Annotated in this window: 44 protein-coding genes (1 of these 44 running past the window's edge); 21 read left to right on the forward strand and 23 right to left on the reverse strand. The window is 60.6% G+C overall.

Annotation, left to right across the window (positions count from 1 at the left end):
- The 3 genes in view from ABD997_RS04755 to ABD997_RS04765 are tightly spaced (at most 59 nt apart) and all read left to right on the forward strand, a layout consistent with a single transcriptional unit that may run on beyond the window.
- Positions 1-303 carry the 3' portion of a MerC domain-containing protein gene (locus ABD997_RS04755; RefSeq protein ID WP_345315857.1) on the forward strand. Its footprint begins 96 nt before the window's first position, so only the last 303 of its 399 coding nucleotides appear in the window; the start codon falls outside the window, past its left edge; its stop codon occupies positions 301-303.
- Between the two features lie 59 nt (positions 304-362).
- Complete coding sequence (locus ABD997_RS04760) at positions 363-977, forward strand: NAD(P)H-dependent oxidoreductase (RefSeq protein ID WP_345315858.1); 615 nt, start codon at positions 363-365, stop codon at positions 975-977.
- Positions 970-2964 carry a monovalent cation:proton antiporter-2 (CPA2) family protein gene (locus ABD997_RS04765; protein WP_345315859.1) on the forward strand — a complete coding sequence of 665 codons (1995 nt, stop codon included), beginning with the start codon at positions 970-972 and terminating at the stop codon, positions 2962-2964. The genes ABD997_RS04760 and ABD997_RS04765 overlap by 8 nt, the downstream gene beginning before the upstream one ends.
- Positions 2965-3024: 60 nt before the next feature.
- Here the strand turns inward: ABD997_RS04765 and bamJ are convergent, their stop codons facing one another.
- Entirely contained in the window at positions 3025-3495 is a 471-nt protein-coding gene (gene bamJ / locus ABD997_RS04770; protein ID WP_345315860.1) for a BamJ family beta-barrel-assembly machinery protein, read from the reverse strand.
- Positions 3496-3644: 149 nt separating this feature from the next.
- On the opposite strand from bamJ, the gene pdxY reads away from it, so the two are divergent.
- Positions 3645-4541: a pyridoxal kinase PdxY gene (pdxY, locus tag ABD997_RS04775; RefSeq protein WP_345315861.1), complete on the forward strand. Its 897-nt coding sequence runs from the start codon at positions 3645-3647 to the stop codon at positions 4539-4541.
- A gap of 1 nt (position 4542) precedes the next feature.
- Here pdxY and ABD997_RS04780 read toward each other — a convergent pair whose 3' ends face one another.
- From ABD997_RS04780 to ABD997_RS04800, 5 genes are all read right to left on the reverse strand, one after another.
- Positions 4543-5391: a hypothetical protein gene (locus tag ABD997_RS04780; RefSeq protein WP_345315862.1), complete on the reverse strand. Its 849-nt coding sequence runs from the start codon at positions 5389-5391 to the stop codon at positions 4543-4545.
- A 120-nt stretch (positions 5392-5511) separates the two neighbouring features.
- Positions 5512-7494 carry a DNA topoisomerase III gene (locus ABD997_RS04785; RefSeq protein ID WP_345315863.1) on the reverse strand — a complete coding sequence of 661 codons (1983 nt, stop codon included), beginning with the start codon at positions 7492-7494 and terminating at the stop codon, positions 5512-5514.
- A 138-nt stretch (positions 7495-7632) separates the two neighbouring features.
- The gene (locus tag ABD997_RS04790) at positions 7633-8472 is read right to left on the reverse strand and encodes a 23S rRNA (adenine(2030)-N(6))-methyltransferase RlmJ (RefSeq protein ID WP_345315864.1); all 840 of its coding nucleotides are present in this window, start codon (positions 8470-8472) and stop codon (positions 7633-7635) included.
- Between the two features lie 147 nt (positions 8473-8619).
- Positions 8620-9195 carry an elongation factor P-like protein EfpL gene (gene efpL / locus ABD997_RS04795; protein ID WP_345315865.1) on the reverse strand — a complete coding sequence of 192 codons (576 nt, stop codon included), beginning with the start codon at positions 9193-9195 and terminating at the stop codon, positions 8620-8622.
- Between the two features lie 327 nt (positions 9196-9522).
- Positions 9523-9654: a hypothetical protein gene (locus ABD997_RS04800; protein ID WP_345315866.1), complete on the reverse strand. Its 132-nt coding sequence runs from the start codon at positions 9652-9654 to the stop codon at positions 9523-9525.
- A 515-nt stretch (positions 9655-10169) separates the two neighbouring features.
- Between ABD997_RS04800 and ABD997_RS04805 the strand changes: the two genes are divergently transcribed.
- A complete protein-coding gene (locus tag ABD997_RS04805) occupies positions 10170-11714 on the forward strand; it encodes a glycerol-3-phosphate dehydrogenase/oxidase (RefSeq protein ID WP_345315867.1) in 1545 nt (514 codons plus the stop codon).
- Positions 11715-11804: 90 nt separating this feature from the next.
- Here ABD997_RS04805 and ABD997_RS04810 read toward each other — a convergent pair whose 3' ends face one another.
- Positions 11805-12293, reverse strand: a complete 489-nt coding sequence (locus tag ABD997_RS04810) for a gamma-glutamylcyclotransferase family protein (RefSeq protein ID WP_345315868.1) — start codon at positions 12291-12293, stop codon at positions 11805-11807.
- Positions 12294-12630: 337 nt separating this feature from the next.
- Between ABD997_RS04810 and ABD997_RS04815 the strand changes: the two genes are divergently transcribed.
- From ABD997_RS04815 to ABD997_RS04825, 3 genes are all read left to right on the forward strand, one after another.
- Positions 12631-12798 carry a hypothetical protein gene (locus ABD997_RS04815; protein ID WP_345315869.1) on the forward strand — a complete coding sequence of 56 codons (168 nt, stop codon included), beginning with the start codon at positions 12631-12633 and terminating at the stop codon, positions 12796-12798.
- A 127-nt stretch (positions 12799-12925) separates the two neighbouring features.
- Positions 12926-13288, forward strand: coding sequence for a DUF2750 domain-containing protein (locus tag ABD997_RS04820; protein ID WP_345315870.1), 363 nt, complete (start codon positions 12926-12928; stop codon positions 13286-13288).
- A 185-nt stretch (positions 13289-13473) separates the two neighbouring features.
- Positions 13474-14376, forward strand: coding sequence for an alpha/beta fold hydrolase (locus tag ABD997_RS04825; RefSeq protein WP_345315871.1), 903 nt, complete (start codon positions 13474-13476; stop codon positions 14374-14376).
- A gap of 6 nt (positions 14377-14382) precedes the next feature.
- Here ABD997_RS04825 and ABD997_RS04830 read toward each other — a convergent pair whose 3' ends face one another.
- Positions 14383-14598, reverse strand: coding sequence for a hypothetical protein (locus tag ABD997_RS04830; protein WP_345315872.1), 216 nt, complete (start codon positions 14596-14598; stop codon positions 14383-14385).
- 126 nt (positions 14599-14724) lie between these two features.
- The gene (locus ABD997_RS04835) at positions 14725-15957 is read right to left on the reverse strand and encodes a magnesium transporter (RefSeq protein ID WP_345315873.1); all 1233 of its coding nucleotides are present in this window, start codon (positions 15955-15957) and stop codon (positions 14725-14727) included.
- A gap of 106 nt (positions 15958-16063) precedes the next feature.
- Between ABD997_RS04835 and ABD997_RS04840 the strand changes: the two genes are divergently transcribed.
- On the forward strand, positions 16064-16684 hold the full coding sequence (locus ABD997_RS04840; protein WP_345315874.1) for a glutathione S-transferase family protein: 621 nt from the start codon (positions 16064-16066) through the stop codon (positions 16682-16684).
- A 73-nt stretch (positions 16685-16757) separates the two neighbouring features.
- Positions 16758-17285, forward strand: a complete 528-nt coding sequence (locus ABD997_RS04845) for an RNA methyltransferase (RefSeq protein ID WP_345315875.1) — start codon at positions 16758-16760, stop codon at positions 17283-17285.
- Between the two features lie 377 nt (positions 17286-17662).
- Here ABD997_RS04845 and ABD997_RS04850 read toward each other — a convergent pair whose 3' ends face one another.
- The 6 genes from ABD997_RS04850 to ABD997_RS04875 form a co-directional block, all read right to left on the reverse strand.
- Positions 17663-18418, reverse strand: coding sequence for an enoyl-CoA hydratase/isomerase family protein (locus ABD997_RS04850; RefSeq protein ID WP_345315876.1), 756 nt, complete (start codon positions 18416-18418; stop codon positions 17663-17665).
- 24 nt (positions 18419-18442) lie between these two features.
- The gene (locus ABD997_RS04855; RefSeq protein ID WP_345315877.1) at positions 18443-19789 is read right to left on the reverse strand and encodes a serine hydrolase domain-containing protein; all 1347 of its coding nucleotides are present in this window, start codon (positions 19787-19789) and stop codon (positions 18443-18445) included.
- Between the two features lie 62 nt (positions 19790-19851).
- Positions 19852-21453: an AMP-binding protein gene (locus tag ABD997_RS04860; protein ID WP_345315878.1), complete on the reverse strand. Its 1602-nt coding sequence runs from the start codon at positions 21451-21453 to the stop codon at positions 19852-19854.
- Between the two features lie 187 nt (positions 21454-21640).
- Positions 21641-22114 (reverse strand): MaoC family dehydratase, encoded by a 474-nt coding sequence (locus ABD997_RS04865; protein WP_345315879.1) that lies wholly within the window; start codon positions 22112-22114, stop codon positions 21641-21643.
- Between the two features lie 139 nt (positions 22115-22253).
- Complete coding sequence (locus ABD997_RS04870) at positions 22254-22715, reverse strand: MaoC/PaaZ C-terminal domain-containing protein (RefSeq protein ID WP_345315880.1); 462 nt, start codon at positions 22713-22715, stop codon at positions 22254-22256.
- A 141-nt stretch (positions 22716-22856) separates the two neighbouring features.
- Positions 22857-24071: a CaiB/BaiF CoA transferase family protein gene (locus tag ABD997_RS04875; RefSeq protein ID WP_345315881.1), complete on the reverse strand. Its 1215-nt coding sequence runs from the start codon at positions 24069-24071 to the stop codon at positions 22857-22859.
- Positions 24072-24669: 598 nt separating this feature from the next.
- On the opposite strand from ABD997_RS04875, the gene ABD997_RS04880 reads away from it, so the two are divergent.
- Together ABD997_RS04880 and ABD997_RS04885 are read left to right on the forward strand one after the other, a co-directional pair.
- Positions 24670-25539 carry a hypothetical protein gene (locus tag ABD997_RS04880; protein WP_345315882.1) on the forward strand — a complete coding sequence of 290 codons (870 nt, stop codon included), beginning with the start codon at positions 24670-24672 and terminating at the stop codon, positions 25537-25539.
- Between the two features lie 202 nt (positions 25540-25741).
- Positions 25742-27337, forward strand: coding sequence for an ABC-F family ATPase (locus ABD997_RS04885; RefSeq protein WP_345315883.1), 1596 nt, complete (start codon positions 25742-25744; stop codon positions 27335-27337).
- Positions 27338-27406: 69 nt separating this feature from the next.
- Here ABD997_RS04885 and ABD997_RS04890 read toward each other — a convergent pair whose 3' ends face one another.
- The 4 genes from ABD997_RS04890 to ABD997_RS04905 all read right to left on the reverse strand — a co-directional run bounded on the left by ABD997_RS04890 (position 27407) and on the right by ABD997_RS04905 (position 30819).
- Complete coding sequence (locus ABD997_RS04890) at positions 27407-27976, reverse strand: cytochrome P460 family protein (RefSeq protein ID WP_345315884.1); 570 nt, start codon at positions 27974-27976, stop codon at positions 27407-27409.
- On the reverse strand, positions 27976-28236 hold the full coding sequence (locus ABD997_RS04895) for a DUF3081 family protein (RefSeq protein ID WP_345315885.1): 261 nt from the start codon (positions 28234-28236) through the stop codon (positions 27976-27978). The genes ABD997_RS04890 and ABD997_RS04895 overlap by 1 nt, the downstream gene beginning before the upstream one ends.
- Before the next feature lie 70 nt (positions 28237-28306).
- Entirely contained in the window at positions 28307-28975 is a 669-nt protein-coding gene (locus ABD997_RS04900; protein ID WP_345315886.1) for an exonuclease domain-containing protein, read from the reverse strand.
- Positions 28972-30819, reverse strand: coding sequence for a DUF294 nucleotidyltransferase-like domain-containing protein (locus ABD997_RS04905; protein WP_345315887.1), 1848 nt, complete (start codon positions 30817-30819; stop codon positions 28972-28974). Before ABD997_RS04905 ends, ABD997_RS04900 begins: the two co-directional genes overlap by 4 nt.
- A gap of 57 nt (positions 30820-30876) precedes the next feature.
- On the opposite strand from ABD997_RS04905, the gene ABD997_RS04910 reads away from it, so the two are divergent.
- The gene (locus ABD997_RS04910; protein ID WP_345315888.1) at positions 30877-31104 is read left to right on the forward strand and encodes a hypothetical protein; all 228 of its coding nucleotides are present in this window, start codon (positions 30877-30879) and stop codon (positions 31102-31104) included.
- Between the two features lie 58 nt (positions 31105-31162).
- Here ABD997_RS04910 and ABD997_RS04915 read toward each other — a convergent pair whose 3' ends face one another.
- The 3 genes from ABD997_RS04915 to ABD997_RS04925 all read right to left on the reverse strand — a co-directional run bounded on the left by ABD997_RS04915 (position 31163) and on the right by ABD997_RS04925 (position 34353).
- Positions 31163-32920, reverse strand: coding sequence for a sodium:solute symporter family protein (locus tag ABD997_RS04915; protein ID WP_345315889.1), 1758 nt, complete (start codon positions 32918-32920; stop codon positions 31163-31165).
- 4 nt (positions 32921-32924) lie between these two features.
- A complete protein-coding gene (locus tag ABD997_RS04920; protein WP_345315890.1) occupies positions 32925-33191 on the reverse strand; it encodes a DUF4212 domain-containing protein in 267 nt (88 codons plus the stop codon).
- A 448-nt stretch (positions 33192-33639) separates the two neighbouring features.
- Positions 33640-34353, reverse strand: coding sequence for a cupin domain-containing protein (locus ABD997_RS04925; protein ID WP_345315891.1), 714 nt, complete (start codon positions 34351-34353; stop codon positions 33640-33642).
- Between the two features lie 240 nt (positions 34354-34593).
- Here ABD997_RS04925 and ABD997_RS04930 point away from each other — a divergent pair, with 240 nt between their 5' ends.
- Together ABD997_RS04930 and asnB are read left to right on the forward strand one after the other, a co-directional pair.
- Positions 34594-36204, forward strand: coding sequence for a M28 family metallopeptidase (locus tag ABD997_RS04930; RefSeq protein ID WP_345315892.1), 1611 nt, complete (start codon positions 34594-34596; stop codon positions 36202-36204).
- Positions 36205-36523: 319 nt separating this feature from the next.
- Positions 36524-38188 carry an asparagine synthase B gene (gene asnB / locus ABD997_RS04935; protein WP_345315893.1) on the forward strand — a complete coding sequence of 555 codons (1665 nt, stop codon included), beginning with the start codon at positions 36524-36526 and terminating at the stop codon, positions 38186-38188.
- Between the two features lie 47 nt (positions 38189-38235).
- On the opposite strand, the gene ABD997_RS04940 is transcribed toward asnB, so the two are convergent.
- Complete coding sequence (locus ABD997_RS04940) at positions 38236-39687, reverse strand: RimK family protein (RefSeq protein ID WP_345315894.1); 1452 nt, start codon at positions 39685-39687, stop codon at positions 38236-38238.
- Between the two features lie 70 nt (positions 39688-39757).
- Between ABD997_RS04940 and ABD997_RS04945 the strand changes: the two genes are divergently transcribed.
- From ABD997_RS04945 to ABD997_RS04970, 6 genes are all read left to right on the forward strand, one after another.
- Positions 39758-40858: a GNAT family N-acetyltransferase/peptidase C39 family protein gene (locus ABD997_RS04945; RefSeq protein WP_345315911.1), complete on the forward strand. Its 1101-nt coding sequence runs from the start codon at positions 39758-39760 to the stop codon at positions 40856-40858.
- Positions 40859-40926: 68 nt separating this feature from the next.
- A complete protein-coding gene (locus ABD997_RS04950; RefSeq protein WP_345315895.1) occupies positions 40927-41685 on the forward strand; it encodes an outer membrane lipoprotein-sorting protein in 759 nt (252 codons plus the stop codon).
- Positions 41686-41770: 85 nt separating this feature from the next.
- Positions 41771-42997: an ABC transporter permease gene (locus ABD997_RS04955; protein ID WP_345315896.1), complete on the forward strand. Its 1227-nt coding sequence runs from the start codon at positions 41771-41773 to the stop codon at positions 42995-42997.
- A complete protein-coding gene (locus ABD997_RS04960; RefSeq protein WP_345315897.1) occupies positions 42987-44234 on the forward strand; it encodes an ABC transporter permease in 1248 nt (415 codons plus the stop codon). Before ABD997_RS04955 ends, ABD997_RS04960 begins: the two co-directional genes overlap by 11 nt.
- An 11-nt stretch (positions 44235-44245) precedes the next feature.
- Positions 44246-44947, forward strand: a complete 702-nt coding sequence (locus tag ABD997_RS04965) for an ABC transporter ATP-binding protein (protein WP_345315898.1) — start codon at positions 44246-44248, stop codon at positions 44945-44947.
- Positions 44944-46179 carry a hypothetical protein gene (locus tag ABD997_RS04970; RefSeq protein ID WP_345315899.1) on the forward strand — a complete coding sequence of 412 codons (1236 nt, stop codon included), beginning with the start codon at positions 44944-44946 and terminating at the stop codon, positions 46177-46179. The genes ABD997_RS04965 and ABD997_RS04970 overlap by 4 nt, the downstream gene beginning before the upstream one ends.
- Positions 46180-46687 lie beyond the last annotated feature (508 nt).

The following is a 46687-nucleotide window of genomic DNA, read 5'->3' on the forward strand; positions in this document are numbered from 1 at the left end:
CTTCTGGGCCTCGCTGTCCCCTCTCTGCTGCTGGAGGAGAGTCATTTTCACGAGATGATGCTGTTCGTGGTGATCCCACTGTCGGGGCTGGCCTTCTTCCTTGGGTGCCGTAAACACCGGGATCTCTCTGTACTGGCCTACGGCCTGACCGGGCTGGGGCTACTGATCTTCGCCGCCCTATGGCTGCATGATCTGGCCGGTCACGATGCCGAAACCCTGGCCTCTCTCGTCGGCACCGGTTTTATGGTGATCGCCCATCTGAAAAACTACCGTCTCTGCCGCCGCTGCGAATGCTCACACTAAAAAACCAACCAAGATAATGGTCTAGGCTTAAGGGCAAATGGATTGCTGCCCTTAAGCCAATGTCGGAAAACGCCCTAAAATCCGTCCTTATCCTGCTCGCCCACCCCAGCCCGCATCGCTCCGAAGTGAACATCGCCCTGGCTCAGTCACTGGCCGAGATGGACGCGGTGACCCTGGTGGATCTCTACCGGGAATACCCCACGCTGGAGATCGACGTTGACCGGGAGCAGCAGCGGCTGCGCCAACACGACATCATCGTTTTTCTCCATCCCCTCTACTGGTACTCCGCCCCCGCCATTCTCAAGGAGTGGCAAGATCTGGTTCTGGAGTACGGTTTCGCCTACGGCAGCAGCGGTCTCGCGCTCAAGGGCAAGTGGTTCCTCAATATTATCAGTGCCGGCGGCAAGGCCGAGGCGTACCAGGCGGAAGGCTACAACCACTACACCCTGGCTCAGCTAATGCGCCCGTTCGAGATGACGGCCACCCTATGCCACATGGACTACCTGCCCGCCCTGGTGCTGTTCGACGCCCGCACCGCCGCAGAGCAGCACCGTATCCTGCCGCACATCCAGAGGGTCCGGGCCACCCTGCGCAAACTGCAATCCAGCGCCACCCTGTCGGATGCCCACGCCCAACTTTCCCAGCTGCTACCCTCACAGGCCGACCATGACTGAGATCCTGCTCTACGCCTTCCTCTACCTGATCGCGGCAGTAATCGCCGTCCCCCTCGCCAAGCGCTTCGGGCTGGGGTCGGTGCTGGGTTACCTTATCGCTGGCGTCGTTTTGGGGCCACTACTGGGACTGGTCGGTTCAGAAACCCAGACACTGCAGCACTTTGCCGAGTTTGGCGTGGTAATGATGCTGTTCCTGGTGGGGCTGGAGCTGGAACCGAAGATGCTCTGGCAGATGCGCAACAAGCTGTTAGGCCTCGGTGGGCTCCAGGTGACACTCAGCACCGGGGTGATCGGCGGCATCGCGTACTGGCTGGGACTGGATTGGCGCCTGGCGGTCGCCATCGGCCTGATCTTCGCCCTCTCCTCCACCGCCATCGTACTGCAGACCTTCAGCGAAAAGGGACTGAGCGGCACCGAAGGGGGCCGCGCCAGTTTCAGCGTGCTGCTGTTTCAGGATATCGCGGTAATACCGATGCTGGCGCTGATCCCCCTGTTGGCGCTGCCACAGCTGCAAAACCGCGCCGAGGTGCTGGCGGACCCTGGAGCACACCACAGCGAGCTCAGCCTGGTGGCGAACCTGCCGGGCTGGGGTCATGCCCTGGTCGTCGCCGCGGCGATCGCCCTGGTGGTCCTGGGGGGGCACTACCTGACACGACCACTGTTTCGCATGATCGCCTCCGCCCGGTTGCGGGAGATCTTTACCGCCGCGGCACTGATGCTGGTGATCGGGATCGCCGCCCTGATGTCGCTGGTGGGGCTCTCCCCCGCCCTGGGTACCTTCCTGGCCGGCGTGGTGCTGGCCACCAGCGAGTTCCGCCACGAACTGGAGTCGGATATCGAGCCCTTTAAAGGGCTGCTGCTGGGGCTTTTCTTTATCACCGTGGGGGCCGGGATCCGCTTCGATGTGCTCTTTGGCGAGTTCCTTCTGGTGATGACCCTGACCCTGGGGATCATGCTGATCAAAGCGCTGATCCTGCTTCTGCTCAGCGGGATCTTCAAGGTCCGGTTGGCGGACCGCTGGCTGTTCAGCCTGTCGCTGGCCCAGGCGGGAGAGTTCGGATTCGTGCTGCTCGCCTTCAGTGAGCAAAGTGCGGTGATCCCACCGGATCTCATGCCGCTGCTGTCCCTGGTGGTGGCCCTGTCGATGCTGCTGACTCCCCTGCTGTTCATCCTCTATGAGCGGGTTATCCTGCCCCGCTACAGCGCCCAGGAGAGCCGCGAGGCGGACCAGATCGAGCATCACAGCCCGGTCCTGATCGCCGGAATGGGACGCTTCGGCCAGATCGTCAGCCGCGCCCTGACCGCCTGTGGCATCCAACCCGTGGTACTGGATCTTTCCCCCACGCAGATCGAAGCGATGCGCGCCGTGGGGATCCCCGCCTACTACGGGGATGCGACCCGGCCCGACCTGCTGTTTAGCGCCGGCATCGATGAGGTGCGCCTGCTGGTGGTGGCCATCGATGATCAGGAGCGGGCGGTAGAGCTGGTACAGCACTGTCGGCAACACCACCCTCACCTGACCATTCTGGCCCGGGCCTGGGACCGGGGCCACTACTACCGACTGCGTCAGGCCGGTGCGGATCTGATCACCCGGGAAACCCTCGAGGGCTCACTGCAGGTCGCCAACCAGGCATTGGTCGCCCTCGGTACCCATCCCTTCACCGCAGAGCAGCAGATCCGTGCCTTTCGTCGTCATGAACATGGCACCCTGGACGAACTCTTTCGTCTTTGGCAGGAGGGAAACGACTGGCGCGCCAACGCCGCGTACCGGGCCAACTTCCTGGCCACGGTTCAGCAGGCCAGTACCGTGATGAAGCGCGATCGCAGCGACCGCCACGCCAACTACGCCCGAGCCTGGGCCCCGCCGCCCAAGGGCTACGCCAACGATCTGAGCGAGGAGGACGCCAGTCACTACCCCGCCCAGGAGGAGAACGGTGGGTCGACGGAAGAGCAAACCGGTCCCTCCCCCTCTTCATCGGGTCGATAAGCACAACGAAAAACGGCTTGCCCGAGGCAAGCCGTTTTTACCAACCCTTTCAGGCGGCGCTCAATCGATGTCGAGCAGTTCCACCTCGAAGATGAGCATGGAGCCCGGGGGAATGCTTCCCACTCCGCGATTGCCATAGGCCAACTTGGCAGGAAGATAGAAGCGGTTCTTCTGCCCCACCACCATGGTCTGCACCCCTTCGGTCCACCCGGGGATCACCTGGTTCAACCCGAAGGTCGCCGGTTGGCCCCGCTCTACCGAGCTGTCAAACACAGTGCCATCCAGCAGGGTGCCATGGTAGTGCACCGTTACCCTATCCGTTGCCTTGGGAGAGACGTCGCCCGCCCCCTCTTGCAGTACCTCGTACTGCAAACCGGAGTCGGTCACTTCCACCCCCTCCCTGCTGGCGTTCTCCTGTAAGAAGACTTCGCCAGCGGCTTCGTTATGCGCCACCTGCTTCTTGTTGGTCAGGTTGCGCTGGTAGAGCCACAGAGAGGCAGCAATAATCAGGATAGCGAGTACGATTTTCAACGGAGATCTCCGGTGTCGATGGCTTGTGGTTGCGCGCAATGTAGCAGAATCTATCGAGATTTGTGAACTCCGCCAATCTAACTGGGCAGGAGGTAACCCGCTTCTGGTCACTCCGACGCCAACAGGTGACTCCCCCGGACGCTTCCCTTATGCTGTGCGCCCGCAACCTTAACGATGGTGATGACAACCCGATGAATATCCTCTCCATTCAATCCCACGTGGCCTATGGCCACGCCGGCAACGCCTCGGCGGTCTTCCCTTTGCAGCGGATGGGCTGCAACGTGTGGCCGGTCCACACCGTGATGTTTTCCAATCACACCGGGCATGGCAGCTGGCGCGGGCCGGTGTTTGCCCCGGACACGGTGGCGGAGGTGATCCAGGGGATCGAGGAGCGCGGCGTGCTGCCGAGTTGCGAAGCGGTGCTCTCCGGTTACATGGGGGCCCCGGAGATGGCCAACGTGATCCTCTCTGCCGTGGCCAAAGTGAAAAGCGCCAATCCCGACGCCCTTTACTGTTGCGATCCGGTGATCGGGGATATCGACCGGGGGATCTTCGTGCGCCCCGGCGTCCCGGAGCACTTTCGCGATACCGTGGTGCGCCATGCGGATATCCTCACCCCCAACCATTTCGAGGTGGAGTTTCTGACCGGCCGCAAAGTGACGGATCTCCCCTCGGCACTGGCGGCAGCGCGTCAGCTGATCGCCCTAGGGCCAAAAATCGTCCTGATCACCAGCCTGTTGCGAAGCGATGGCCCGGCGGACCAGATCGAGATGCTGGCGGTGAGTGAGCAAGAAGCCTGGTTAGTGGCGGCGCCGCTGCTGCGGTTCCCCACACCAATGAACGGCTCCGGTGACGCCACCACGGCCCTCTTCCTCGCCAAGTTCCTGCAGAGCCAGGATCTCAAGGTCGCCCTGGAGCATGTAGCCGGGGCGATGTATGGCCTGTTCGAGCTGACCCACAGCCGCAACAGCCGTGAGCTGCTGCTGATCGACAGCCAGGATCGCCTGGTCTCACCGCCGCAACAGTTCACCGCCCAGCCGGTTTAGCCTAACCCGGGTCCGGCCAGCGTACGCCAGCCTGGCCCAACCTACGGTAGGCCGCCTGACCGCTGAGCTCCATCTCGTCCAGCGCCACCCAGTTCATCCCGTTCGCCTGGTACCAGGCCTGACGGGCAGAAAACGCCTCATCCGGTTCCGTGATCGGCAGCTCCAGGTAGAGATCCGCCAGGGGCAGGTAGAAGGGCGCAACCAGCTCAAGTTCCCCCGGGAGCGGCTGGAAACAGGCAAACGCCACCCCCTGCAGGTAGAGAAAGTTGGCCAGGGTGAGCTGCGCCAAGGTGCAGACGTAATGTCCATCCAGCGTCCGGTACTTGGCCTCGAAACGCTGCTTGAAACTGTCCACCGAGCTCTGGGTGGAGCGCCGGTCCGCATCACTGCCCCGATAGGCGGACAACGCGGCCTGAAAAGCGGCCTGGGTCAACAGGGTTTTCGGCCAGCGACTGATGGGCCGGCCATCCTGGGGGGAGATCCCCTGGCAGCCCCCTTGGCGGCGGCCCGCCAGGGTCACCCACCAGTCCCGCTGCCAGCGCTGCAGGTAGCCACAGACCTGCAGCAAACCGCAGAACTCGGCGTCGATCAGTGACAGCTCGGCCGCCAGCTGCTCACTGGGCAGGGTACCCGACTCCTCGGCCAGGAGGAGATCCTCAGGCCAGACGACAAAACGGCCAAACTTTTCGCTGTCGCTGGTCTCACCACCGAGCCGCTGCCCCCACTCGGTCAACTGCCACTGCTGGGCCTGGCGACGCAGGTATCCGCTGCGCTCCAGCCGCTCGAACAGCCCCTTGGCCGGCAGGTCCAACCGCTTAGCCAATGCCGAGGTTGAGATCTTCTTCGCCATCCATCCACCCTTGCTCAGTTACCAAACCCTGTACTGGTCAGGCTGCTCAAGTTACCAGCCCATCCGTGTGGCACCAACCGCTCTCTTCGCCTTGGCCCAACCTCCGCAGGCGCGGCCTGTTCAAGAAGCCGAACTACGGGACGCGCTGTGCTTCGACGTCCCTTTCCCTTTACGCCTGCCCGCCACCCCAGATCCACTGCGACGACCACTGCCCTTTCGGCCTCGCCTTACCGGCGCCGGGATCCCGGACAGGGAGGTCGGGGGAGAGGCGGTCCGGGCAGCCTCTACCATCTGCGCTATCTGTTGTTCCAGTGCCACCATGAAGGGGCCATACGCAACCCTCTTCTGTGCCATCTCCTGCAGCTGGCTCTCCCAGCGCGCGGTCATATCCGGGTAAGTGGCGCTCTCGGGCAGTGCCCCGATCAGCCCCCGACCTGCGCTGGTGGCTCGGATCGCCTTGCCTTCCCGGCAGAGAAACCCCCTCTTAAACAGCAGCTCCAGGATCCCCGCCCGGGTCGCCTCGGTGCCCAGACCATCGGTTTCACGCAGGATCCCCTTGAGGGCCGGATCCTGGACAAAGCGGGCAATGCCGGTCATCGCCTGCAACAGGGTGGCCTCGGTGAAAGCTTTGGGCGGCTCCGTCATGCAATCTTTGATCTCGCTGCCACTGCAAATGAGCGTCTCCCCCTCAACCAATGAGGGCAACGTCTGGCCGGTCTCCTCCTGCTCCGCTGGCGGGCTTTTTCCCAGCAGGGCGCGCCAGCCTGCAACCTTAAGTCGTCGGCCCTTGGCCACGAACTCGCCTCCGGCGATCTCAAACACCAGGTGCGCATGAGCAAAGCGGGCCGCAGGATAAAACTGCATCAGGTACTGACGGGCGATCAGCCCATACACCTTGGCCTCACTGGCGGAGAGGGCCTTTGTCGAAGCCCGCTTAGCGGTGGGGATGATGGCGTGGTGGGCCGTCACCTTGGCATCGTTCCAGCAGCGGCCACGCAGTGACAGGTCGGCACCGGACGCCGCCTCTGTCAATGGCGGGTGGTTCTGAGCGATGGCGGACACCACCGACGGCGCTTCGGCCCTGTGGTCCTTGGGCAGGTAGCGACAGTCCGAACGAGGGTAGGTGATCAGCTTGTGGCCCTCGTACAGCTTCTGGGCACAGGCAAGCACCTCGCTGGCGGAGAGCCCGTAGCGTTTGGCCGCATCGATCTGCAGCGCCGACAATGAATAGGGCAGCGGCGCCCCCTGGGACTTCTCCTCGTAGCTGGCCGTCACCACCTTGGCGGGCTGATCCTGGATACGCCCCGCAACGTGCTCCGCCAGCTTGCGGGCCAGCAGGCGACCATCCTCGTCCAGCCAGGCGGCGCAGGCATCGCTGGGCTGCCAACGAGCCCGTATGGGCCCCTCTTCATGGGCGATCAGGGCATCAAGCTGGTAAAAGGGCCGTGGTACGAAGGCCTCGCTCTCGGCATCGCGCCGAACCACCAGGCCCAGCACCGGCGTTTGCACCCGCCCCACGGATAACACCCCGGTGTATCCGGCCCTCCGCCCCAGCAGCGTGAACGCCCGGGAGAGATTCATACCGTAAAGCCAGTCGGCACGGCTGCGGGCCAGCGCCGAGACCGACAGTGGAATGTAATCCCGGTTCGGCTTGAGCTTACCCAGGGCGCGACGCACCGCGTCGGGGTTGAGATCGGCAATCAGCAGCCTCTGGGTGGCGGCTTTACGCTCGGCGCTCACACCCAGGTGATCGATCACCTCGTCCACCAGCAGTTGCCCTTCGCGATCCGGGTCCCCGGCATGAACCAGGGTGCCCGCCTGCTTGAGCAGTTTGCGGATCACCGCCAACTGCTTCCCCATGCCACGGCGTGCCTTGAGCTGCCACTGGCTCACCTGGATCGGCAGATCCTCCATTCGCCACTGCTGATACTTGGCGTCATACTCCTGGGGTTCCACCTGCTCAAGCAGGTGGCCGACACACCAGGTGACGCAGTCGCCATTACCCACTTCGATATAACCCTCATGCGGACGATGGGGCTTGGGCAGGACCGCCGCTATGGCGCGTCCGAGGCTGGGTTTTTCTGCAATATAAAGATGTTCCATGGCGGGAGCCGCGACAAGTGTTAAAAGCAGAGTACCCAAGGCGTTGGTGACTGGCAACAAAAAGCCTGTACTTATGTACAGGCTTTTGGGAGATAAAGCCGCCGCGCGGGGCGGGGCCTCGTTAAGCCCGCGGCGCGCCTACTCGGGCACCATCCACTCCAGCCGGAAGCGAGCCTGGGGAGACTGCGCCAGGGTCTGGGTCAACCAGGGCAACAGCGTTTGCATCTGCTGCTCCAAGGTCCACGGCGGGTTGATCACGATCATTCCCGAGCCGGTCATTCCCCGCTCGTTGCTGTCCGAACGCACGCAGAGCTCTATCTGCAGGATCTTACGTACACCGGATTGCTTCAGCTGCCGTTCGATAAAATCGACATCCTGCCGATACACCACCGGATACCAGATGGCGTAGGTACCTGTGGCCCAGCGCTTGATCCCCGCCAACACCCCTTTCACCAGATCCCGGTATTCATCCTTGAGCTCGTAGGGCGGGTCGATCAATACCACACCGCGGCGCTCCTGCGGGGGAAGGCTGGCCTTCAAACGCTGGTAGCCATCCTCCTTGAAGATCCGAGCACGCCGATCGCCACTAAACTCCTGCATCAGTCTCGGGTGATCGCTTGGATGCAGTTCGGTCAAGACCAACCTGTCCTGCTCCCGCAACAGGCGCTGAGCGAGCAGAGGACTGCCCGGGTAGTAGCGCAGATCGCCATTGGGGTTCAACGCTTTTACCGCCTTGAGGTAGGGGTGCAGCGGTTCCGGGCAGTCCTGCTGCCACAAACGCCCTATCCCGTCGACATACTCCCCCGTCTTTTCGGCGTGGGCATCTTTGAGATCGTAACGGCCCGCACCGGAGTGGGTGTCGTGGTAAATGAAAGGCTTGGGTTTGGCTTTGAGCGCCTCGAGGATCAGTGCCTGAACACTGTGCTTAAGCACATCGGCATGGTTGCCCGCATGGTAACTGTGACGGTAGGAGAGCATGGATAAACTCGTGAAGAAAAGTTGCGCCTATTATCGCCCAAGCACGGGGAAAAAACCGCTTCCCGATAGCGCTTGGGGTGAGCAAAGGCCGTGGCTCGACACAAAAAAGCCCGAAGCAGTGCTTCGGGCTTCTCAAAGAGCTGAGGCCTATTTGCCGTCGGCACGGCTCATGAACTTCCCTTCGGCGGTGTTGATCTTGATCTTTTCACCGTTGGAGATGTATTCCGGCACCTGAACCACCAGCCCCGTGGTCAGGGTCGCGGGTTTGGTCCGGGAGGTCGCCGAGGCGCCCTTGATAGAAGGGTCGGTCTCGACGATCTCCAGTTCCACGGTGGAGGGCAGTTCAATCGCCACCGGCATCTCATTCACCGTCAGTACCTGCAGGCCCTGGGTCTCCTCGGTGATGTAGAGCAGCTCCTCGGCGATGCTCACCTTGCTGAAATTGAACGGGGTGTAGTCTTCGTTATCCATGAACACATACTCGTCCCCATCCACGTAGGAGAAGCTGACCTGCCGTCGACTAAAATCCGCCAGGGTGATCATCTCCTCCGCCTTGAAGCTCTCGTCCGCCTTGGCGCCGGTGGCCACGTCATAGAGGCGCATCCGGTAGAGACTGGCACCGGCACGACCACTGGGGGTCAGCTTGCTGATCTCTTTAACAAAATACACTTTGCCGTTGTGTTCAATGACGGCATTTTTCTTTACTTCACTGGCCTTTGGCATGCTTAAAACGTCCGGTTAGCGTGTTTGCAAGCAAACTACCATTTAATCAGTTTTAGGCAAGTCCCATCGGAGCGTTCTGTAGCCACATGAAAAGGGCAACGGCAGGAAGCCATCGCCATTCAAAATTAGGACTTGGGGCCGGGAGGTTGGGCCAAGCGATCCGCCAGTTTATCGATGGCCTTATCGACCAGGGGGCTTACGACGGGCACCAGCAGTGCGGAAACAATCAGGCAGGTCAAAATCATTCAGTGGTCATGCCAGCATCCTGCCGACCCTCTCTTCTCATACTTTAGTCTAATAGGTTAGCAGCCTGACGGCTGAGGCTTATCAATCGTCCTGACGAACGCGGCGCTGTGGCAACCGGGGAGCCGCCGTAAACGCCCAAAGCAAACGGGCACCGGGACGGACCAGACGCACCACGGGAATGGCCAACAGGGCCAGTAAAAACGCTTCGATCATCCAGGAACTCCTCACCACCGACAGAAAAGCCGGCTCCTAAGAGCCGGCGGCGCGCATCCTAACAGCCCCTGGTGAAAAAACAAACGGATCCACATCACAGTTTCCCCTCCCATCGAAGCAGATTTCCGAAAACTGCTGTTTATAAGACAAAGTTTTCCTGAACTTAATCCGAATGAGCCTTTGCCTAACGGCGGCACAGGCTTTTCTCTTAATCCTTTGTACGCCATTCAACTCGCGCCCTGGCGCAAAGCCAGGCCAGACCGCTATTCATACATTTATTAACAATTCGTTGAGCGTTATCCCCTCAAAACCCCATGCCAGCTTCATATAATGGTGCCTGCCGTGTGAGGTAACGCATTACAGAACCTTCACACAGGTCCCCTTGGTTTCTCTTCCTCTGTGGGCACCCGAACGGGTGCTTTTTTTTTTGCGCTTTTCATCTCCTGCTCAAGCCCCTCGCCCACATCCATATAAACTGAAGATAATCTTCGTTTCGCAACCGGTGAGGAAAGCCGATGGGCAACGCATCTCGACAAGGGTCGCTCAAGCCCCCTCCCAGCCTGACCGAGGTGGTGACCCGCACCCGGGCCTCACTGCACCGGCAGCCCCGTTACGATGTGATCGTCATTGGCGGGGGGATCACCGGAGCCGGGATCGCCCGGGAGAGTGCCCGACGTGGCTGGCGCACCCTCCTGCTGGAGCGGGATGATTTTGCCGGCGGCACCTCCAGCGTCAGCTCCAAGATGGTCCATGGCGGCCTGCGCTACCTGGCCCAGGGCCAGTGGCGCCTGACCCGGGAGGCCGCACAGCAAAGGGAGGCTCTGGTACACCGATGGCCGGATCTCATCACCCCCACGCCTTACTACTACCTCTACCAGCCCAACGACTGGCGCCAGAGGATAGCCTTACCCATCTGCCTGATGCTGTACCACTGGCTCTCAGGGGCCCCCTCCCACCATCGACCCAGCCACCATGATGCCGAAGCTCTGCGTGGGCGCTTCGCACCACTGGCGCTGCCTGACCATTCGCAGGCATGGCAATACTATGACGCCCTGTGCGACGACAGCGCCCTGGTCCTACGTACGCTCCAGGAAGCAGCGGTGCATGGTGCAGAACTCAGCCACTACACACCGGTAACGGGCCTACTACGCCGGCAGGGAAACGTATGTGGTGTTTGCGTACGAATCGCGGAGCAGGAGAAGCCATTAGAAGCGTCGATGGTGATCAACGCCACCGGCGTGTGGGCGGATGCTCTGGCTCCACTGCCGCCGGGTTGCCGACTGCGGCCCCTTCGTGGCAGCCACCTGATGTTCCACCGCCGGGATCTCCCCCTGGCGGCGGCCCTGACGCTACATCATCCCAAGGATAATCGGGTGGTGTTCTGTTACCCCTGGAGGGGCCACAGCGTCATCGGCACCACAGATCTGGATCACCTGGCGGATAAGTCAGAGCCCGCCCGCATGAGTTCCGCCGAGCGTGATTACCTGATGGCCCTGCTGCCACAGTTGGGCCTGAAGACTGATCTTCCGGTGCTGGCCAGCTGGTCCGGACTCAGGCCCATCTTGCAACCGCTCAACACCAAACAGACCCCCTCTTCCGCCAGCCGCGAGCACCTGGTGTGGGAGGAGTCGGGTCTGGTCAACATCACCGGCGGGAAACTGACCACCTTCGTCCCCATGGCCGACGAGACCCTCGCCCTGGCCGAGTCTCAGGGACGGCTGCCTGCGGCCCGGCCAGCAGAGGACCAGGTCCTGGGTCCTCCACGGCTGGAACCGGGCACCGCCATCGGTGACAGTGACATCCAGGATTCCACCCTGAGCTACTGGGCAGAACACGGCGCCATCGTTCAGTTGGCGGATCTGCTGGTGCGTCGTACCCGGCTGGCCTGGACGCTCGGCCCGGATTTAGAACGGTTTCAAGGCCCGATACGAACCGCTTGTCAAAAACAGCTGGGGTGGTCCGACTCCCACTGGCAGGCTCAGTGGCAGGGGATGCTGGCCCAATCCTGCTCAGCAGAATACGCCGCGTCCGAAACTGGGCCCATGACACTCTCGCGGTAAGCCATCACGGGCTAACCGGGTCGAAGCGCAGCAGCAGGAATCGATGCTGAGGCGTACGCTCAGCCGCCTCTCCCTTACGCCACCAAGAGATTACGCCCGATGAATCGCCTGCTGACGGTCCCGGCGCTCTGCGTCCGGGTCTTCCACACTGGGGGTCTGCGCGATCTGAGCCTGGTAGGAAAGGGGCAAGCCCAGCTCTCTGGCGCCCTGCAGCACATGGGCCTGGTACCAGTCAAAGGGTTGTAAGCTGAAGTCATGTCGCGTCGCGACGTAGAGAAACGCTGTGGGCGCCCCCTCCCCCGGGAGTAGCAGGGAGCGGTGACAATATCCCTGCCCCACCCCTTCAATGCGATCCAGGGTCGCCTTGGCCAGATCATCGATCCAGTAGAGGGCACCCCAGAGCCGGTGGCGAGGGTCGCCGGTATAGAAGGCATCGCATTTCCCGCTGCCATCCTGGCCGACCTTGTGAAAACGCAACTGGTATCCGGCCAGAGCCAGGGCGCCAAGCCGCCGCGCGCCGGCCACCCGGGCAGCGAGCCGACGGCTGGACATGTTTGAGCCGTACGCGTAGTAATACATCTCTTCTCCATCCACATGTTCCTGTCCAGCGTAACAAACAGCCGCCAGGACAAACAAAGTTGTTGCCAACATGCAACCCGACCGATATAGTCTCTCCTCCTTCCTATCCCAACAGGGATCTGGCAGCGCCCTCCCGGCGCGGCCCATGCCAAACGGCATGGAGAATGAGCAAGCTGAATTAACGCAAGACGATGCGCCACAAGGGTGATGTGCGCGCCCATCTGACCAACCTCGATTCCTCTCTAGAGCGTTTTAAGACCCTTCGTCGTACGGTAACTCGGCTTATTTAACCCTATGCTCAATGCACTGCGTTTGAGCCTGATTAAGTGAGTTTTATATGACCGTAACCATTAACGGTGCCACCGTGACCATCGCGTACCCGGTGCACTCCATCTCGGTACACAAGAACCGGGTCGCCTTCGAAGATGCCCAGGGCGGCAAGCATGCGGAACTGAACAGCGCCCAGCAGCGCCGTGATTTCATCGACCTGCTAACCCATAACTGAGTCCTGAAACGCCCGCCGCCCCGCCACGCTTTATCATGGGAATCCTGCCCGGTAACCGGATCGGAATCGCGGCAGGGGGGCACGAGGCCTGATATACTGCCGCCAATTTCATACCGAGGTACCCGCCATGAGCGCCGACAACATTAAAAGTTTTTACAGCCAGAACAGCGAGCAACGCTACGACCTCGTGATTGCTCAAGCCAAGGCCCAGGGCAATCTATGGACGCTGGCTGACGACCAGGGATGCGTCATCGTTGAATCCGGCAAGGATGAGCAGTGTCTGGTGGTTTGGCATGACGAAGCGATCGCCCAGGACTGGGCTCAGAACGACTTCGACGGCTGCCGTCCCCTGGCGATCACCCTGGACGACTTCATCGCCAAGTGGGCCCCCGGTATGACCCAGGATGGCTTTGATGTGGCCGTTGCTCCCAGCCTCGCCGGCGAAGGGATCGTGGTCGCGCCCCAGGAACTGGCGGACGACCTGGCCTAAGCCCCGGCAACGCGCCTTTCAATAAAAAACGCCACAACCTCCGGGTTGTGGCGTTTTTTTGTCGCTAAGAAGCCGGCCCCTGCCCGATGAAGCAACGGGATAATGGTCACCGACTCTACATCCGCCGTATTTCATGTTATCCCTAATAGAGAGGCAGTAAGGACGCAGGCGCAGGATAGTACCCCATGCAGAACACCTATATTCCCGAACTGATGCACTGGTACCAGAGTGGCCAACTAAGAACCATTCAGGGCCACCAACTTTTCTATGGCTTACAGGGCGAGGGGCCTGTGCTTGTCCTGCTGCACGGGTTTCCCTCCTCCAGTTGGGATTGGCAATACCTGCTGCCGATGCTGACGCCTCACTACCGGGTGCTCTACCTGGATATGTTGGGCTTTGGGTTCAGCGACAAACCACGTATCGGCTACGGGATCCATGAGCAGGCGGACCGCGTCCTGGCCCTGATGCAGCATCTCAGCCTCAAACATGCCCACCTGCTGGCCCATGACTACGGCGATACGGTGGCACAGGAGCTCCTGGCGCGGCAGCGCCGGGGCAACAGCCCGGTCTACTGGCACTCCTGTGCCCTGCTTAATGGTGGCTTGTTTCCGGAAGCCCATCACCCCCTCAAGGTGCAGAAACTTCTCGCCGGTCCACTGGGGCCGCTGATAGTCCCGCTGCTGAGCCGCAAGCGCTTTGAACGCAGCATGATGCAGATCTGGGGCAATACCCCCCCGTCCCAAAATACGTTGCTGGGGATGTGGCAACTGCTCAACTACCACAACGGCACCCGTGTGATGCCGAAACTGCTGAGCTACATGGAACAGCGTCGCCTCTCCCGTGCCCGCTGGGTCAATGCCTTGAGCACCTGCCCGGTACCCCTGATGCTGATCGATGGCACCAAAGATCCCATCTCCGGCGAGTCCCTGGTGACACGCTTTCGTCAGCTTTGCCCGAACGCAGAATTAGTCACGCTGGAGGGGGTAGGCCACTACCCACAGCTGGAAGCCCCTGAGCAGGTGTTCGAGGCATACCAAGAGTTTCGTGCCCGACTGGAACAGAACGAAACGGTCAGCCATTGGGCCTGACCAGACTCAGGACTGAGCCCGCTCCGCGCCACGGTCGGCACGCAGGACCAAAATCACGATGTAAACGAATCCAAGGGGGGGAAGAAAACTCAGTAGCAGCGCGGTGAGGATAATGCGCCAGGAGTGTTCACTGCACTCGTTAGCGAGGTAGGCACTGAAGCCCACCACCATTACCGTAGAAATCAGCAAAAAATGAACCCAAAACTCCGTCAATAATGCCATGCGATCCTCCTTTTCTATCGCTCATGTATGCACTATATCAGTCAAACTGGCCCCTGTGGGGCCTGATTCGGTGGCCGAAGGTTATCCTTCCATTACTTGATTTATTCATATAAGACAGATAAATAGCTACAGTACCATCACAGTCGCCAGCATCAGCATCAGTCCCATGCCAAGGATGTCCGTAAAGGTTGAGAGGAAGATGCTGCTGGCCATGGCGGGATCGGCGCCAAAACGTTTCAACGTCAACGGCACCAGAACACCGAACAGGCCGCTGCCCACACAGGCACCCACCATGGCGATAAGCACCACCAACCCAAGCATGAGCGGACTGGCGGCACCGGTCATCCAGGCATAGAGGCTCATGGCAACGGCCGCCACCACACCGACGAAAAGACCATTTAACGCCCCCAGAGCGATCTCCTTGGCCAACAGGCGACGAATGGGAAAATTCGCCAGTTCCCCCAGCGTCATCCCCCTTAGGGTGATCGCCAGAGCCTGGCTGCCGGTGTTACCACTTTGACCGGCCAACACCGGCAGAAACACCGCCAGGGCGACGATCTGGGCAATGGTATCCTCAAACAACCCCACCACGAACGCCGCCGCGAAGGCCGTAAGCAGGTTGACCTGCAGCCAGGGGTGGCGTTTGACAAAGGCTTCCCGCACCGGCGTTACCAGCCGCTCCTCCTTGCTGATCCCCACCATGCTGCCACTTTGGGCCATGGTTTCCCGGGCCACCTGCTCAAACAGCTGCCAGCCAAACACCAGCCCCACCAGCTTTCCATCACCGTCGGTCACCGGGTAGAGGCGGTAATGACGCTTCAACGCGGACAATATTGCCGAAAAGATGGGGGTCTCCGGGGAGAGCGCAAAGGGCTCCGGGGTCATGATCTCCTCCATGGTCTGACCCGGGCTCGCCAGCAGCAGCTCCCGCATCACCACCACCCCCAGCAGACGCTGCCCCTTATCGACAATATAGAGGTAGGTGATCCCGGTCACCGGCAGGGTATGCACCAGGTAGTCCAGTGCCCCAGCCACCGTGGTTTCCGGCCCCACCACCCCCACCGGCGGCGACAGCAGATCCGCCACCGTGGTTGGCGAGGCTAAGGTGATCGCTTCGGTGGCCAGTTCACTCTCATCGGTCATCGAGCGCTCCCCGGTCAGCATGGATGCCACCAGCAACGCCTGCTCATGGGGCAACTCGGAGAGTTTTTCGTGTATGTAGATGGGGGCCTTGCCCCGCAGGAGCCGCGCGGCCACCGCCGGTGTCAGCGATTGCCAGGTATCGCCTTCCGGGCTCACCCCCGGCCCGGTATCGTCCCCAATTACGCCGTCCTGGCGCGGGTCTGAGCCTGTCGTCATGATCGCGTTCCCATGGTCAAAGGGTTAGCCTTAAACGTAGCGTTAATCGCCGCAACTCAGGTACCTTGGTAAGAAGTTCCCTCTTTCAAGTCACCAAGGACTCCCCATGCTGCTCTACGAGATGGCCATCACCCCGAGTGCCAAACGCGTCAATCTCTTCCTGGCGGAGAAGGGCCTGGAGATCCCGCGAAAAGAGATAAACGTGCGCGCCGGCGAGAACCTCAAGTCGCCCTTTTGCGACCTGGGGATCACCGGCAAGATCCCACTGCTGCAGCTGGATGACGGTACGGTGATCGAGGAGTCAGTGGCGATCTGCCGCTACCTAGACCAACTCTACCCGGATGATCTGGCACTGTTCGGCCGCGGGCCGCTGGAGCAGGCCCAGGTGGAGATGTGGCAGCGCATCGTCGAACAGCGTGGCCTGGAGATGGCCGCTCAGGCTTTTCGTCATCTCAGCGGTGTCTACCGGGACAGAGAGAACTGCGTGGCCGACTGGGGAACCGAAGCCAAGTTGAGGCTGGAGCAATTTTTGCCCAAGCTGGATTGGCGGTTGAGCCAAACTCTCCACGTCGCCGGTGAGCACTTCAGCATCGCCGACATCACCGCCCTGGCGCTTTGGAGCATGCTGGCACGGCTGGATCTGAACGATACCCCCTATCCGCACCTGTCCGCCTGGGCAGCCCGCCTGCAACAGCGGCCAGCGGTGCGGGCGATCATGTCGTCCTGACAGCAGCAGCGGGATCCGCTATACTCCGCCGCCCAAAATTCCAGGCAGCAGTGTAAGCAGGCAGCAGTTCACCATGACGGTTCAAATTGGTCTCACTAACCCCAAAAGCCCCAGCAACATCGGTGCCGTAATGCGCGCCGCCGGCTGCTACCAGGCGGACGCGGTGTTCTACAGCGGTGAACGCGCTGTCCGCGCCATGAAATACCATACCGACACACAGAACGTGGCAGCGTCTATCCCCCTACGCCATGAGGCGGACCTGCTGTCGGCCATTCCGGCAGACGCCAAACTGGTGTGCGTCGAGCTGGTGGAGGGCGCAACCCCCTTGCCTCATTTTGACCACCCGGAGCACGCCTTCTACCTGTTCGGGCCGGAAGATGGCAGCCTCAGCCAGGCGGTGATCGATCGCGCCGACGCCGTGGTCTACATCCCCACCGTCGGCTGCATGAACCTGGCGGCCACGGTGAACGTTTTGCTCTACGACCGCCTCGCCAAGGGGCACGGCCAGGTTCAGGCCGGTGATGCGCTGATCCGGCAAAGCCGGGATACCAATAATCGGGCTCGCGTTCCCGCCAGTGCCGATCCCGCCCAGATAGGGTAATCAGTGCGATCCCCTGTCATAGCGGACATCACCGCAGTTTGGGAGGCATCACCGCAGCTGAGGGGCAGAGGATGCGCTTCGTCCGACGCCTTGCAAAGGGGCATGTTCATCTCGACCCCAACTACCGCTCGGATTATTGTGTGTACACACCGAGTCGCCGAATCACCGGATATCAACGCCACGAGCGTTCGCTGATAGTCAATCCGCTGACGGTATCAGCGCGATTTTTGCATCGTCGATGTCGCCCATGACAAACAGAAACGCCGTCGCGTGAGCGACGGCGTTTCGTATCAGTAAGAAGGTAAATCATTCGAGAAGCCCTGTTACCAGGCTGCGACTGGCGGACCTCCCGAGATCGGCAGCCCCTCTCTTTGTGGCTATTTTGCCTTCCAGTTTGGTGCCCGCTTCTCGGCAAACGCCAGGGCCCCCTCTTTGGAATCCTCTGTCTTCATCAGCCACTCGAACGCTTCATGCTCAAGGTTGACGGCCTCGGGCAGGGGCTTATCCAGACCCTGCAGAACCACAGACTTCATCTTTTGTACCGCCAGCGGCGCGCTCTTAATGATTTCACCAGCAATCTTTTCGCAGGTTGCCATCAGTTGATCGGCCGGCACCATGTGGTTAATCAGGCCCAGGCGATACGCTTCCGCGGCGTCAATACGATTCCCGGTGTAGAGCAGTTCAAGCGCGTTCCCCAAGGGGATAACCCGGGGCAGACGCTGCGTTCCATGACCGCCGGGGATCCAGCCAAGCCGGATTTCGCCGAAGCCGAAGTGGGCATCCTCAGATGCCACCCGAATATCGGCCCCCAGTGCCTGCTCAAGCCCGCCACCATTACAGTGGCCATGGATGGCGGCGATCACCGGCTTGCTCAGGGTCAGCAAACGGGGATAGAGACGATCTTCGAAGCCATCTGCCTCAGGGGACTTCACCCATTTGACGTCCGTCCCCACACAAAAAGCCCGCCCTTCACCGCTGAGGATTCCGACCCGTAAGGAGGGATCGCTATCCAGCTCGTCCCAGGCATCCGCGATGGCGTTATACGTATCACCATCGCAGGCATTCAACACATCCGGGCGATTGATCTTGACATGGACAATGCCATTGGACTTTTCGACGATAACCTTTTGCATAATATTTCCTTTAACACGTAGTAATTAATCGGTGTTCTGTAACCTTTGTTCAGGCTCAAACAAGCCAGAGGTCGCAATAGGGCGAACGAATCGATGGGCCGAGAGGTCTTCGTTGTTGACGTTAAAATAAACGATCACCAGATCCCGCGCGGGTGACACGTAAAGCCCCTGCCCCATCAGGCCAAACTTCATCATGTCCCCATCCGGCCAGATGAGATCCCACTGCCGGCTGTTGGCGATGAAATCCTCCGTACCAACGCGATCCGCGAACACGGGGCCATCAAACCCGGCCATCATAAATTCGTGGCTTCGCACCTCTTCACGAATGCGCTTGAGGATCGCGTCCGAGACCACCTTCTCGACTGCCGTCTTATCCCAACTCGGTGTATAGAGCATGCCGAAGCGGGCAAAATCCCTGAGATTGCTCGATACCAGTCCGTGTGCCGCCGCGATACCGTCCGGCGTCAGGTGGATCTGCAACACGCCCTCGGCACCCACTTTCGACCAGACCCGGCGGTCGAAGATCTGGGCCCAGCGTTCACCCTCAACCGCCTCGGCCAGGATCACCAGCATCTGCGTCAGGCCGGAGGCATAATGGAAAGCCAAACCGGGCTCGGTTTTCTTCGGCGTGCTCCTGAGCACATCCCTGAGCGACTCCACTCCCCGCGTCTCGTTCTCGAAGCCAAACTCAGACTCGTAAACCCGGCGTGCAATGTTATCGGGTTCGAAGCGTGACTCCGTGGTGTCCTCCAGATCCATGCCGCTGGCCATATCCATGACATCCCGAGTGGTGACGCCATCCCAGTCCGTGCCCTTGAAATCGGTCAGGTACTTGGTGATGGGCGCGTTCTCGTCGATTTTTCCTTCGCTGATCAGTTGATCGATCACCAGGCTGGCCATCGGCTTGGCACAGGACATCCAGAGATGATGATCTTCGGGCCGCAGCCGTGGATACTTTTCGTAGACGATCTCGCCCTTGTGAACCACGAGAAACGCTTGGGCAAAATCCGCCTGCTGGAGGAACTGGTCCAGGGTCAAAGACCCCTTCAGCTTACTGACCTCCATCATCGGCGCCTTTACGGCGCCGATCTCCGGCATCGGATTGTGCGCCAACGGCATGACGCCCGGCCGCGAGGGGAGGATAGCGGTGGGCAAAAATTCAGATACCCGGACATTGAAATAGGCGGACACATCCCCGCCGGTGAACAGTTCGTTGTAACTGGCGTCACGGGTCTTTTTCTCTAGCGCCATCGGAAACCCGTCGACGAACTCGATCAGGGGGGTCGGTTGCTCCGCGGAAACCGACGGCGTGCAGAATAAACTGCCCGCCAACAGGCAGAAACAGGCGCGCTTAGCTTGGTAGCTTCTCATGGGTTTTTAACCTCTTCCTCTCGCTTAAGGGCGCGTTAAACGCCTGGGCTTCTATTGGTATTTCACGCTTTAGGGGCCCCGTCAGCCCCAAGCATCGGCAGCGTTTCACGCAGCTTCGCCTTGGCGATCCGATCCAGGGTTGAACGCGGGAACTCACTGACAATATGCACGGCTCTTGGAACCTTGAAGTCCGCCAGCTTTTCAGCGCAATGCGCGATCACCCGCTGGCTCAGCGCGTCGGCAGGCAGCGATTGGCTAGTCTCGTTTGGGCGAATAAACGCCACTGGCACCTCCCCCAGCATCTCGTGTTTCTGGGCCACCACCGCACACTCAAGAACAAGGTCGGTTTCATTGATCACCGTCTCAATCTCCAGTGCTGCCACATTCTCCCCACCGACACGGAGCATATCTTTGTCGCGGTTGACAAAGTAAAACCATCCCTGCTCGTCAGTGCGGACAATGTCGCCAGTGTCCAGTGCGCCGCTGGCATCAAATGCCTCCTTGGTCTTTTCCGGGTTCCGGTAGTACTCCTTGAACAGAGAAACCCCTCTCTCCCCGCGAATGTAGAGCAGGCCCTGTTCTCCCGGCCCCGCCAGGGTGCCGTCCTCTTTACGAACCTCGACGTCGTAAAGCGGAGACGGCCGGCCCATGGTGCCGGCGGGCCCCGGATGATCTGGATCCGTGAAGATGCAGGCGGACAAGGTTTCCGTCATTCCCCAAAGGGCCAGCGTCTGCACGCCGAACTCCCTCTCCGCATCGGGTAGACGCTCGAGCCCAACCAAGACACGCACCTTGTGTTTGGGCACCGGCCGACCTTTCAGCGCTTTGAAGGAGAACGGGATCATTGACGCCCAGGTCACCCCATGGGCGGCGCAGGCATCCCAGAATCGCGATGCGGAAAACCGGGGGTGCACCACCACGGTACCGCCGGACCATAGAGCCGACAGCAGGGTGATCTGTGCATTGGCGTGAAACAGCGGCATGTAGAGCAGGGTGACATCTTCGCGCCGCAGTCGCAGGTTGGTCGCCATCGACCTGCCGGCCCAAAGGGCATTGGCATTGGTCCAGAGCGTGGGCTTGGGCTTGGACGTGGTTCCGGAGGTGAACTGGACGGCGAAATCACGCTGCGGCTCTGGTTTCAGTGACGGCACCGGGGCATCAGCGAACACGGCATTAAAGGGCTCCGCCTCGTTTGCTTCGGCCCCATCTTCGGCCTTGGGATCCCCGGTCATGATCATGGGTACGGCTTTACCGCAGGCATCACGCACCACCTTTGCCAGTGATGGCTGGGTAATGACGCAAACGGGCTTCATCACCTCAGCGAAGTAGCGGACATTCTCCGGCACCGAGCGGGTATTGGTGGTCACCGGAATGGCACCAACATAGGCGCAGCCGAACCAGGCAGTGAGGAACTCCGGAGAGTTATCGAAGTGCATGAGCACAAAGTCGCCCAGCCGAACCCCTCGCGCATGCAGCCCCGCAGCAAAACGTTTGGCGGCATCAGCCAGCTCCCTGTAACTCCAACGGCGATCCTTTCCATCGAAAGGTGCCCAGACGACGGCGGTTTTGTCCGGCTGGCGCTCGGCCCACTGGTCGAGCAGCCAGGTCACGTCCATACCTCGGAACGCATCAAGCTTTGAATGGTGACCGACCTTTGTCTCCATCAAATACTTTCCTTTTAACAAGACAATGGAAATTCAGCGATAAACGGCTGTTTCCAGTCATGCCCCTTTCCCGAAGGCGGCACAGCCGTCAAATCTCAAACGTAACCCAGACCCATGGGCTATATCCCCAACCCGACTTGTCTGTGCCCCTGCTGCATCGATCAGGACAGGGGCAGCGCAAACCGGTTCAGGGATGTCTTTTTTCAACGTAAATCACGTGGTGGGCGACACAGACCACCTCATCATTTTGGTTGGTCGTGATCTTCTCTTCCGTAATCAGTCCGTGACTGGGCTGCTTGGGGTGGTCGCGCTTATCGATGACGGTGATCTTCACCTGGATGGTATCGCCAGCGAAAACCGGCTTCGGATAGCGGATCTTGTCATACCCGTAGGACATCCCATGCGGGTTCAGTGGCTCGCCCTGGATACACAACCCGGTGCTGATGCTGAATGTCGCATTGCCGTGGATAATCGGCTCTTTGAAGGGCTGTGTCTTACACCACTCCGCATCTGTGTGGTGCGGCATCCAGTCACCGGAGTGCATCGCATGCATGACGAAATCCGCTTCGGTAATCGTCCTGCCTGCGGTTGTCCGGGTCTCCCCAATCTCGAAATCTTCGAAAAATTTCGCAACCTCTTTGTACTTAGCAACTTCCGCCATTTCAAAATCCTGTCTGATGTTCTTGTCTTACCCGTATCTGGTAGTCCGTCGCAGGTGCCCCTTTCTGGGGCACCATCGGCGTTTACGCAGTCCCAGACACTCTTCGCCTGACCCAAGTCTTAGCCTGGATACCCCCCGTTTAGGCGGTAGGCGTTCTTCTTGTCGCGTAGAGGATGTGTTCAACAAACGCAACGGTTTCGCCACGCTGGTTGGTGGTCGTCTCGGTTTGCGTCAAAAGACCATGAGTCTTGCTTTTCGGGTGGTCCTTCTTATCGGTGATTTTCACCTCTACCTTGATGGTATCCCCGGGGAAAACCGGAGCGGGATAGCGGATTTTGTTGTACCCGTACGCCATGATGTTCGGGTTCTCCGACGACGACTGGAAGATCAAACCTGTGCTGATGCAGAAGGTCATGTTGCCGTGAGCAATCCGGTGCTTGAACGGTTGTGACTTGGCAAACTCTTCGTTGGTGTGGTGGGGCTGCCAATCACCGGAATGCATCGCGTGCATCACGACATCGGTTTCGGTGATGGTTCGAGCATTGGTCACAAATGACTCACCAATTTCGAAATCTTCAAAAAATTTGTTTTCTTCGCTCATCGCTTTTGCCTCGTTTCATTTCATTTCAAATCTGGGTTTTCGGCTTCCCGAAAGAAACCGCAATATAGGAGAGTGGCGGGCCTGGCTGACTCTGCTGTCAGTCGCGCTATCGCGCTCGTATCACAGGCCCGTTCGTCGCGATTAACGCGGCAAGCCTACGGCATGGCCCTCAGCCATTGCCTTAATCTCATCTTCGCTGTACCCCAGCGCCTTGAGTTCAGACATGGTGTGTTCGCCGATCCCCGGTGGGTTCTGTGGTTTGACCTTCTCGATACCGTTACCCCGAACCTGGATAGGACTGTCGATGGTACGGACCCCGTCTGCGCCCTCCACTTCCGGGAAGCAACCGTTAGCAATCATGTGCTCGTCCTGAGTACACTCAGCAGTGGTTTGAACCACACTGAAATTGACGTGGAAATTTCTCAGGCGCTCAGCCACTTCGGCCAGATCATGGTTGCCGATGATCTTCTGCATCTCGTCGAACAGTGCCTGGTGGTTCTTACCCCGTAATTGCGGGGTCGCGAACCTTTCATCCCCTTTGAGATGGTCGGCGCCAAAGGCATCGCGCAGGTTATCGACGTTATTGGGGTTAAGTTCCACGATGATGACGTAGCGATCATCCCGGGTTTTGAACACCCCACCGGTCACCGGGTTTGGCCACTCGGTACGGCTGAACTTCTTCATCGGCGGCGCGCCAACAAGCGCGGCCTGCATCAGAGAGCCATTCGCCCAGAGCCCGTTGTTCATCAGGGATGTGGACACCTCTGAGCCCTCCCCGCTGCGCTCCCGATGGAAAAGACCGGTCATCACGGCACTGAACAGGGCGGTGGCGGTGTTCATGTCACCGGTTCCCACCGGCAGGGGCACAGGAGAACCATCTTTGGGACGCAGCTCTTCCATAATGCCGGTACGGGCATACCAGGCGGTCATATCGAAACCGGGGGCATCCTTGTCAGGACCCTCCAGGCCAAATCCATTGATCGACGCGAAAACAATCTTGGGATTGACGGCCTTGATGTCGTCAAAGGTGTGGTGCAAGGCTTTTTGAACCTTGTGGGGTGAGTTGGTCAGGAAAACATCTGCGGTGGCAGCCAGTTTGAGCAGCACCTCTTGTGCCTTGGGGTCTTTGAGGTTCAGCGCAATGGATTTCTTGGACCGGTTTTGAATGTAAGTGGTCCACGGGATCTGGCTCGGTGGCAAGCCCGGGGTCATGTGCCCATAGCGCCAAGGGTCGCCGCTGGGCGGCTCAATCTTGATCACCTCGGCGCCAAGATCGGCGAGAATCACACTTGCGGATGGGCCCGCCGCCATGGAAGCGACCTCAATGACTTTAATGCCCTCAAGAACTTTTGACATCGTTGATGTTCTCCTTGCTGTGCAGTAGGAGGCGAACCAGGCAGGGTGCAGTCAAGTTTCAGAAAACAGAACTGGTTTACACCACGCCAAGAGCCTCAAAAAAGAAACCGGCGAATGAGCGTAACGCTCATGAATCTATAGCCAATCTTAGTCATCCTTGCTGACCGCAGGCTGAACAAGACTTCGTTCACTTTATGCGCGATTTTGATGCAAGCCAGTTCCCCAGCCGGCCTTCCCACAGATTTCAACTTCTGCACAGAGGCAAAAAAATGCCGCAAGGGCTGCTCTCCCTCGTTTGTATGAAAACCCCAGATCCGAACGGCCTCAGCTGACATCGCTCTGACTGATTCAACAGGCCGCATCTGAGTATCTGAAAGCTTTGTTTGGTGGGTGAGTGCCGGCTCTTTCCCCTGCTGACCACCTTTTAATAATCTGAAATCCCTCTCTTTTTACTACCCTTACACACTGGTCACTGCATTGGGCTAAGACAGGCCAGCAGTGCCCCCAACCGGGCCGACTAACCCATGCGTTAGCCTGTGGTTTTTTGCCAACTGCGGGTCGTCATACTTTTGATTCCAATAAGCACGGAGATGTCATCATGAAGCGCTCGAATTTCTGGGTTATGGGAGCCCTCCTGCTTTGCCTTCCGTCCATCTCGACCGCTCAAAACACCGGACAGGACGCCACACAGCCTCTCACCCGCTTTGATATCCGTTATCAGCACGATGCCCTGCCTTTCGACCTCTATCACAACAACTTCGATAACAAGAATGACACCGACACTATAGTGCTCCGCGCCGACGCACCGGTCTCTTTGGACGAAAATGGCACTTTGTATTTCAGGACCGACTTTCCATTTATCTCCAGCTCCTCATCCACCCCTGATCAGAACGGCAGTTTCGATCTCGGCAGTATCTACGCCCAAGCGATCTACATTGCGCCTGAGAAGTTTGCCATCGGTGGCAAATATATTTGGGGCGCGGGGCTGTCTGCGCAGTTGGGATCCGCCACCAATGGCAGGCAGAAAACCACCTGGATCCCGACTTTTGGCATGGCAATTCCCATCTATCCATTCGGCCAGGAACGTGGGGGTTCGGCATTTATTCCGATGTTTAAATACCTGATGGGCGACAGTGAGGCACTGCGCGGCGGTACGCTGACCTTCGATGAGATCAACGAGTTTCACTTCCTTCCCACCCTCAACTTCACACTGCCCTGGTCCTATTTCGAGGTATTTACGTTATGGGGCAATGAGGAGTGGCAATGGAGTTTCCAGGATGGGACCGTTCGAAACGAGCAAAAAAGCGGCGACTACTTCATCCCCTACGACATCACCATTGGCAAAATGATTGCCAACAACAACGTCATCATCTCGCTGAGTGCTGCCGGCCCCCTGCTCTACTCCGAAGGCTACAAGCAGTACGATCACCGGCTTATGTTCCGGCTCGGTTTCTTCTTTGGCCAATAAATGCCGTTGACTCTCGGCAACTTAAGCCAGGGGAGACAGGTCTCCCCAACCCGATATGGCAGCGCCAGCGCCAACCCGGCAACAACCTGTCCAAAGGTCGCCCCGGTTTCAGTTGCGCAATAAATCCACTTGCGCCGACGCCTTTGGATCGTTAGGCTTCGGCGCTGCGATCATTTCCACCCCTTATACCCAGGACGTTCCCGTGCTTTCTACTGCCAACATCACCATGCAGTTCGGTGCCAAGCCGCTGTTTGAAAATATCTCCGTCAAGTTTGGCGAGGGCAACCGCTATGGTCTGATCGGGGCCAACGGCTGCGGTAAGTCCACCTTCATGAAGATCCTCTCCGGCGAGCTGGAACCCTCCAGCGGCAACGTCTCTGCGGATCCCAACGAGCGCATCGCCAAGCTGGGCCAGGACCAGTGGGCGTTCGAGGCGTACACGGTGATCGACACCGTGATCATGGGCCATAAGGAGCTATGGGAGATCAAGGCGGAGCGTGACCGCATCTACAGCCTGCCCGAGATGTCGGAAGAGGACGGGATGAAGGTGGCGGACCTGGAGGTCCAGTTCGCCGAGATGGACGGCTACAGCGCCGAAGCCCGTGCCGGTGAACTGCTGCTGGGTCTGGGTATCCCCGAAGATCTGCACTTTGGCCTGATGAGCGCCGTGGCGCCAGGCCTCAAGGTCCGGGTACTGCTGGCCCAGGTTCTGTTCGCGGATCCCGACGTGATGCTGCTGGACGAACCCACCAACAACCTGGATATCCACACCATCCACTGGCTGGAGCAGGTGCTCAACGAGCGCCAGTGCACCATGATCATCATCTCCCACGACCGTCACTTCCTGAACTCCGTCTGCACCCACATGGCAGACATCGACTACGGTGAGCTGCGCGTCTACCCGGGCAACTACGACGAGTACATGATGGCCGCCAGCCAGGCCCGCGAGCGCCTGTTGGCGGACAACGCCAAGAAGAAGGCACAGATCGCCGAGCTGCAAGGCTTCGTAGCCCGCTTCTCCGCCAACGCCTCCAAGGCACGTCAGGCCACCTCCCGGGCCAAGCAGATCGATAAGATCCAGCTCGAAGAGGTGAAAGCCTCCAGCCGCCAGAGCCCCTTCCTGCGTTTCGAGCAGGAGAAAAAGCTGTTCCGCCAAGCCCTCGAGGTCACCGGGCTGGCCCAGGGCTACGACGGCGAGCTGCTGTTCCAGGGGCTGGATCTTAAGGTCGACGTGGGTGAGCGGATCGCCATCATCGGGGAGAACGGCGTCGGGAAATCCACCCTGATGAACACCCTGGCCGGCGTGATAGCCCCCAAAGCGGGCGAGATCAAATGGTCCGAAAACGCCAACATCGGTTACTACGCCCAGGATCATGCCGAGGACTTCGCCACCGACATGAACCTGTTCGACTGGATGGCCCAGTGGTCCAGCGAAGGGTCAGACGAGCAGACCATCCGCAGCTTCCTCGGCCGCATGCTCTTTGGTCAGAACGACATCAAAAAGTCCACCCGGGTGATCTCCGGTGGGGAGCAGGGGCGCATGCTGTTTGGCAAGCTGATGATGCAAAAGCCCAACATCCTGTTGATGGATGAACCCACCAACCACATGGATATGGAGTCCATCGAAGCGCTCAACACCGCGCTGGAGGAGTACCAGGGCACCCTGCTGTTTGTCTCCCACGACCGGGTATTTGTCTCCTCAGTGGCGACCCGCATCATCGAGCTCAAGCAGGATGGGATCACCGACTTCCACGGCACCTACGAAGAGTACCTGCGCAGCCAGGGGGTCGAGGGGTAATCCCGACGACCGCTACGCAAAACGCCCGCATCACTGCGGGCGTTTCTGTTTCTGGTCGCTCCTTTCGATTCAGGGCCAGGACGCCGGTTTGGTAAAGACCCAGTCCTGCCCCTTCACCGGCGTGTGGCAGTCGACACAGATGCCGTTGCCTTGGTTAAAGGGGGTCTGTTCCAGCCCCACCCAGCGGGCCCAGCCCCAGCCACCGCTGTCGGTAAAGCGTGCTGGGTCCTTAACCATAAACTCGGCATGGACGAACTGCTCCGGCCCCAGTGCGGCCGGCCACTGTTCCAGCGCTGCCGCCTTCCACACCACCTTGCCAAGCTTGGCCCCCGCCGGCCAGGGTCGGGTCTGGCCTGAACGGGCCGCCTCAACGGCGATATCATTACCGAGGATCACCCGGATGGTCTGATTATCGGTGCGTTGGGATACGGCGATGGTGCCCCACTGCTGCCAGCCTTGGGGATACTCAATTCCATGGGAGGGGCCGGGAACGGCCTCATCCGCCAGTAGGGGACTGGCCAAGAGCAGCGCAGCGACACCGCCACACAATAACGTTGCTCTCTTTCCCGCTACGCGTCCGCTTACGGCTCTCCCCGGCGCCCCAACCCTGCCTAACCACTGTTCAGTCACCTTTCTCATCACTCGGTCTCCCTATCCACTCGTTTAAGCTGCTCAACGAAACGCTCGAACTCTCCATTACTGGGCGAGTCCACCTTGTAGCTGTTGTGAAACAGCAGCGTCAGCGTTACCGTCCCGTTACCCAGGGTCAGGGTGTAACCATCAAACCCGCTGTTGGCCACCAGCCCCTGCCAGTGGTGATTATCCCCACGGCGCTCACCGTGGCGGATCACCTTGTCAAACACGCGCAACACCAGCCGAGTATCCAACGTATTCTGCATCGACGATGCTCCCTTTAGCCAAATGGGCGTTGCTACCTAGCGTAGTCACCCCTCTTTGCTAACGTCACCCCTAAGCGATCAGCGCCCCTATCTTGAGGGGATCCCGACCCGCCATCTCACTGCACTGCGCCAGCAGAAGTTCACCACAGGCGATGGCATCCACCAGGGCATTGTGGCCGGGGTAAACCGGCAAACCGTAACGTTCTCGACAACTGCCGAGGCGCAAGCCATCCCCGTGGGGGGTCGCACCGCGACGGGCGAAACGTTGCTGCTCCAACAGCAGGGTATCGATGAACAGCAGCGGCGGACGTTCCCCGAAGCACTCCAGGAATCCACGGCGCAAGAATGCCCGGTCAAGGGTGGCGTTATGACAGATCACCACCCTGCCCGACAACCGGGGAAGCAGTTCGGTCAACGCCTCGCACAGGGGCAACCCCTGCGCCATATCCCGGTCCCGGATCCCGTGGATGGTGCAGCTCTGTCCCACCTCACCGTCGATGCGCACCAACTGGTGCCAGGCGTGCGCCAGCTGCACGCGGCCGCCATCGATGGGAACCGAGGCGATGGAGAGGATCCTGTCCCGTTGCGGGTCCAGCCCGGTGAGCTCCAAGTCCAGGGCAAGCAGGGGCGCCTCCCGGTAGTCCCGGCCCAACTGCGGCCTTTCAGCCCGGTAGTAGGGTGTCAATGCCGGGTGGCGACTGCGCCGTCGGTACCAGAAGTGACGCCAGGCCGCCCTCATAGGCTTCGTCCATATTTCAGCTTAATCCCATCCTGGGCGCGGGCTACCACCGCAAACGCATCCTTGAGCTGGTGCCGAGTCAGGCCGGAGATCTTCGACGTGGGCAGCCAGTTACTGGGGCTCTCCCCCTCCTGCACCTGGCGCCCCTGGTTCTGCAGCCGCAGCGCGGCGATGAACTCCTGGGCATCCACCAGGTTCAGTGCATCCTTGCGGCTAAGCAGGCCGGCGTTCATCGCCGCCTGGATCCGCTTCGGCGTACTGATCTCGCTGCTGCCACAGGCCAGAGCATACAAGCGCGCGATGTCGTTGATGATCGCCAGTCCCTTATGCTTGAGATCCAGCGCCTTGCGCTGGGCACCGTCTCGCTCCAACACCAGCTGGCGAAAAAACCCCAGTGGAGGAACCGTCTTGGCGGCGTTGCCCGCCATCATTGCTAGGAAGATCTGGTTGTCCTGACACTGCGCCAGAACCGAACGCTGAAGCTGCTCCCCCAGTGCGGTGCGCCCCGCCACCGGGCGCAGATCGAAAAAGATGCTAGCGTGCATTACCGCCATCGGCTCCGGCTCCCGAGTCCAGCGTTCGAACTGCCTCTGCCACTGGGCCAGGGAGAGGCACCACTTGGGGTTCATCGCCATGATTTCGCCGGGACAGTGGACGTAACCCGCTTCATTCAGGCCATCGCAGACGTAACGGGCCAGGGACAGGAAGTAGTCACGCTCCACCTCATCGGGCTCCCGGGCCAGCAACAGGCCGTTATCCTGGTCCGACTTGCCCGCCTGATCCATCCTCGCCTGAGAACCAAACGCCAGCCAGCACCAGGGAAAGGGGGCCTCGCCGAGCTCCACCTGGCCCAGGTCCAGCAGACGCCGGGTCAAGGTATCGGTCAGCAGAGTCAACACCCGGCCGATCTCCTCCGCCCGGGCATCCGCCTGGATCAAACGCTGCATCAACAGGGGGAACTGGCCCGCCAGCTTGATCAGGCTCGCCCTGTCCTTCTGGCGCTCCAGCTCGCCGATCAGGTGAAGCGGATCGTTGCGCTGCAGCCGCACAATATCGGTGCTGGTAAGCACCCCCACGGCGCGCCCCTCCTCGGTCACGGGAAGGTGATGCACGTTGTGCTGGCTCATGACCAGTACCGCCTCGAACAGCAGCGTACTGGGCGCCACCGACACCGGCTCCGCTGTCATCGCTTCCGCCACCGCCAGGTCGCACCCCTTGCCCGGAGCCAACACCCGGTTGCGCAGATCCCGGTCGGTGAGGATCCCGCTCAGCCGCTCCAGCTCGGTGACCAGCAGGCAGCTGACCCGGGCCTCGCTCATTCTCTGTGCCGCCTGCTGAACCGTCATCTCTGGGCCGATACACTGCGGCGGCGAGGCCATCACGGAGCTGACTCGAGCGGTACTCTGGTGATCCCGGGCCAGGTAGCGGGCCGAGTGGCGCAACCGCTCCGCGTGCTTACGGTTGAAGAAGCGATCAAACTCGCGACTCTGCGCCCGAAGCTGACGAAAACTGCGCTCATTGAGGATGTACACCAGCCCATCCTCCAGCACCCGCACCACGGTGCTGACCGGCTCCCCGGTCAACAGCGAGGGGAAGCCGAAGTAGTCCCCCTCCCCCAGGCGGTCCAGCAGGTCCCCCTGCTGGCTCTGCACTTCGAAGGCGCCGTTGCGGACGATGTAGAGATGCGGGTTATCACTGTCCACCGGCACCTCGCCCTGGGCCTTGGCAAAGTAGGCGATCTCGATGCCCCGGGCCGCCTGTGCCAGTTGCTCCGGACTCAGGCAATCGAAGGGCACCAGGGTGCCGATAAAGTCCTCGATGGGAGCCAACTCCGATGTGTTCATGTCTACCTCTCTGGATCCCTGTTAGAGTGGGTGAAAAATCAACGACAAGGAGACGTCATGCTGAATATTTTGCAAACCGGTACCCTGCTTTGCGGTGCCCTGCTGGTGCTACTGGCCATCATCACCTACCTGCGCCGAACCCACCAGTGGCAAGCCCTCTGGCAGGTCTGGGTGGGCCAGTTAAAAGACCTCAACCTGACGGAGTTCCGACTCTACCGCAGCGGCATCCTGTTGCTGTTTGCCGGTGTCCTGCTGCGCATCATCAACCTGACCCTGAACGGGTAACCGGCACAAAAAGGGCAACCCAACGGGTTGCCCTTTTGCCACTTTAAACCCCTGCCCCCTAGTGGTGCGTCGCGGCACCGGACCCTTTCGGGAAACGGATGCTCTCGACCATGTCCTGCACTTCGGTCGGCGCCTCGGCGGTTACCCGACTCACGGTAAAGGCCACAATGAAGTTCAGCAACATGCCCAGCGTCCCGATCCCCTCAGGGGAGATCCCGAACAGCCAGTTCTCCGGCGTATTGGCAATCAGCGGCTCGAAGAACACCCCTTTGTACGCCAGGATGTAACCCGCGGTGAAGGTAATGCCCACCACCATACCGGCAATGGCGCCCTCCTTGTTCATCCGCTTGGAGAAGATCCCCATGATGATGGCCGGGAAGAAGGAGGAGGCTGCAAGGCCGAAGGCGAAGGCGACCACCTGCGCCACGAAGCCCGGAGGGTTGATCCCAAGGTAACCGGCAATACAGATCGCCACCGCTGCGGCAATTCGGGCGTAGGTCAGCTCCTGCCGGTCGGTGATGTTCGGCATCAGGTTCCGCTTGAGCAAGTCATGGGAGATGGAGGTGGAGATCACCAGCAACAAGCCTGCCGAGGTGGAGAGCGCCGCCGCGATCCCCCCTGCCGCCACCAGCGCAATTACCCAGTTGGGCAGGCCGGCAATCTCGGGGTTGGCCAGCACCATGATGTCCCGGTCGATCTTCATGTTGTTGCGCTCGTCGTTGGAGTAGAACATCACCCCATCCTGCGCCAACTGTTCACCGGCAGGTCCCTTGGCGCTGACCGCCTCATCGGCAGCGGAGAAGCCAATCAAACCGGTCTTCTCCCAGTTACGGATCCACTGGGGACGCTCGGCGTAGGCGGTCCCCTGACCCGCAGGCCCGTTGATGGTATCGATCATGTTCAGGCGGGCGAAGGAGGCCACGGCCGGTGCGGTGGTGTAGAGCAAGGCAATGAACACCAGAGCCCAGCCCGCGGAGATCCGCGCATCGGACACCTTAGGTACGGTGAAGAAGCGCACGATAACGTGGGGCAGGCCCGCGGTACCCACCATCAGGGCGGCGGTGATGAAGAACACGTCCACGGTGGACTTGGAGCCGTCGGTGTATTCATTGAAGCCCAACTCCGTCACCAGGCCATCCAGCTTGGCCAGCACCGAGGTCCCCGGCTCCGCCAGGAGATCTGAGCCGAAGCCCAGCTGCGGCAGCACGTTGCCGGTGAGCATGATGGAGATGAAGACCGCCGGCACCAGGTAAGCGGTGATCAGCACCACGTACTGAGCCACCTGGGTGTAGGTGATCCCCTTCATACCACCGAGTACGGCGTAGAAGAACACCACCACCATCCCGATGATCACACCCATGGTCACATCCACTTCCAGGAAGCGGGAGAACACCACGCCCACACCACGCATCTGGCCTGCCACGTAGGTGAAGCAGACGAAGATGGCGCAAATCACCGCCACGGTACGGGCGGTTTGGGAGTAGTAACGGTCCCCGATGAAATCCGGCACGGTAAACTTGCCGAACTTACGTAGGTAGGGGGCCAGGCAGAGTGCCAGCAGCACATAGCCGCCGGTCCAGCCCATCAGGTAAACCGCGCCGTCGTACCCCATGAAGGCGATGAGGCCCGCCATGGAGAGGAAGGAGGCCGCCGACATCCAGTCCGCCGCCGTCGCCATGCCGTTGGCGACCGGGTGAACCCCGCCGCCGGCAACGTAAAACTCGTTGGTGGAACCGGCCTTGGCCCAGATGGCGATGCCGATATAGAGGGCAAAGGTGGCACCCACCACGATGTAAGTCAGTGTTTGCAGATCCATCGCATCAGTCCTCGTGTACGTTGTACTTCTTGTCCAGCGCATTCATCTTGGCCACGTAGACAAAGATGAGGGCCACAAAGACGTAGATGGCGCCCTGTTGGGCAAACCAGAATCCAAGCTTGAAGCCACCCAGATTCACCGTGTTGAGTACATCGACCAGCAAGATCCCGCAGCCATAGGAGACCACGAACCATACCGCCAGAAGACTCAGCATCAGGCGGAGGTTTTCCGACCAGTACGCTTTCGCTTTCTCGGTACTTTCAAAAGCCATAACCGCTCCCCGTTTCCGTCAAATGGAATAGTCACGGCTTAACCTAGCAAGGCCCCCCTTCCGGGAATGCTCGACCTTAGTCAAACAGCATCCGCCAGCGAATCCAGCAAGAATCATCGTAATACACTGAATTAATTATGATTTAATCCATTTCTGGCGATTATCTGGCCGACGGGCGCCGGTTAGACTTTGGTCGAAACTGGGGTCTGACGGGGAACTTTTGTGGGATTTGAGTCCAAATCAGCGTGGAGAAGCCGCCTTTTCGCGTCCGGCCTTGCCGTCGCGTATCACCCGCCTCTCTTTAGCGGATCTCCTGAGTGGGTCCCTTGAGTTGCTGTCCTGCCCGACGCCGCTTGTACCCACTTTTGGGACAGGCGGTTTTTCGACAGGCCATTAACGAACGCCCCAGCCGGGCCACTCAGGTCGGCCGGGACAACCCACTGCCCCGTTATCCGCGGCAGAGGTAGAGCACACAACCGGAGGCGGAGGAGAAGTCATGCCGATAACCGGCGGGCAGCCGCCACCAGGTCTCAGGACCGTAGGTCTTGAGGCGCTCACTGCCCGAGCGGGTCGACTCTTCTTCAAGGTTCGCCTGACCATCGCCATGCCTTAGCACCCCCTCCTGAACCTCTCCCTCCAGCAGAAAAATCTCCGCCCCGTTCGGGTGGTGCCAATCCGTCAGCTGGGTACCGGGACGCAGTTGCAGCAGCTCTATCCGTTGTGAGAAGCCCGGTTGGTGATAGAGGGGTTTTCGCAACAGGCCAGGGGTAGCGGTGCTCTCCCAGGGGAGCTCGCCACTGTCCACACACTGCTGCCGACGGCCCTGGCCGTCATACTGGCGCAGCTTCACCAGCAGCAGGCAGCCGCTGTCGGAATAGGGAGCATGGGAGGAGCCGTCCGGGTTGAGCAGATGGGTCCCGGCGGGATAATGGCCGTGCTCATCACTGAACACCCCGTCGAGAACCAGGATCTCTTCCCCCTGGGGGTGGGCGTGGGAGGCAAAGCGGCTGCCCGGCTGGTAACGGACCAGTGAGGTGACGATCCCGGACTCTGCTGCCCCCACATGCCACAACCGCTTTCGGGTCACCCCCATCATGGGGCTCTCCACCCAGGGGAGCTTGGCGCCTTCAACGCACTGCCGCTGTCCATAACCCGCTGTCATGCATGCTCCTTTGATGCTCTGTTGCTCTTTGATCGGCCTGAGTCCGCCGCTGCTGACGGCGACGCCCCTTAAGTGTGCCCTGACGGCGATGAAGTTACACCCCTGCCGGGCACCGTTAACGTTTTCTTGCAACTTTGTTACCGCGCGTTCTGCCACCTGCGGGTCAAAATCGGGCATCCTTGCACAACAACAGTGTCACGGCGCACTCAACCAAGATTCAACTCAACCCCGGATACCACAATGAAACGGACTTTATGGATATTGCTGCCGCTGCTGTCGGCGTGCAGCCAACTGACGACCCCCTCCCAACCCGAGCCCGATGGCCACACCCTCAACGAGACGCAACTGCACGCCGATATCCGCGAGCTGGCGTCGGATCGCTACCAGGGTCGCCTGCCCACCACCGAGGGGGAGACCCTCACCCTGGCTTATCTTCAATCACGATTCGAGCAGATGGGGCTCAAGCCCGGCAATGGCGACAGCTACCTGCAGCCGGTGCCGATGCGCCGCCTGAAAACCACCGGTGCCAAGCTGACCATCGACGGTCAGCCCCAGCGCTACCTGTTCGATATGGTGCTCAACAGTTTCAGCGATGCCCCTACGGTCAACCTGAGCGCCTCGGAGCTGGTGTTCGTCGGCTACGGCATCAATGCGCCGGAGTACCAGTGGAACGACTACGCCGGACTGGATGTGAAGGGCAAGACCGTGGTGATGCTGGTCAATGATCCCGGCTTTGCCAGCGAGGATCCTGCCCTTTTCCGCGGCACCACCATGACCTACTACGGCCGCTGGGACTACAAATTCGCCGAGGCTGGCCGCCAGGGAGCCGCCGCAGCACTGATCATCCACGACACCCGCCCCGCCTCCTACCCCTGGATGGTGGTTCAAAATAGCTGGACCGGCCCGCAACTGGATCTCGCCAACAGCCAGGATCCCCATCCGATGCTGGAGGGCTGGTTAACCAAGGACGCCGCCCGTGCCGTTTTGGCCCGCGCCGGTGAGGACCTCGACACCCTCACCGCCCAAGCCACCGAGCAACCGATGCACCGCAGGCTTGGGCTCACCGTCGATGCCGCCCTAAACCAGACCATCGATTTCGCCACCAGCCACAACGTTGTGGCCCTGCTGCCGGGCATCGAGGCTGCCGAGGAGGAAGTGATCTACACCGCCCACTGGGACCACATCGGCGCCCAGGGCGAGGAGATCTACAACGGCGCCATGGACAACGCCACCGGCATCGCCGCCCTGCTGGCCCTGGCCGACGCCTTCAGCCAGGGCCCGCAGCCCCGCCGAAGCGTGCGCTTCCTGGCCGTCACCGGCGAGGAGCAGGGGCTGCTGGGCAGCCGTTACTACGCCGCCAACCCCATCACACCGCTGGGCCAGGTGGCCGGAGTGTTCAACGTCGACAGCACCAACATCTATGGCCGTACCCGGGACTACACCCTGGTGGGTCAGGGCCAGTCTGAGCTGGAACAGCTGTTGATCGACGCCACCACCGAGCAGGGCCGCCATATCAGCCCGGAAGCCCGTCCCGGTGCCGGCAGCTACTACCGTTCCGATCATTTCAGCTTCGTGCGCCAAGGGGTCCCCTCCGTCTATGCCCGCGGTGGCCAAATCCCCTGGGACGACGCCACGGCCCAGTATAAAAGTGCCATGCAGGCACGGGTAAAAGGCTGCTACCACGGGCCCTGCGATACCTACCACCCCGACTGGGATCTCTCCGGCACCCTGCAGGATATCTCCGTCTACCTTGAAGCTGGCCGCGCCCTGGCCGAGGGGGAGAGCTGGCCCGGTTTCCTGCCCGGCAGTGAGTTTTTCCCGCTGCGCCCGGCCGGTGACGCCGCACCCTAACTCAACGGCCCGGTTAGGGCTTTGCTGCCAAAGTGCCCAGGCGCGGTAACCACGGGGCTTTGGACGTTGAGCGCGCCTTGGAGCCGAAACTCGCCCCGGGTTTCTGGCTCCGGGCTCCCAACGAGCCGACGACCTCTTCGCAGCACGGCAGCCCCTAAAAAGCGGTGCTTACACAGGCACTTTCAACGCCAGCGCATAAGCAGTTCACACCACCTCATAAGCAAACCCCGATAGCGGCCGCCAGCAGGCTTGGTTTTGCCCCCGGTGCCGTGGCAGTCTGATTTTCCGGAACAATGAAACGGTCAAAAGGAGCTGCCCCATGTGCGGGATCTTCGCCATCCTGGAGCTGAAATCGGATCCGGCCCAGTTGCGCCAATCCGCCTTGCAACTCGCCAAGACGCTGCGCCACCGCGGTCCCGACTGGTCCGGGATCTACGCCGACGACTCGGCGATCCTGGCCCACGAACGCCTGGCCATCGTGGATATCGACAACGGTGCCCAGCCCCTCTATAGCCCGGACGGCAACCTGGTGCTGGCGGTCAATGGTGAGATCTACAACCATCGGGCGTTGCGTGAAGAGCTGGCCGTGGGTTACCAGTTCCAGACCGGCTCCGACTGCGAGGTGATCCTGGCGCTCTACAACAAGTACGGCGTCGACTTCCTGGATAAGCTCAACGGGATCTTCGCCTTCGTGCTCTGGGACAGGGTGAATCAGCGCTACCTGGTGGGACGGGACCATCTCGGCATCGTGCCGCTCTACCAGGGTTTCGACGAGCACGGCAACCGCTACTTTGCCTCGGAGATGAAGGCGCTGGTGCCGGTTTGCACCCAGATCAGCGAGTTTCCCCCGGGCCACTACCTGGACTCGAAGAAGGGCAGCCCGATCCAGTACTACGTCCGTGACTGGGCCCATTACGGGGAGATACAAAACAACGACGCCGACCCCGAAACCCTGCGCACCGCGCTGGAAGCGGCGGTGAAACGCCAGCTGATGTGCGACGTGCCCTACGGCGTGCTGCTCTCCGGTGGCCTCGACTCCTCCATCACCTCCGCCCTGGCCAAGAAGTTTTCCGCCCGCCGCATCGAGGAGGATGAAAACGCTCCCGCTTGGTGGCCGCAACTGCACAGCTTCGCCATCGGCCTTGAGGGGGCGCCGGATCTGGCCGCCGCCGCCGAGGTGGCTAACCACCTGGGCACGGTACACCACGAACTGCACTTCACCGTCCAGGAGGGACTGGATGCGATCCGTGACGTCATCTACCACATCGAAACCTACGACGTGACCACCATCCGTGCCTCCACGCCGATGTACCTGATGGCGAGAATGATCAAGGCGATGGGGATCAAGATGGTGCTCTCCGGCGAGGGTGCCGACGAGATTTTCGGCGGCTACCTCTACTTCCACAAGGCCCCCAGTGCCGAGGCCTTTCACGAAGAGACGGTGCGCAAGCTGGGCAAACTGCATCAGTTCGACTGCCTGCGGGCCAACAAGTCGATGGCGGCCTTCGGGGTCGAGAGCCGGGTCCCCTTCCTGGACAAGGAGTTTGTCGATGTGGCGATGCGCATCAACCCGGAGGCGAAGCGGATCATCGACGGTCGAATCGAGAAGCAGATCCTGCGGGAAGCCTTTGCCCGGGATCTGCCGGAGGCGGTCGCCTGGCGCCAGAAGGAGCAGTTCAGCGACGGCGTCGGCTACGGCTGGATCGATGCCCTCAAGGCCCACGCCGAGTCCCAGGTGAGCGATAAGGAGCTTGAAAATGCCCACTTCAAGTTCCCGCACAACACCCCGGACACCAAGGAGGCCTACTGGTATCGCCGCCTGTTTGCCGAGCAGTTCCCCCAGTCCAGCTGCGCCGAGTGCGTCCCCGGGGGCAAGTCCGTGGCCTGCTCTACCCCGGAGGCCCTGGCCTGGGACGAGAGTCTTTCCGCCATCACGGACCCTTCAGGCCGCGCCGTCCAATCGGTGCACCAGGACAGCTACTGAGATCGCACAGACCCGCCAACCGGCGGGTCTTTATTGAGTTTCCCCGATTAAAACCCGCGCATCTGGATGCGTCTCAGGAACTCGGTCATGATGCGGTCGTAGAGGAGATCCCCGAGTACAGCGTCTTCAACGTGGTGGTCGATGCTGGGGTTATCGTTGACCTCGATCACGTAAACCTGGTCGCCGATCGCCTTGAGATCGACACCATAGAGTCCGCTTCCTATCAGGTTCGCGGCTTTGAGCGCCGTATCCAGCACGTTCTTGGGAACCTGCTTGAGATCCAGGGTTTCAAAGCCCCCGGAGGAGACCCGACCGCTGCTGAAATGCTGGTAGATCTGCCAGTGGCCGCGGCTCATCATGTATTTGCAGGCGAAGATCGGCTGACGGTTCATGATGCCGATCCGCCAGTCAAACTCCGTCGGCATGAAGGCCTGCGCCAGGATCAGGACGCTTTTCTCAAACAGCAGCTGCGCCTCTCTCTCCAGTTCGGCTTCACTCCCCACCTTGACCACGCCCCGGGAGAACGCCCCATCGGGGATCTTCAGCACCAGGGGAAACGCCATCTCCGCCATCAGCTCCCGTTTCCAGTCCGGATTGAAGCTCTGGATAATGATGCTTTTGGGCGTTTGTACCTTGTTGCGCTGCAAAAGCTCGGTCAGGAACACCTTGTTGGTGCATTTCATGATGGACTCGGGGTCATCCATCACCACCAGCCCCAGCTTCTCGGCGCTCTTTGCGAACCGATAGGTGAAGTCACTGATGTTGGTGGTCGCACGAATAAAAAGCCCATCGAACTCACCCAGTCTGGACTGATCATCGGGGCCGATGGTTTCCAGACTCATCCCCAGGCGACTGGCGGCGCGGGTAAAGCGGCGCAATGCCGCCGCGTCCGAGGGGGGCATCTTCTCGTTTTCATCCACCAGCATGGCCAGATCGTAACGGGACTTTTTCGATTGCCGGGGCGTGCGCCAGATCTTGTTGGAGAACTGCGCCAGGGATTCGATAAAAAAGTCCTGCTCGGAGTCTTCCAGGTCCTGGAATGGGAAGGGAGCGATACCCTGGATCTGCCACTGTCCATTGTGGCGAATCAGTTCCAGCTCGATCACCGGCACCATGAACAGCTCAAACAGGTGACGGGCCAGTTTTTCCAGCGACTTTTGCGGCGTCCTGCCAAAGTAGATCTTGCACCTTAAGGGGCTGTCGAACGCCTCCAACCGGGCCAGTTTCATCAGGGATGAGGAGACCAAAAAAGGTTGGCTGATATCGTTGATCGCCATCACCCTGGGGATCACCCGATGGCCCCGGGCCTCGGCCATCAATGAACAGTAATACCCCGAACTCATGTAATCGTAGTTTCGGCACAGGTTCACAACCTGCACATTACGCAGCTTCTGCGGCCAGGAGTTTTTCAGGTACTGGTCAACACTAACGACCTGTTCGGAGGGAAAATATTGGTGCCAATCACTGGGCTGATCGGTCACGATTACCAAGTTTGCCATAACGCTTTATCTTTCCGTTCATCTAGCATTACGATGGATGCGCAATCGTGCCACCCGTGAAGGTAATCGTATGAACTTCCGTCATGCGACACTCGCTGATCTCAGTGCTCTTAATGCGTTAGAACAGCAGCTTTTCGACGGCGACCGGATCTCCCCGCGCCAGATGAAGCGTTTTTTGCAATCGCCGCAAGCCCAAATTTTCCTCGCCCACAGCGGGACAGAACTGGCCGGATATGCACTGCTCTTATTCCATCAAGGAACACAGCTATCACGGCTGTATTCAATTGCAGTTAAACCCGATTTCAGAGGTCGGAGGATTGCCCAGACACTGGTCGAGCAATGCGAGCGTACGGCTCTTGATCAAGGTTTCAACACATTACGTTTGGAGGTGCGGGAAGACAATATTGCGGCGATAAAATTGTACGAAAAGATGGGTTACCGGGTGCTGCGCCTGCTTATCCACTATTACGACGATCTCTGCGACGGGGTAAGGATGCAGAAGCGATTGACCCCGCTGGAGCAGCGAGTCTCACTGTCGATACCGCTCTATGTGCAGACCACCCCCTTCACCTGCGGCGCCGCCTGCCTGCTGATGGCCTTTTCCAGCCTGTCCGGTGAGGCGATGAACCGAACCCTGGAGCTGCAGCTCTGGCGGGAGTCCACCACCATCTTCATGGCCGGTGGCCACGGCGGCTGCAGCGGTCAGGGGCTGGCCCTGGCGGCGGCAAGACGGGGCTACGGCGTCGAGCTTTGGACCCAGTCCCAATCAACCCCCTTCATCGACAGCGTCCGGGATCCGGACAAAAAAACGGTGATTGAACTGGTCCATCAGGACTTCTGCGCACAATTGGCGACGCGCCGGGTTCACGTCATCGACGCCCCACCGGGACAGGCACAGCTGGAGCAGTGGATTAATGAGGGACGCTGCGTACTGCTGCTGATCAGCACCTACCGGTTTAACGGCTGCAAGGAACCGCACTGGATCCTGCTCAGCGGCATGAGTGACCAGTTCTTTTTTATCCATGATCCCCACTCCGAGAGCCTGAACGACGTCTCGGCATCGGCGTATATCCCGGTCAGCAAGCGGGCCCTGTCGCAGATCCTAAGCTTCGGGAAACAGAAGCAGACCGCCTGTGTGGTGATCTCGGCAGCCACATCCCAAGTGGCGTAACCACTTGATGGCGTTGTACTGTTAAAACACGGCCACCGCGCCGCGCCGAATCTCAGCCAGGAGGTATCATGACGCCCCGGTTACGCTTCGCCCTGCTCGCCCTCCTGGCGCCCCTGGCGCCCCTGGCGCTGGCCGCACCGGATCCCACCGAGATTGTCCGACAGTCCGATCAGCAGATGCGCGGCGACGCCAGCTACAGTGAACTCACCATGAACATCATCCGGCCCGAATGGACCCGCTCCATGAGCATGAAAAGCTGGACCAAGGGGCAGGACCTCTCCCTGGTGCTGGTCACCGCGCCGGCTCGTGACCGGGGCAGCGCGTCGCTTCGGCGGGACCGGGAGATGTGGAACTGGCTGCCCGACATTGAGCGGGTGATCAAGATCGCCCCCTCCATGCTGGGTCAATCCTGGATGGGGTCCGATTTCACCAACGACGACCTGATCAACCAGTCCTCCATCGTGGTGGACTACACCCACCACCTGGTGGCGCAGGAGCCCTACGACGGGGAGATGAGCTACGTCATCGATGCGGTGGCCAAGCCCGAGGCCCCGGTGGTTTGGAGCAAGGTCCGGCTCTGGATCTCCCAGCAAACGCACCTGCAGCGCAAGATCGAGTTCTATGATGAGTTCGATGAGCTGGTCAATACCCTCAACACCTTCGACGTGCAGACGATGGGGGACCGTGCGCTGGCCACCCGGATGGAGATGGTCCCCGCGGACAAGCCGGGCCAAAAAACCGAGATCCTGACCCACGCGGCGCAGTTCAACTTTGCCATCAGCGAGGCGTTTTTCTCCCTGGACCAGATGAAACGCCTGAGGGACTAGCGCCACGATAAATCCCTGGGGGGGCGTCAGGGCTAGGAACTGGGATCTCCCACTGGCCACTCGAGACAATGGAGAGCGACTGAGGATGCTGATGAAACTGGCGTGGCGAAACCTGTGGCGGCAAAAGCGGCGCACCCTGTTGACCGCCGCCGCCCTGGCATTGGCCCTCGCACTGTCGCTGTTCATGCGCAGCATCCAGGAGGGCAGCTACGCCAACAACATCGACAACGCCGCCCGTTTCGCCACCGGGCTGGTGCAGATCCAGCATCCGGGTTTCCAGCAGAGTCAGAGCATCGACGACCTGGTCCCCATGGCCGACGCCTTTATCGCACCGGTCCAGACACTGCCCGAGGTGAGCCACCTGCTGCCGCGCCTGGAGTCCTTTGCCCTCGCCGCCGGCGATCAACGCTCCAAGGGGGCACTGGTGATGGCGGGGATACCCTCACTGGAGAACGGCTACGCCAAGCTCGAGGAGAGGTTGGTGGCCGGCGACTTTCTCGATGATGACGACGCCCAGGTCCTGCTCGGGGAGGGACTGGCCCAGTTTCTGGAGCTCAACGTCGGTGATGAGGTGGTGCTCTACGGCCAGGGGTATCGCGGCCAGACCGCCGCCGGACTCTATCGCATTAAGGGGCTGTTGCGCTTCCCGGTTCCACAGTTGGACAGCCAGCTGGTCTACCTGCCCCTACCCCTGGCCCAGGGGCTATTCAGTACCGGAGATCAGATCAGCGCCTGGGTAATGCATACCCACCAGCTTTCCCAGCTGCCCGCGTTGGAGTCGAAGTTACACGCCCTCTACCCTGACCACGCGGTTCTCGACTGGCAGGCGCTGGCGCCGGAGATGGCGCAGCAGATCCTGATGGACAGGGCCGGTGGGCTGTTCATGATGTACCTGCTTTACGGCGTGGTGGGCTTCGGCCTGTTCGCCACCTTGCTGATGATGACCCTGGAGCGCCAACGGGAGTTTGCCGTCATGCTAGCCACCGGCCTGCTCCGTGGCCGATTACTGCTGCTGGTGATGATCGAGTCCCTCTTTATCGCCGCCCTCGGCCTGATGATGGGCCTGGCCATCGCCGTGCCGGTGCTGCTCTACCTCGCCGCGCACCCGATCCAGCTCACGGGACAAACCGCCCATATGATGCAGGAGCTGGGCTGGGACCCCATCCTGCCAGCGCTGGTGGCTCCCTGGCTGTTCATCAACCAGATCGGCATCGTGCTGATGCTCCTACTGCTCTGCCTGCTCTACCCACTGTGGCGTATCCTCAGGCTGGAGCTGGTCAGCGCCCTTAAAGGGGGTGCCCATGGCGGCTAGCACCCAGCTTGCAACCTTGGCCTGGCGCAACCTTTGGCGCAACAAGCTGCGCACCAGCATCATGCTCGGCGCCGTGGTCTTTGGTCTGGTGGGCGTGGTGGCGATGATAGGGTTTGTCGCCGGCCTCTACAGCAACATGATCCAGAACGCCATCGCCTGGCAGACCAGCCAGCTCCAGATCCACAACCGTCACTACCTGGAGAATCCGGATATCCAGGACACCCTGTTGCAGCCCAAAGTGATCACCGATCTTCTCGCCACCCTGCCGGAGGTGGCGGCGTGGAGTGAGCGCTTTATCGCCGAGGGAATGGTCGCCTCCGCCCGTGCCAACCGGGGGATCCGGATCAATGGCGTGGTGCCCGACCAGGAGGTCCGGGTCACCCCCATTGCCGGGGCCATCGTTGAGGGAGCGTGGCTGGACGATCAGGGCCGAAACCCGGTGCTGGTATCGAAGAAGACCGCCGAACGACTCAAGCTCAGGCTGGGGTCCAAAATCGTTCTCACCTTCACCGATGCCCAGGGCGATGTGGCCGGCGCGGCGTTCCGGGTTCGGGGGATCTTCCGTACCCCATCCACCAACTTCGATGAAGGCAACCTCTTTGTCCGCCATAAGGATCTCGCCGCCCTGGCGGGCCTGAGTGGCAGCCACGAGATCGCCGTGCGCCTTCATGAAGAGGACTACCGTGCATTCGATACTGTCCTGGCGGTTAAAACGCGGTTGCAGGCGGTCAGCGATCCCGGCAACCGCATCCGGGACTGGCAGCAGATCCAGCCACTGCTCGCCTCCATCCTGGGTCAGATGGGGGTGAGCAACGCCATCATCATCGGGATCTACGTGGTCGCCATGGGCTTTGGCATCGTCAACATCATGCTGATGTCGGTGTTTGAGCGCACCCGGGAGTTCGGTGTGTTGATGGCGGTGGGGATGCAGAAGCACAGGGTATTTACCCTGATCCTGCTGGAGTCCGCCTGGCTGGGGGTCTGTGGTGGCCTGCTCGGATTGCTGGCCGGTTACGCGTTGATGCAGCTGCTGGGCTACACCGGGATCGCCCTCGGGACCATGGCGGAGGGCCTGGGCGCCTTCGGAGCCGATACCCTGTTCTACCCCAGGGTAACCGCCAGTGAGTATGCCCTCATCTTTGTTACCGTGGTGGCTGCCAGCCTGTTGGCGGCCCTCTATCCGGCCCGTCAGATCCTGCGCAAGCCCCCCGCAGAAGCGATGGCGGAAAAGCATTAAGGGACGGCGTTATGACCATACAAACCCATCAGCTCACCAAGGTATACAACGCCGACAGCGACTTCCCGGTCCAGGCGGTCAAGCCGCTGGACCTGACCATAGCGCAGGGCGAGTTCGTGGCGGTGATGGGTCCCTCCGGCTCCGGCAAGACCACCCTGCTCAATATGCTCGGTGGTATCGACCAGCCTACCGGCGGCGACGTCACCATCGATGGGCAATCCCTTGGCAAACTCTCCCAGCGCGCATTGATCGGCTTTCGCCGCGACCACATCGGCTTCATCTTCCAGGACTACAGCCTGCTGCCCGTCCTCACCGCGCTGGAAAACGTCGAGTTCGTGATGCAGCTGCAGGGCCGGCCGGAATCGGAGTGCCGGCAACGGGCGGAGCAACTGCTGACGGAGGTGGGACTCAAAGACCACCTGAACAAGGTGCCGGCCAAGCTCTCCGGTGGTCAGCAGCAGCGGGTCGCCGTGGCACGCGCCCTCGCCCCCCGTCCCCGTTTCGTGATGGCGGATGAGCCCACCGCCAATCTGGACGCCCAAAGTACGGCGGAGCTGCTGGATATCATGCAGCAGCTCAATGAAACCGAGGGCACCACCTTCATCTTCTCCACCCACGACCCCCGGGTGATCAAACGGGCCCGGCGGGTGATCGTGTTTGAGGATGGTCGACTGACGGAGGATCGTCAGCAGGAACCGGAGCGGGCAGCGTGAGCCCTCCCAGGACAAAGTTTCCCATACTCTATCGGCTTACCACCGCCCTGCTCGTCGGCGTGTTGGGGCTTGTGCCCGGGTACGCCCAGCCCCAAGCCGAGGTGCCCGCTCTGGGGGGGATCCCCGGACTGACCCCACAAAACGCCTGGGATCTCACCGGCTACGTGAAGTACATGGCGACCCTGGCCATCCCGGACAGTGGTGACAACGTTCTGGACCACCTGGTGCATCAGCGCTTCAACTTCGAGTACCGGTTCAGCGGCAACCTGCGCATCAATGCGGGGATGCGTAACCGCCTGCTATTCGGGGACAGCGCCGAGCTGCCCGGCTTCGGTGACCGGGTCGGCGCCGATCCCGGTTACTGGGATCTCACCACCAACTGGCTCGACAAGCGCGGCGCATTAGGCACCACCAGCTTCGACCGGCTCTACCTGAACTGGCATAACGACCACTGGCAGCTGCGCGGCGGCCGCTTTCGCATCAACTGGGGCATGACAACGCTCTTCAACCCCAACGACCTCTTCAACAGCTATTCCATCTACGACTTCGACTACGAGGAGCGTCCCGGCAGCGACGCCCTGATGGTCACCCGCAAACTGGGCTTCGCCTCCCAGTTGGATCTGGTCTACAACCCGGACAGCGACTCAACGCTCTCCAGTTATGCCGGACGCTACCGCTTCAACCACCGGGGCTGGGATGGGCAGCTGCTGCTGGGCCGGGCCGGGCTGGATAACGTGCTAGGCATTGGTTTCGCCGGGGAAGTCGGCGGGGCAGGTCTGCGCGGCGAGATCACCCGTTTTCACACCACGGAATCCCAGTGGGCCGGCCAACCGCGGGCGGACGCCACCGTCGCCAGCATCGAGAGCGACTACAGCTTCGGCGGACGACGCAACTGGCTCGGCCGTGCGGCCCTGCTTTACCTCTCCCATCCGCAGGATCCGGACAGCGCCCTGGCCTTTCTCGGCCTGCCGCTGACCGCCCGAACCCTGAGCTTTACCCGCTGGAGCGGCTACGCCGAACTGGGCTTTGATCCCAGCGCCCTGAGCCGCCTGACCCTGAGCACCACCGGCTACGATGACGGCTCCCTCTTTATCGGCCTCAGCGCCAGCTACTCCCTGGCCACCGACTGGCAACTGCTCGGCGTTCTGCAGCGCTTCGACGGGCGTGGCGACAGCCTGTTTGGCCAGACCCCCTCCACCCTGCTTTACGGCCAGGTAAGGTGGAGTTTTTAAGTGAAGCGTCGTAGCGAATCGCAGATGAGCCCCTGCGGGGACAAGAGGGATATGCTCGGGAAGGCGGGTAGTTGCTTGGGGGGGTTAGAGAGAGCGAAATCGGGCCGACGCCAGCGGCCGCAACCTGAGCCACTGCCGCAACGAAAACCCGTTCAGGAACCAGGGCGTAACCCATGAGCTGCAACGCTCAATGGCGCGGCCCATCCCCTCACCTGCCGACAGCGTTTCAAGCCCAGGCACCGTTTCGCGCGAAAAAGGGGGTCCCTTGCCCACAACGAAACGGCGCCTCAAATACAGTGCTAACTCACTGTTCCAAAACGTGCTTCATCCGACCTTTCTCGAAAGCAACCTGGTGCAGTCAAGCGCCAAGCGCTTAGGAACCAGGAACCAGGAACCAGGAACCAGGAACTAGGTGTAATCTTTCAGGAGGTTGTTCACTCCCGTGCGAGTCGGAATACTGTTGGTCGACCAAAACTAACAGCCGACCCACAAAGGAGTGAACATGGCG

Origin of the sequence: Ferrimonas gelatinilytica (genome assembly GCF_039544205.1) — a bacterium.
Lineage (GTDB): Bacteria > Pseudomonadota > Gammaproteobacteria > Enterobacterales > Shewanellaceae > Ferrimonas > Ferrimonas gelatinilytica.

What these genes read in the sequence shown, in the direction of transcription:
- ABD997_RS04950 (WP_345315895.1), top strand. Translation starts at nt 40,927, where the DNA reads ATGACGCCCCGGTTACGCTTCGCCCTGCTCGCCCTCCTGGCGCCCCTG.
- ABD997_RS04845 (WP_345315875.1), top strand. Translation starts at nt 16,758, where the DNA reads ATGACGGTTCAAATTGGTCTCACTAACCCCAAAAGCCCCAGCAACATC.
- ABD997_RS04850 (WP_345315876.1), bottom strand. Translation starts at nt 18,418, where the DNA reads ATGCAAAAGGTTATCGTCGAAAAGTCCAATGGCATTGTCCATGTCAAG.
- ABD997_RS04945 (WP_345315911.1), top strand. Translation starts at nt 39,758, where the DNA reads ATGAACTTCCGTCATGCGACACTCGCTGATCTCAGTGCTCTTAATGCG.
- ABD997_RS04835 (WP_345315873.1), bottom strand. Translation starts at nt 15,957, where the DNA reads ATGACGACAGGCTCAGACCCGCGCCAGGACGGCGTAATTGGGGACGAT.
- ABD997_RS04960 (WP_345315897.1), top strand. Translation starts at nt 42,987, where the DNA reads ATGGCGGCTAGCACCCAGCTTGCAACCTTGGCCTGGCGCAACCTTTGG.
- ABD997_RS04930 (WP_345315892.1), top strand. Translation starts at nt 34,594, where the DNA reads ATGAAACGGACTTTATGGATATTGCTGCCGCTGCTGTCGGCGTGCAGC.
- ABD997_RS04805 (WP_345315867.1), top strand. Translation starts at nt 10,170, where the DNA reads ATGGGCAACGCATCTCGACAAGGGTCGCTCAAGCCCCCTCCCAGCCTG.
- ABD997_RS04865 (WP_345315879.1), bottom strand. Translation starts at nt 22,114, where the DNA reads ATGGCGGAAGTTGCTAAGTACAAAGAGGTTGCGAAATTTTTCGAAGAT.
- ABD997_RS04860 (WP_345315878.1), bottom strand. Translation starts at nt 21,453, where the DNA reads ATGGAGACAAAGGTCGGTCACCATTCAAAGCTTGATGCGTTCCGAGGT.
- ABD997_RS04825 (WP_345315871.1), top strand. Translation starts at nt 13,474, where the DNA reads ATGCAGAACACCTATATTCCCGAACTGATGCACTGGTACCAGAGTGGC.
- ABD997_RS04810 (WP_345315868.1), bottom strand. Translation starts at nt 12,293, where the DNA reads ATGTATTACTACGCGTACGGCTCAAACATGTCCAGCCGTCGGCTCGCT.
- ABD997_RS04955 (WP_345315896.1), top strand. Translation starts at nt 41,771, where the DNA reads ATGCTGATGAAACTGGCGTGGCGAAACCTGTGGCGGCAAAAGCGGCGC.
- ABD997_RS04875 (WP_345315881.1), bottom strand. Translation starts at nt 24,071, where the DNA reads ATGTCAAAAGTTCTTGAGGGCATTAAAGTCATTGAGGTCGCTTCCATG.
- pdxY (WP_345315861.1), top strand. Translation starts at nt 3,645, where the DNA reads ATGCTGTGCGCCCGCAACCTTAACGATGGTGATGACAACCCGATGAAT.
- ABD997_RS04895 (WP_345315885.1), bottom strand. Translation starts at nt 28,236, where the DNA reads ATGCAGAATACGTTGGATACTCGGCTGGTGTTGCGCGTGTTTGACAAG.
- ABD997_RS04905 (WP_345315887.1), bottom strand. Translation starts at nt 30,819, where the DNA reads ATGAACACATCGGAGTTGGCTCCCATCGAGGACTTTATCGGCACCCTG.
- ABD997_RS04870 (WP_345315880.1), bottom strand. Translation starts at nt 22,715, where the DNA reads ATGAGCGAAGAAAACAAATTTTTTGAAGATTTCGAAATTGGTGAGTCA.
- ABD997_RS04790 (WP_345315864.1), bottom strand. Translation starts at nt 8,472, where the DNA reads ATGCTCTCCTACCGTCACAGTTACCATGCGGGCAACCATGCCGATGTG.
- ABD997_RS04800 (WP_345315866.1), bottom strand. Translation starts at nt 9,654, where the DNA reads ATGATCGAAGCGTTTTTACTGGCCCTGTTGGCCATTCCCGTGGTGCGT.
- ABD997_RS04915 (WP_345315889.1), bottom strand. Translation starts at nt 32,920, where the DNA reads ATGGATCTGCAAACACTGACTTACATCGTGGTGGGTGCCACCTTTGCC.
- ABD997_RS04780 (WP_345315862.1), bottom strand. Translation starts at nt 5,391, where the DNA reads ATGGCGAAGAAGATCTCAACCTCGGCATTGGCTAAGCGGTTGGACCTG.
- ABD997_RS04940 (WP_345315894.1), bottom strand. Translation starts at nt 39,687, where the DNA reads ATGGCAAACTTGGTAATCGTGACCGATCAGCCCAGTGATTGGCACCAA.
- ABD997_RS04900 (WP_345315886.1), bottom strand. Translation starts at nt 28,975, where the DNA reads ATGAGGGCGGCCTGGCGTCACTTCTGGTACCGACGGCGCAGTCGCCAC.
- ABD997_RS04965 (WP_345315898.1), top strand. Translation starts at nt 44,246, where the DNA reads ATGACCATACAAACCCATCAGCTCACCAAGGTATACAACGCCGACAGC.
- ABD997_RS04830 (WP_345315872.1), bottom strand. Translation starts at nt 14,598, where the DNA reads ATGGCATTATTGACGGAGTTTTGGGTTCATTTTTTGCTGATTTCTACG.
- ABD997_RS04890 (WP_345315884.1), bottom strand. Translation starts at nt 27,976, where the DNA reads ATGAGAAAGGTGACTGAACAGTGGTTAGGCAGGGTTGGGGCGCCGGGG.
- ABD997_RS04820 (WP_345315870.1), top strand. Translation starts at nt 12,926, where the DNA reads ATGAGCGCCGACAACATTAAAAGTTTTTACAGCCAGAACAGCGAGCAA.
- ABD997_RS04910 (WP_345315888.1), top strand. Translation starts at nt 30,877, where the DNA reads ATGCTGAATATTTTGCAAACCGGTACCCTGCTTTGCGGTGCCCTGCTG.
- ABD997_RS04880 (WP_345315882.1), top strand. Translation starts at nt 24,670, where the DNA reads ATGAAGCGCTCGAATTTCTGGGTTATGGGAGCCCTCCTGCTTTGCCTT.
- ABD997_RS04925 (WP_345315891.1), bottom strand. Translation starts at nt 34,353, where the DNA reads ATGACAGCGGGTTATGGACAGCGGCAGTGCGTTGAAGGCGCCAAGCTC.
- ABD997_RS04815 (WP_345315869.1), top strand. Translation starts at nt 12,631, where the DNA reads ATGACCGTAACCATTAACGGTGCCACCGTGACCATCGCGTACCCGGTG.
- ABD997_RS04840 (WP_345315874.1), top strand. Translation starts at nt 16,064, where the DNA reads ATGCTGCTCTACGAGATGGCCATCACCCCGAGTGCCAAACGCGTCAAT.
- ABD997_RS04855 (WP_345315877.1), bottom strand. Translation starts at nt 19,789, where the DNA reads ATGAGAAGCTACCAAGCTAAGCGCGCCTGTTTCTGCCTGTTGGCGGGC.
- ABD997_RS04785 (WP_345315863.1), bottom strand. Translation starts at nt 7,494, where the DNA reads ATGGAACATCTTTATATTGCAGAAAAACCCAGCCTCGGACGCGCCATA.
- ABD997_RS04765 (WP_345315859.1), top strand. Translation starts at nt 970, where the DNA reads ATGACTGAGATCCTGCTCTACGCCTTCCTCTACCTGATCGCGGCAGTA.
- ABD997_RS04920 (WP_345315890.1), bottom strand. Translation starts at nt 33,191, where the DNA reads ATGGCTTTTGAAAGTACCGAGAAAGCGAAAGCGTACTGGTCGGAAAAC.
- ABD997_RS04760 (WP_345315858.1), top strand. Translation starts at nt 363, where the DNA reads ATGTCGGAAAACGCCCTAAAATCCGTCCTTATCCTGCTCGCCCACCCC.
- efpL (WP_345315865.1), bottom strand. Translation starts at nt 9,195, where the DNA reads ATGCCAAAGGCCAGTGAAGTAAAGAAAAATGCCGTCATTGAACACAAC.
- asnB (WP_345315893.1), top strand. Translation starts at nt 36,524, where the DNA reads ATGTGCGGGATCTTCGCCATCCTGGAGCTGAAATCGGATCCGGCCCAG.